This is a genomic window from Caulobacter sp. S45 (assembly GCF_009765965.1).
Classification (GTDB): Bacteria; Pseudomonadota; Alphaproteobacteria; order Caulobacterales; family Caulobacteraceae; genus CAHJWH01.
In genome coordinates this window covers 170,356-226,658 of the sequence record NZ_LMUL01000014.1, presented here as the reverse complement: position 1 = coordinate 226,658, position 56,303 = coordinate 170,356, and the positions used below count along the sequence as shown (strand labels likewise).

Below are 56,303 nucleotides of genomic sequence, written 5' to 3'. Positions count from 1 at the left end.
GGCCGGTTATCGCGCCGGCGAGGACTTCTGGCTGGCCATGGACGCCGCCGCCACCGAGTTCTTCAAGGACGGCCGCTATGTTCTGACCGGCGAAGGCAAGACCTTCGATCAGGCCGGCATGGTGGATTACCTCGCGGATCTGGCGAACAAGTTCCCGATCCTGTCGATCGAGGACGGCTGCGCGGAGGACGATTTCGACGGTTGGGCGCATCTGACCCAGGTTCTCGGCGACAAGGTCCAGCTGGTCGGCGACGACCTGTTCGTCACCAATCCCGAACGCCTGCTGAGGGGCATCGAGGACGGCCTGGCCAACTCCATCCTGATCAAGGTCAACCAGATCGGCACCCTGTCCGAGACGCTGGACGCGGTCGATATGGCCCACCGCTCGGGCTACACCTCGGTGATGTCCCACCGCTCGGGCGAGACCGAGGACGCCACCATCGCCGACCTCGCGGTGGCCGCCAACTGCGGTCAGATCAAGACCGGCTCGCTGGCCCGCTCGGACCGGTTGGCCAAGTACAACCAGCTCCTGCGGATCGAGGAGGCTTTGGGCGACCAGGGCGTATTCGCGGGGCGCGGCGCCTTCCGTATTCCGTAGGCGATTTCTACAGATCAATATCGCCGGCGCGCAACCATCGGGCGCGCCGGCAACCCTTGTTTAACCGTATCGGTGCAGGTGTTGAGCATCGGTTCGTAGTTTCCGTGTCCTCGGAGCCCTAGGTGTTCGCTCACTTCCGCCCCTATCTCCCGACAGCGGTGTTCGCCCTGCTGATCTTCTACTTCGGGTGCCAGGCGCTGACCGGCGATCGTGGGCTGCTGACGCACTCGGCCCGCAACGCCGAACTGGCGAACCGCACGGGCGAATTGAAACGCCTTCAGGCCGAAGACGCCGAGTTGCAAACCCGGGTGCGCCTGCTCAGCGACGATTCCCTGTCCAAAGACCTGCTGGACGAACGCGCACGGACCATCCTCGGGTTCGCCGATCCGCACGACTACGTCATTCGCATACCCCGTCGGCAAGATTGACCCTTTTCCGAGGCGGCGCGCCGCTCTAGATAAGCCGTCCTGTCACAGGAGATATCGCGTAGATGGCGCGTGGAACCCGAGCGGCCCCCGCAAAGCGGCCGCCTGACGCCTCGAAAGTCGGCGCCCCTAAGGCCGGAGCCCCAAAACCCGACGCGGGCAAGCCGGTGTCCGGCAAGGCCGTTGCCCCGCGCAAGGCGGCCAGCGCCTCGTCCAAGGAGCAGATGCTCCACTGGTATCGCGACATGCTGCTGATCCGCCGCTTCGAAGAGCGGGCGGGCCAGCTTTACGGCATGGGGCTGATCGGCGGCTTCTGCCACCTCTACATCGGCCAGGAAGCCATCGCGGTGGGGATGCAGTCCATCGCCGAGGAGGGCGACCAGATCATCACCGGCTACCGTGACCACGGTCACATGCTGGCCGCCGGCATGGACCCCAAGGAGGTGCTGTCGGAGCTGACCGGCCGCGCGCCGGGCTCCGCCCACGGCAAGGGCGGCTCGATGCACATGTTCTCCATCGAGAAGGGCTTCTTCGGCGGCCACGGCATCGTCGGCGCCCAGGTGCCGCTCGGCGCGGGCCTAGCCTTCGCCAACCGCTACCGCGACAACGGCAAGGTCAGCTACACCTACTTCGGCGACGGCGCGGCCAACCAGGGCCAGGTCTACGAGGCCTTCAACATGGCCGAGCTGTGGAAGCTGCCGGCGGTGTTCGTGATCGAGAACAACCAGTACGCCATGGGCACCAGCGTCGAGCGCGCCTCGTCCCAGGTCCACCTCTATCGTCGCGGCGAGTCCTTCAACATCAAGGGCGAGGAAGTCGACGGCATGGACATCGAGGCTGTCCGCGTGGCCGGCGCCCGCGCCGCCGAACATGCGCGCACCGGCAAGGGCCCCTACATCCTCGAGATGAAGACCTACCGCTATCGCGGCCACTCCATGTCCGATCCGGCCAAGTACCGCACCCGCGAGGAGGTCGACCAGGTCCGCAAGACCCGCGATCCCATCGACCACCTGCGCGACAAGATCGAGCAGCGCGGCTTCGCCAGCGAAGACGAGCTGAAGGCCATCGACGCGGACGTGAAGAAGATCGTCGCCGAGGCGGCCGAGTTCGCGCGCACCGCGCCCGAGCCGGACCCGTCCGAACTGTACACCGACGTCTACGCGGAGGCATGAGACCTTGACCGACGTACTCATGCCGGCCCTTTCCCCGACCATGGAGGAGGGCACGCTCTCCAAGTGGAACATCAAGGAGGGCGACACCGTCACCGCCGGCGACATCATCGCCGAGATCGAGACAGACAAGGCCACCATGGAAGTGGAAGCCGTGGACGAGGGCGTGGTGGAGGCCATCCTTGTGGCTGCCGGCTCCGAGGGGGTGAAGGTCAACACCCCGATCGCGCGCCTGAAGGGCGACGGCGAGGCCGCTAGCAAGAGCGAGCCGGCGCCGACCCCGGTCGCGGTCTCCAAGCCGGCCGCTGACGAGGCCAAAGCCGCGCAGTCCAAGCCGGAAGGCGAGGGAACGGCCGTGGTCGCGCCCAAGCCGCCGATGGCCGACCCGGAAATCCCGGCCGGGACCAAGATGGTCTCGGTCACCGTGCGCGACGCCCTGCGCGACGCCATCGCCGAAGAGATGCGCCGCGACCCGGACGTGTTCCTGATGGGCGAGGAAGTCGCCCAGTACCAGGGCGCCTACAAGGTCAGCCGCGAACTGCTGCAGGAGTTCGGCGACCGGCGGGTGGTCGACACCCCGATCACCGAATACGGCTTCGCCGGCCTGGGCGTCGGCGCGGCCTTTGCCGGCCTGAAGCCGATCGTCGAATTCATGACCTTCAATTTCGCCATGCAGGCGATCGACGCTATCGTGAACTCCGCCGCCAAGACCCGCTACATGTCGGGCGGCCAGATCACGTGCTCCATCGTCTTCCGCGGTCCCAACGGGGCGGCGGCGCGGGTGGGCGCCCAGCACAGCCAGGACTATTCGGCCTGGTATGGCTCGGTGCCCGGCCTGAAGGTGATCGCGCCCTACGACGCGGCCGACGCCAAGGGGCTGCTAAAGGCCGCCATCCGCGACCCGAACCCCGTGGTCTTCCTCGAAAACGAGATGATGTACGGCCACGAGTTCGACGTGCCGGAAGGCGCCGACTTCGTGCTGCCGATCGGCAAGGCCAAGGTCCGCCGCCAGGGCCACTCGGTGACCATCACCGCCATCTCGCGCATGGTCGGCTTCGCGTTGGAAGCCGCCGAGCAATTGGCGAAGGAGGGCATCGAGGCCGAGGTTGTCGACCTGCGCTGCCTGCGTCCGCTCGACCACGAGACCGTGGTGGAGAGCGTCAAGAAGACCAACCGCCTGGTCAGCTTGGAGGAGGGCTGGGGTCCTTACGGGATCGGCGCGGAGATTTGCCAGCGGGTGGTCGAGCACGCGTTCGACTATCTCGACGCGCCGCCGACCCGCGTGCACGGCGAGGACGTTCCCATGCCCTACGCCGCCAACCTGGAGGCCCTGGTGCTTCCGTCGGTCGAGAAGATCGTCAAGGCGGTGAAGGCGGTCTGCTATAAATGAGCGAGGCCATCGCCCCTCCGATCGACATCGACGCCTTCATGCAGGTGGACGTGCGGGTCGGACGCGTGGTGAAGGCCGAGCCTTTTCCCGAAGCGCGCAAGCCGGCGATCAAGCTGGTGATCGACTTCGGGCACCCGATCGGCCAGCGCCGGTCCTCCGCCCAGATCACCGCCAACTATGCGGTGGAAGAGCTGGTGGGGCGACAGGTGCTGGCGGTCGTCAATTTCCCGCCCCGGCAGATCGGGCCGTTCATGTCCGAGGTGCTGACGCTCGGCGTCCCGGATGCGAGTGGTCAGGTGATGCTGATCGGTCCCGACGCTCCCGTTCCCGAGGGCGGCCGGCTGTACTGATATCCCATGCGCCGACGCCTTCGTGCGCCGGTCTTTAGTTCGAGGTCGTCGTGACTGACATCCTGATGCCCGCCCTGTCGCCCACCATGGAAGAGGGCACGCTGTCCAAGTGGCACGTGAAGGAGGGCGACACCGTCTCCGCTGGCGACGTGATCGCCGAGATCGAGACCGACAAGGCCACCATGGAGGTGGAAGCCGTCGATGAAGGCGTGATCGAGGCCATCCTGGTCAAGGACGGGACCGAGGGCGTCAAGGTCAACACCCCCATCGCCCGGCTGAAGGACGAAGGCGGGGCCAGCGCCCCGGCTAAGCCGCCTGCGGAAGCGCCCAAGGCCTCGGAAAGCAAGTCGGCCGCAGCCGAACCCGCCGCCAAAGCTCCGCCTACCGAGGCGCCCAAGCCCGCACCGCAAGCCGCCGCCAAGGCGGACGGTGCGCGCGTGTTCGCGTCCCCGCTGGCCCGCCGCTTGGCGGAGCAGAAGGGGATCGACCTCTCGGCGGTCAGGGGTTCCGGCCCGCACGGCCGTATCGTCCAGGCCGACGTGGACGCCGCCAAGCCCGGCCAGGCGTCCGCCAAGTCCGGCGCGACCGACTTCGCCAAGGCCCCGCCGGCCCAGGTCAAGTCGCTGGAGAGCCTCGGCATCGCGCCCGGCAGCTACGACCTGATCCCGCTGGACGGTATGCGCCGCACCATCGCCAAGCGCCTGACCGAGAGCTTCCGCGACATCCCGCACTTCCCGCTGAGCATAGATCTGGAGATCGACCGCCTGCTCGACGCCCGCGCCCGGATCAATGCGGCGCTGGAAAAGCAGGGGGTGAAGGTCAGCGTCAACGACCTGCTGATCAAGGCCAGCGCCGCCGCCCTGAAGGCCGTGCCGGAGGCCAACGCCTCGTTTTCTCCCGAAGGCATCGCCATGCATCACCATGCCGACATCGCCGTGGCCGTGGCCATCGAGGGCGGCCTGATCACCCCGATCATCCGCGAAGCGGAGAACCGCACTCTCGCCGACATCTCCAAGGCGATGAAGGACCTGGCCGAGCGCGCGCGTAGCCGCAAGCTGAAGCCGGAGGAGTTCCAGGGCGGCACCTTCTCGCTGTCCAACCTCGGCATGTTCGGGATCAAGAACTTCTCCTCGATCATCAACGAGCCCCAAGGCTGCATCCTGTCGGTCGGCGCTGGCGAGAAGCGGCCGGTCGTGCATGGCGACCAGCTGGCGATCGCCACGGTGATGAGCGTGACCCTGACCTGCGACCACCGGGTGGTGGACGGCGCCACGGGCGCCCGCTGGGTGCAGGCGTTCAAAGGCTTCGTGGAAGATCCGATCACGCTGCTGGCCTAGTCGATTACAGCCTCGCGCCTGGACGGGCTCGGCGCGGGGCGAACGAGACGGTGAGAACCGCACCCTCGAGTCCGCAACGCACCTCGTCCCGGATCGGGCGACGAGGCGCATCGACCGCGACGCCGCAACGGCGTGGAACAGGTAGCGCATGGCTCTCGATTTCGACCTCATCGTCATCGGCTCAGGTCCGGGCGGCTACACCGCCGCGATCCGCGCCGCCCAGCTCGGTATGAAGACCGCCATCGTCGAGCGGGAGCTACTCGGCGGCATCTGCCTGAACTGGGGCTGCATCCCGACCAAGGCGTTGTTGAAGTCCGGCGAAATTTTCGAGACCATGAACCACGCGGCCGACTACGGCCTGATCGCCGAGAAGCCGACCTACGACTTCGCCAAGGTGATCGACCGCTCGCGCAAGGTGGCCAAGCAGCTCAATGGCGGCGTCGGCTTCCTGATGAAGAAGAACAAGATCGAGGTGATCGAGGGCGTCGCCCGTATGGAGAAGGGCGATCCCGCCCCCAAGGTCGTCGTCGACCTGAGGGCCGGCGGGTCGCGCACCCTGCAGTGCAAATACGTGATCCTGGCCACCGGCGCGCGCGCCAAGGAGATCCCGGCCATCGGCCTGGTCGGCGATGGCGACCGCATCTGGACCTATCGCGACGCCATGACCCCCAAGGCCCACCCCGCCAGCCTGCTGGTGATCGGCTCGGGCGCCATCGGCCTGGAATTCGCCAGCTTCTATCGCGCGCTCGGCTCCAATGTGACCGTGATCGAGGCGCTGGACCGCATCCTGCCGGTGGAGGACGAGGAAATCTCCGCCGCCGCCCAGAAGGCGCTGGAAAAGCGCGGCATCAAGTTCCGCATCTCGGCCAAGGTGACCAAGCTGGCCAAGTCCAAGGACGGCGTCACCGTCACCCTGGACGCCAGCGGCAAGAGCGAGACCCTGGAGGCCGAGCGCGCCATCGTGGCGGTAGGCATCGACGCCAATATCGAGAAGCTGGGGCTCGACACCCTGGGCGTGAAGATCGACCGTGGCCACGTGGTCACCGACCCGCACTGCGCCACCAATGTGAAGGGCCTCTACGCCATCGGCGATGTGGCCGGGCCGCCCTGGCTGGCGCACAAGGCCAGCCACGAGGGCGTGCACTGCGTCGAGCACATCGCCGGCAAGGCCGGACCGCCGATCAAGGCCCCGATCCCGGGCTGCACCTACACCACCCCCCAGGTCGCCTCCATCGGCCTGACCGAGACCCAGGCCAAGAAGGACGGCCGCAAGGTCAAGGTCGGCCGCTTCCCGTTCCGCGCCAACGGCAAGGCCATCGCCTCCAACGAGACCGAAGGCTTCGTCAAGACCATCTTCGACGAGCAGACCGGCGCGCTGCTGGGCGCCCACATGATCGGCGGCGAAGTCACGGAGATGATCCAGGGCTTTGCGCTCGCCATGACCCTGGAAGCCACCGAGGCCGAGATCATGGCCACGGTGTTCCCGCACCCCACCATGTCCGAAGCCATGCACGAGGCGTCGCTGGACGCCTATGGGATCGTGCTGAACACCTAGGGCGGTCAGGTTGTGCGTCCTTCGAGACGCCCGCTTCGCGGGCTCCTCAGGATGACGGAGAGGGTGGGTTTCTCCAAACCTCGCATGCTAAGGAGCGCGTAAGCCGCGTCTCGAAGCACGCAGCACCTTAGCCGCCCGCCTGCAGCGACATTTCCGCCGCCCGCACCCCGCGAAACGCAGCGTTTCGTGGCGATCCTTACGCTGCGTTGCTACATAAGCGGCGAGTCCTGACAGAGGCCCGTGCTTTGCTGCGCCTAGACACCCTCGCCGAACGGCCGACCACGACCAAGCCGTTCGCGCACATCACCGCCGAAGGCCTGCTGCCCGAAGAGGCCAAGGCCGATCTCGCGCGCGACTTTCCCGACGAGACCAAGACCGGTTTCTTCCCGGTGGAGCAGCTGAAATTCGGGCCGGCGTTCCAGACTCTGCTGGACGATCTCAACAGCCCCGAATTCTCCCGCATCGTCGGCGAAAAGCTGGATCGGGACCTCGTCAGCCGCCCACGCATGATCGTGGTGCGCAAATGGTCCGCCACCAAGGACGGCCGTCCGCATACCGACGGCCTGGACAAGGTCGCCACCGCGCTCGTTTATCTGAACGACGACTGGTCGGCCGAAGGCGGCGCGCTGCGGTTTCTCGAAGGTCCTGACCTGGACGGCCCCGGCACCGATCCGATCCCGGCCCGCTACGGCGGTTTCGCCGCCTTCGCCCGCGCCGACGATAGCTGGCACGGCCACAAACCCTTCGCCGGCGAACGGCGGGTGGTGCAGGTGTTCTGGCTCAGGGACGCGGACGCCGCCGCCCGCAAGACCAAGCGCCACAAGCGCACCAACTTCCTCAAATCCATCTTCGGGCGGTGATCCAGTGACGACCCTGATCGACACCCGCTTCGAGCTCAGCGCCCGCGACCTGCGCCACCCGGAAAAGCGTAATCGCGCCGAGACAGAGGTGCTGCGCAAGCCGGACTGGCTGCGGGTGCGCGCGCCCGGTTCGCCCGGCTACAACGAGACCAAGGGCATCGTGAAGGCCCACGGCCTGACCACGGTGTGCGAAGAGGCGGCCTGTCCGAACATCGGCGAGTGCTGGTCGGTGCGCCACGCCACCATGATGATCATGGGCGACACCTGCACCCGCGCCTGCGCCTTCTGCAACGTCAAGACCGGCATGCCCGAGGCGCTGGACCCGACCGAGCCGCAACGGGTTGCCGAGGCGGTGCGCAAGATGGGCCTGAAGCACGTGGTCATCACCTCGGTAGACCGCGACGACCTGGACGACGGCGGGGCCGGCCACTTCGCCGAGGTGGTGCGCGCTATCCGCCGCGAGTCGCCCGACACCACGGTCGAGATCCTGACGCCCGACTTCCTGCGCAAGCCGGTCGCGGCCGCCGAGGCGATGATCGACGCGCGGCCGGACGTGTTCAACCACAACCTGGAAACCGTGCCGCGGCTGTATCTGAAGATCCGGCCCGGCGCCCGCTACTACCACTCGCTGCGCCTGCTGGAACGGGTGAAGGAGCGCGATCCCGGCCAGTTCACCAAGTCCGGCGTCATGGTCGGGCTCGGCGAGACCAAGGAGGAGGTCATGCAGGTGATGGACGACATGCGTTCGGCCGGCGTCGACTTCATCACCATCGGCCAGTACCTGCAGCCGACCCGCAAGCACGCCGCCATCGACCGCTTCGTACCGCCCGAGGAGTTCAAGGCGCTGGAGGCGATCGCGCGGGCCAAGGGCTTCCTGATGGTGTCCGCCAGCCCGCTGACCCGTTCCTCGCACCATGCCGGCGAGGATTTCGAGCGCCTGCGCGAGGCCCGCAACACCATGCTGGCCCGCAGCTAGGACCTGGGTTGGCCGAGTACCACGTCAGCCGCATCCTGCCCTATATGCCCGACCAGCTGTTCGCCCTGGTCGGCGACGTGGCCGCCTATCCGCAGTTCATCCCCTGGATCACCTCCATGCGGGCTGGCGAGGCGCGGCCGGCGGACGAGGGCGTCACCACGCTCGACGCCGAGGCCGGCGTCGGCTTCTCCTTCCTGAAGGAGCGCTTCGAGACCCGTGTGCGGCGCGACGCCAACGCCAACCAGATCACCGTAGGGCTGCTGTCCGGCCCGTTCCGCAGGCTCGACAACCGCTGGGCCTTCCGCCCGCACCCTATGGGGTGCGAGGTGGTGTTCGACATCGACTTCCAGTTCAAGGCCCGGATGCTCGACGTGCTGCTGAAGGCCAACTTCGGCTATGCCGTTGACAAGCTGATCGCTTGCTTCGAGGCGCGCGCGCGGGAGCTGTATGGGGAGACGGTGGCTGGGGCCTGAGAAGACAGCGGGCGTAGTAGGCGACTTGGGTCTATTTTCCGTTCATCTCGTCCTCGTCTCCGACTGCTTTGAGGCTGATGGCCGGCTAGAACGAAACATTGTTGACTTAAATTTGGGTGATAAGCTGACGCAACACGGTCCGTATGGTTGCTCTTACCTACGCTCTTGCACTCGCGTTTGCGGGGCATGCCTATGGCCAAACCGATGAGCAAGTGGCGGCACGGCTCACACCTATGGTCCACACCTGCGAGAACTCGCCCGGGAACGGCGGCACTTTTGAACAGGCTCTCTGTTACAAGGATGAAGCGGTTCGGCAGGATCAGCGTTTAAATAAAACGTGGACTCATGTAATCAGTAAGATATCGCGTGGTCGTAGGAAGGTTTTACGTCAAGACGAGCGACAATGGATCAAAGATCGAGACGATGATTGTCACGATGAAGCCGCCGGCTACATAAACTCAACCGCTGCCTATATGTTCAATGTCTGCATGGCGAACGAAACCATCCACCGCACTATGTGGTTGGAGGGCATCCGATAAAGAAGTGGCAGCGCCCGCCCAGCATCTTTGGCTGCCCTTTTTCGAATCTAAACCCGACCCCGCAACAATCCTATCGCCGTCCACACACTTGCCAGCCGCACCTCGCTGCGGCCAAGGTCGCCGAAGCGTTCGACGTGGGCCAGGGTCTCGCCGCCTCGGATCGCGGTGGCGAAGTGGACCAGGCCGACCGGCTTCTCGGCCGAGCCGCCGCCGGGACCAGCGACGCCGGTAATCGAGACCGCCAGGGTCGCGCTGGAGACGTGCAACGCGCCCTCCGCCATCGCCCGCGCCACCGCTTCCGACACCGCCCCGTGCTGGCCGATCAGGTCTCCGCGCACGCCGACCGCGCGCTCCTTGGCCAGGTTGGAATAGGTGATGAAGCCACCATCCACCACGTCCGACGACCCGGCGATCTCGGTCAGCAGGGCCGAGACCAGGCCGCCGGTGCAGCTCTCCACCGTGACCAGCTTCACCCCCGCCGCCCGACAGGCGGACAGCAGGGCTTCGGCCTCGCTCAGGAGGTCGGGGGGGAACAGACTCATTGCGGCCTGAACCGCTTGTTGGCGGGGAAGCCACGGGGCGCGACCTTACCCGACGCCGCACGCCGGCCGGCCCATTCACGCCATTCCTTCCACTCGCGCTTGCGACCGGCGGAGTCGATCCAGACCGGGCCGGTTTCCGCGTCGAAGGTGACCGCGTCGCGCAGGCCGCCTTCGCGATAGCTCTGCAGCTTGACGCCCTTGCCGCGCCCCATCTCCGGCAATTCGGAGAGCGGGAAGGCCAGGATCTTGCCGTTGTCGCCGATCACCGCGATGTGGTCGCCCTCGACCACCATGCACAGCCGTGCCTCGCCGTCGTCCACGTTCAGCACCGCCTTGCCGGCGCGCCGGTTGGCCAGGGCCTCGTCCTCGTTGAGCAGGAACCCGTAGCCGCCGCTCGACGCCATCACCCGCTTGCGCCCCGCCTTGTGCGGGAAGACGGCGACGATCTTCACCTTGTCGTCCACGTCCAGCATCAGTCGCAGCGGCTCGCCCTGGCTGCGCGCGGAGGGGAGCTTGTCGCAGCCGAGCGTGAAGAACCGCCCGTCCGAGGCCAGGATCAGCAGCTTGTCGGTGGTCTCGGCCGGGACCAGGAAGCCGAGCTTGTCGCCCTCCTTGAACTTCAGCTCCGACGGGTCGGCCACCGCCCCCTTGGCGGCGCGAATCCAGCCGCGTTCGGACAGGATCACGGTGATCGGCTCGCGCGGGATGTAGGCGTCGGGCGAGGGCAGGCTGTCGGCGGAGGGCGCGGTGGCGAAGGTGGTGCGCCTACGGCCCATCGGCTCTTTGCCAAGGATTTCGCGCACCTTGCGCAGGTCCTTGGCGACCTTGGCCCACTGCTTCTTCTCGGAACTGAGCACGTCGTTGAGGCTGTCCCGTTCGGCGCTCAGTTCGTCGTGCTCGCGGCGAAGCTCCATCTCCTCCAGCCGCGCCAGGGAGCGCAGCCGGGTGTTGAGGATGGCCTCGGCCTGGATGTCGGACAGTTCGAAGCGCGCGATCAACTTGGCCTTCTGCTCGTCCTCGAAGCGGACGATGCGGATCACCTCGTCCAGGTCGAGATAGACGATCATCAGGCCGTCCAAGATATGCAGCCGGGCCTCGATCTTGGCGAGGCGGAAGCGGGCGCGGCGCTGGTCGACCTCGCGGCGGTGATCCAGGAAGGCCAGTAGGGCCGGCTTCAGCCCCATCACCCGCGGCGTGCCGGTCTTGTCCAACATGTTCATGTTGACAGGGAAGCGGGTCTCCAGGTCGCAGAGCCGAAACAGGCTCTCCATCAGGTGCTCGGCCTCGATGGTCCGCGACTTCGGCTCGATCACCAGGCGGATGTCCTCGGCCGACTCGTCGCGCACGTCGCCCAGCAGCGGGGCCTTCTTCAGTTCGATCAGCGAGGCGAGCTGTTCGACCAGGCGCGACTTCTGCACCTGGTAGGGCATCTCGGTGACGACCACCCGATAGGTCCCGCGCCCGGTGTCCTCCTTGAACCAGCGGGCGCGCATCCGCACGCCGCCACGTCCGGTCTGGTAGGTTTCGAGCAGGGAGGCCGGGCTCTCGACCACCACGCCGCCGGTGGGGAAGTCCGGCCCCTGCATCCGCTCCATCAGGTCGGCGGTGCTGGCCTCGGGGCGCTGCAACAGCACCAGGCAGGCGTCGATCAGCTCGGCGGCGTTGTGGGGGGCGATGGAAGTGGCCATGCCCACCGCGATCCCGGAGGCGCCGTTGGCCAGCAGGTTGGGGAAGGCGGCCGGCATCACCACCGGCTCTTCGTCCTCGCCGTCGTAGGTGGCGCGGAAGTCGACGGCGTCCTCGTCGATGCCATCGAGCAGCAGGCCGGCGGCCACCGTCAGCTTGCACTCGGTGTAGCGCATGGCCGCGGCGTTATCGCCGTCGATGTTGCCGAAATTGCCCTGGCCGTCGATCAGCGGATAGCGCTGGGCGAAGTCCTGGGCCAGGCGCACCAGGGCCTCGTAGACCGACTGGTCGCCGTGGGGATGGAAGCGGCCGATGACGTCGCCGACCACGCGCGCGCATTTCTTGGCGCTGGAGCCCGGCTCCAGCTTCATCTGGCGCATGGAGTAGAGCACCCGGCGGTGGACGGGCTTCAGCCCGTCGCGCACGTCCGGCAGGGCTCGGTTCATGATGGTGGAAAGCGCGTAGGCGAGATAGCGACGCGACAGGGCCTCGCCGAGTTGCTCCTCGACGATGCGGCCGCCCTCTTCGGGATTATCGGGCGGCGGGGGGACGTGCTTAGTCATGACCCCAGATTAGCGGCTTCCGAAGCGAGTCGGGAGGGGCGGCCGTCGGGTGCGTCCTTGCGGACGCACCGTCTTGGCGAAGTCAGGCCTTGGGGGCTTCGGGCTTCTTCTCGCCGAAGGCGGCGTCCACCTCTTCCTCGGTGATCCGGGCCTTGGGATTGCCGGGCTGGCCGAGGTTCTGTTCCTCGGTGCCGTCGCCGAGCACGCCGGGCTGCGAGCCGTCGTTCTTGGGATATTCGTCGTGAGCCATGGGGGATCTCCTGCGCTCGAACGAAAACCGGCCACCGAGGGAGTCGTTCCGTTAGACAGGCTGCGGCAAGATGGCCTGGGCGTCGCCAAGAGGCGTCGCGCGCGTCTGCTCGAAGGCCCTCCATACGGCCCAGAAGCAGAGCGCCAGGATTACCGGCGTGAGTTGCAGGTGGAGTGCGTAAGCCACCGATTCCAGCACGAGCGGCGCGGCGAACACCAGGACCAGGGTCGCCCTGCCGCCCAAGGGTAGAGACGTGCCCTGACCGTACGCGGCCAACGCGCCGATCGGGATCGCCAACAGCACGAGGTCATAGTCGAACAGATAGGGCGACAGCAGCAGGGTGGCGAGCACCGCCAGGCCGGCCTTCAGCGCGAGCGGCCCTTTTCGACGCCAGGCGATCACGGTCAGGACCACGAACGGGACTGCGAACGCCAGACTGGCGCCAAGGGCTGGCGTCTGGGGGACTCCAAGCAGGCGCAGGGCCGCGAACAGGCTCGGAACCTTGTCGAGGGGCAGCGCGCCCGTCGTCAGGTTGTGGGACACCACTGGCAGAATGGCGAAGAAGCCCCACCAGGTCTCGACGCCGAACAGGGCCGTCGCGGCGGCTATGAACAGGCAGGCCGAGATCGTTGCGCCCGCTATGCTGCGCCATCTGCCGGTCGCCAAAAGCAGGACCGGCAGCAGCAGACCGAAGTGCGGCTTGTAGACGAGCAGGCCCAGCAGGGCGCCGGCCAGCCACGGTCGCCGGTCCAGCAGCAACAGTCCGCCGCCCATGAGCGCTGTGGTCAGAAACCCGTTCTGACCCTGGGCCAGGTTCAGGAACACGGCCGGGAACGCCAGCGCCACGAGCAGGCCGATCCGCTCACACGAGATCAGTCGCGTCATGGCGAGGTAAAGGCCGCCCGTGATCGCTGTCCATAGCAGCAGGGCGATGCGGTAAGGCGCGAGCGCCAAGGGCGCGATCAGCATCTGGAAGGTGGGAGGATAGCACCACAGGAACATCCCGCGTGTCGGCGCGGCGAGCGTGTGCTGGACCTGGAGCAAGGCCGAAGGTGTGAAGGCCAGCGCCGCCTTGCCTTTCAGGGCCAGCACGGAGGCCGAGTAGAAGATGATGAAATCCGCGCCCAGCGGCTTGCCGAACGGATCGAGACCATGGCGCAGGGACAACACCAAGCCGACCAACGCCAGCACATAGCCGGCGACCAGCATCAGGCTGTAGTTGCGCACCCGTTCGCGGGTGAGCCAGGCGTCGGCTGCGGACAGGATGGACATCGCCTATCGACCTAACCCCGGCGTGGTTAAGCTTTCATCTCCTCGCCTTTGACGGGAGGCTCACCCATCGGCTTCGGCCAGACGCTCCAGCAGCCAGACGCGGGCGGCGGGCATAGGGCGATTGAGCGGCGCGAACACATGGGTCTCGAGGAAGTGGCCGGTGAGGGCCAGCCCGTCCCGCACATCGCCGTCCACAAGCCCACCCTGCGAGCCCAGCATGAACGGCGGCAGACGCAGAAGGCGATCGGCGTAGGGCGCGCCGGCGTCTCGTGAGACTGCGCGCCCGGTCTTGGGGCTGACATAGGTCAGGTCGTCGGTGGACCCGGTCGCCGCGCACCGCGACAGGTCCAGGCCGAAGCCCAGCTCTTCCAGCAAACCCGCCTCGAACCGCACATAGATGGCCGGCCAGATGCCCGGATGGGCCAGCGACTGGAGCAGGGCTTCCAATGCGTAGTAGGCGCCGGGGTGCGGTTCGCGCTCGGGCAGGGCGCCCTGGGTGACGGCCGCGGCGGCGGACAGGCCGGTCAGCGCCAGCGGATCGTCGAACAGGGCCGCCGGCCCTTCGCCGAACGGCTCCAGGCTGGCCGAGCCCAGGTTCTCGCTGGTGCGGGCGCGGTAGGTCGCCATCACCCGCGCGCCGGGTTGCAGGAACGGCCGCATCCGCCGTGAGGCGCCGCCCGCCACATGGGCGGCGTAGCGGCCGTGTTCCTCGGTCAGCAGCTCCACCACCGCGCCGCTCTCGCCGTGCGTGCGGGCGGAGAGGACAAAGGCGGGATCGCTCCATTCCATGCGTTGTCCTAGGCGAAGGCTGTTCGCGCCTAGGCGTCGTACTCCAGACCGTTGTCGCGATAGAAGCTGCGATCTTCCGCCCAGCCGGACTGAACCTTGACGTGCAGGAACAGGTGGATGGGACGGTCGAGGATCTCCATTAGGTCTTCGCGCGACTTCTGGCCGATCCACTTCAAGGTCTGGCCGCCCTTGCCGAGCACGATCGGACGCTGGTTCTCGCGCTCGACATAGATGGTCTGCTCGATGCGGGCGCCGCCGTCGTCGCGATCCTCGAACGAGGTAGTTTCCACCGCCGCCGCATAGGGCAGTTCCTCGTGCAGGCGCAGATAGACCTTTTCGCGGGTGATCTCGGCGGCCAACAGGCGCACGGGCAGGTCGGCGGTCTGGTCGGCGGGGTAGAGCCAGTGCCCCTCCGGCATCCGCTCGGCCAGATGGCGCTTAAGGTCGTCCACGCCCGAACCGTTATGGGCGGAGATCATGAACACCTCGTCGTAGACGCCTTCGGAGAACATACGCTCCGACAGGGCCAGCAGGGTGTCGCGCTTGACCAGGTCGATCTTGTTGAGCGCCAGGATCACCTTGCGCTCCGCTTTCTTGAGGCCCGCGACGATGCTGGCGGTGTCCTCGACCGAGCGATGCTGGGCCGGGGTGAGCTTGCCGTCGCCCGAGCCGAGTTCGCCCTCGGCGTCGACCAGGTGCACCACCGCGTCGGCGTCATGGGCGCCGGTCCAGGCGGACTTGACCATGGCGCGGTCGAGGCGGCGGCGCGGCGTGAACACGCCGGGGGTGTCGACCAGCACGATCTGGCTGGCGCCCTCCATGGCGACGCCGCGCACGGGAAAGCGCGTGGTCTGCACCTTCTGGGTGACGATGGAGACCTTGGAACCGACCAGGCGGTTGACCAGGGTGGATTTGCCGGCGTTGGGCGCTCCAAGCACAGCAGCGAAGCCCGCACGGGTCGGGAGGGGAGGTGTTTCGGTCATCAGGCGATCAATCTAGAGCAAATTGGAGGTTGAAGGTGGGGTTTTCCGTTTCCCGTCCTGCGCCATGTTTCCCCTCATCCCGACCGCAGCGAAGCGAGAACCAAGATTCGGGGCGCGGGGCGTGCATCACCTAGGGTCCTGGATAAGCGCTGGAGCGCTTTCCGGCATGACAGGGTCGAACGGGGAACGACGGAAGAGAGTGGTGAAGGACTTACCGGCGTTCAGGCCACGCCTTCACGGTCCAGCAGGGCTTGCGCCGCCGCCTTTTCAGCCGCTTGGCGGGAGGGGCCGGCGGCTTCGGCCGCCGCGATCCCATCCACCGCCGCTTCCACGGTGAAGATGGGCGCGTGTTCCGGCCCTTCGCGTCCGACGACGCGATAGGCGGGCAGGGGGCGACCCTTGCTTTGGGCCCATTCCTGAAGACGGGTCTTCGAATCCTTGGGGCGCGGCGCCCGGATGGCGTCGAATTCCTCGGTCCAGAACATCAGGAAGAACGTCCTGGCGGCGTCCAGTCCGCCGTCCTCGTAGATCGCGGCGATCACCGCTTCACAGGCGCCGGCGAGGATGGATTCCTTTTCACGGCCGCCGGCCTTGGTCTCCGCCCCGGAAAGCCGGAGCGCCGGCCCCAGGCCCATGCGCCGCGCCACCCGCGCGCACATCGTGCGATTGACCAGGGCGTTCAGGCGCGGCGCCAGGTCGCCCTCGCTGGCCAGGGGGTCCAAGGCGATCAACCGTTCGGCGGTGAGCAAGCCCAGCACCCGGTCGCCCAGGAACTCCAGCCGCTCGTTGTCGCCGCTCTTGCGCGCCCCGTCCCCGACGCTGGCGTGGGTCAAGGCCCGCTCGAGACGCGCAGGGTCGCTGAAGATATAGCCGAGGCGCTGCTGGAGCTCGGCGACGGCGTCGGCGCGAGCGTTCATCCCAGCAGGTGGAAGAACCGGTTCCAACGCGCGGTGGTGAACCAGGTCCAGGGCTTGATCACGGACACGCCCGGCCGCCAGGAAAATAGGATGATGTCGGCGCGACCCACCAGGTCCTCAGCCGGCACGAAGCCGACGCCCAGGTCCGACGGCATGAACTTGTCCACATCGTGGTTCCAGGGGCAGGAGGCTTGGCCCGGAGGCGCGTCGCCCGGGTCGAACCGGCTGTCGAGCGAGTTGTCGCGGTTGTCGCCCATCATGAAGAAGCAGCCTTGGGGCACCGTATAGACGCCGGTGTTGTCGGCGAGACCGTCGGGGCCGAAGCTGTTGGTGGTGAAGGTCTTCCCGCCGGGCAGCGTCTCCTTGAAGCTGGCGATCGAGGCCGACCCGGCGTCGTCTTCCTGGCTCGGAGGCTGCATCTCCCGCTGGACGGGCTGGCCGTTGATCTGCAGATGGCCGTGGGTCACTTGTATCCGGTCGCCCGGCAGGCCGATCAGGCGCTTGATATAGTCGGTCTTGCCGTCGCGGGGCAGCTTGAACACGATGATGTCGCCGCGCTTGGGCGAGTGGCCCAGTAGGCGCCCCTGCGCCAGCGGTGGGTTGAACGGAATGGAGTGGCGGCTCCAGCCATAGGCGAATTTCGAGACGATCAGATAGTCGCCCTTGAGCAGGGTCGGCTCCATCGATTCCGAAGGAATGGTGAAGGGCTGGAACAGCACCACCCGCAGCACGAAGGCGATCAGCAAGGCGTAGAAGATCGTCTTGCCGAGTTCGAAGACCTCCTGGGCGGCGCCGGAACCGGATTTGTTGGGCACGCGCGAGGACTCCTTCGGTTCTCCCTCCTTGGCGGTGGAGGGTGTGTTCGGCGTAACGGTCATAGAATTGGGCTCACGAGCGCCTTGATCGATCATCCAGCGACCGCGTGCCTGCGTAAAGCGTCTGCATCAAGGCGGCAATGGGCGCATGGATGCTCAACCCTGGAGCGGGACGGCTTCTATCACCACGAAGGCCTGGGCGTAGGGCGGCTCGTCGGTAAGGCTGAGGTGGATGCGGGCCTCGGTTCCAGGCGGGAGCAAGGCGTCCAACCGCGCCTTGGCGCCGCCGGTCAGGGCCATGGTCGGCTGGCCGGAACGCAGGTTGATCACGCCCATGTCGCGCCAGAACACCCCGTGGCGCAGGCCGGTGCCCAAGGCCTTGGCGCACGCCTCCTTGGCGGCGAAGCGCTTGGCGTAGCTGGAGGCGGGGTCGCGCTTGCGCTCCGAGCGGCTGCGTTCCAGCTCGGTGTAGATACGCTGGACGAACCGCTCGCCGAAGCGATCCAGCGAGGTCTGGATCCGGCGGATGTCGCAGAGGTCCGAGCCCACTCCGATGATCATGTCCGGCTGTCCGAGCGCATGGCGTCGAGCCGGGCTGCGTCCATCAGCGCCCGCATATGGCCGATGGCGTGCTGCAGACCGACGAAGATGGCCTCGCCGATCAGGAAGTGGCCGATGTTCAACTCCGCCACCTCGGGGATGGCGGCCACCTCGCGCACGGTGGCGTAGTCGATGCCATGACCCGCATGGACCTCCATGCCACGTCCGACCGCGTCGGCGGCGGCGGTGCGCAGACGGTCGAGTTCGTTTTGGGCGCGGGCGACGTCGCCATGACGAACGGCCTCGCAATAGGCGCCGGTATGCAGTTCGACCACGGCTGCGCCCACGTCGGCCGAGGCGGCGATCTGGTCGGCGCTGGCCTCGACGAAGATCGACACCCGCGCACCGGCGTCCCGCAGCGCCCGCACCGCCGGTGCGATGGCGGCGCGGCCCTTGACGACATCGAGCCCGCCCTCGGTGGTGATCTCCTCGCGCCGCTCGGGCACCAGGCAGGCGGCGTGCGGACGCTGGGCCAGGGCGATGTCCAGCATTTCGCGAGTCACCGCCACTTCCAGATTCAACGGCCGGCCGCGCCGCCGGCACAGGTCCGACAGTGCGACGATGTCGGCGTCGGAGATGTGGCGGCGGTCCTCGCGCAGGTGGGCGGTGATCCCGTCCGCCCCGGCGGCGATGGCGAGTTCCGCCGCGCGAAGCGGTTCGGGATAGCCCTCGCCGCGCGCGTTGCGGATGGTCGCCACGTGGTCGATGTTGACGCCCAGCCTCAGCCGGGCGCCGATCGACACGGCGGGGGCGCTCACTTCGACAGCCGGCGGCTGCCCGGTTCCTCCACCGGCAGGGCGGCGAGTTCGGGCGGCAGCTGGTCGGCGGGGTAGGCTGGGACCTTGTGGCGGGCCAGAGCGATCAGCGGCACGCCGACATCGGCCTCGCCGCCAGAGCGGTCGACGATGCAGGCGGCGCAGACCACCTTGGCGCCCACGGCCTGGATCGCAGCGATGCATTCACGCGAGGACAGGCCGGTGGTGACGATGTCCTCAACCATGGCGACGCGGGCGCCAGGCTCCAGGTGGAAGCCGCGGCGCAGCTTGAACACGCCGCCCTCGCGCTCGACGTAGAGCGAGGGGACCTTGAGCCAGCGCGCAGTCTCGTAGCCGGGGATGATCCCGCCCACGGCCGGCGACACCACCACGTCCACCTCGCCCGCCTCGGCCTGGATGCGCTCGGCCAGCGCCTTGCAAAGCCGCTCGGACCGTTCGGGATGCATGAACACCAGGTTCTTCTGCAGGAACACGCCGCTGTGCAGGCCGGAGGACAGGACGAAGTGCCCCTCGCGCAGAGCGCCCGCCGCCCGGAACTCGTCCATCACCGCTTCAGTGTTCATCCGCCACGCCTCTCATTGATCAAGGGCGTCGTAATGCCGGAAAATCCCGTCCTCGTTAAATGGAATGCGCCGCTCCGACGCCAGGTAGGCCTTTATCCGAGGCAAGGCCGCCACGCTGTCACGTAAGGCGAACACATTCGGGTATTGCTTGAGCATCCGCTTGATCGCCTTGGGGAAGGCGTAGGACAGACCCTCGACCACCTGGAATAAAGACAGGTCGGCGTAGGTAAGGTCGGCGCCGACCAGGTGTGCGGTCCCGTCCGGGTTGGCGACGAGCACCGTTTCGAAATAGCCCAGGAACTTCGGCAGCCGCTCGGCGCGGAAATCCTCGCTGCGGCGCGCGGCCTCGGCGAGCTGGTCCTCGTAATAGAGGTTCGACGCGACGGGGTGATGGGTGTCGTGCGCCTCCACCACCAGGTCGGCCAGCGTGAGCTGGAGCTGGCGGGTGAACCAGCGGCCCTTCGGATCCTGGGGCTCCAGGCCGTGGCGCTCGCCCAGAAAAGCCAGGATGTTGGCGACCTGGGCGATCAACAGTCCGTCCACCTTCAGGAACGGCGGCGCGAACGGCGGGGTTTCGCGCCCGCTCATCAGGCGGGTCATCGCGGCCATGCCGTCCTTGCCGCGCACGACGTCTCTATAGACTTGCCCGCTCGCCTCCAGGGCCAGGCGGACGAATTCGCCGCGCCCTTGGATCGAGGGCCAGTAGTAGAGTTCGTAGGCCATATGATCAGACCGCGGCGAGGAGCGCAGCCGCCTTCTGTTCCCTGGACTTGCCCAGGAAGCGCCGCGCGAAACGTACCAGACGTGGAAAGAAGGTCGGCCGGAGCAGACGCGGGTCATAGACCGACAGCCGGCGATCATTCTCCGACAGACAAAGGTCCATAAGACCCGGCACGTCGATCTCGGCCACCGCTTCGCCGCCGACCACGGTGAAATTGGTCTCCTCGGCGGTCCCCACGTCCTTGGCGAGCCCCATGCGCTCCCAACCCAGGAAAGCCCAGACCGCCATGACCTTCAGGTCGAACCAAGGCCTGCGCCACAGCGGCATGTTGCGGCGATACCAGGCCACCCAGTTGACGAAGAACAGGATGTGGCGACCCTCCTCGTGGATCACGGGTTCGAAAGTGTCGACCAACTCGGGCGGAAAGAAGCCCGAGCGCCTGGCCGCCTGGAACAGGCCGAAGGCGAAGAAGCTGTCGATGCACTCCGAGAAGCCGGTGACCATGAACGCCCATTCGGCGTCGCGGGGTTGCTTGTAGGGTTCGTCCGGCTTGACCTTGATGCCGTAGGCCTCGACCAGATTGGCCAGCACATGGCGGTGGCGGCCTTCCTCGAAACCGTTCAACTCCACCGCCTTGCGCAGCAGCGGGTCGGGGCAGAACTCGGCATAGGCCATCACCCGTCGGCTGGCCTTGTTCTCGGTCTGGATGGCGATGTCCCAGATCGGCAGGCCGGTCAGGCGCTCCAGGGCGGCAGGTTCAAGCTTCGGCCAGTCGATCACGGCCGGCTTGTAGGGATTGAACGTGTCCAGCAGGGTTCTGCAGAACAGCGCCTTGTGGGCGTCGGAGCCGATCCGGATCGGCTGCGGGAAGGGGGGAATCCCGCTCTCGGGGCCTTCCGAAAACTGAGCGGGATGCTGAGGTTTCAAGGTGCGGCGCTCCGCGATGCTTTAGATGGGCTTATCATACAGGGTGGAAACGCCAGCTTCATGGCGCGTGTGAAAAGCGCGAACGAAAAAGCCCGCCGACGCAACGCCGGCGGGCTCCAATCGTGCTCAGCACCCGGCGTCGTTGCGCGGTGCGGTATCAGGCGGTCGCGTCGGAGGCCTTCTTGCGACCGCGCGTGGCCTTGGGGGCGGCGGCCTCAGACGACACGGGAGCGGACGCTTCCTGCGGCTGCGCGCCGCGACCGCCGCGACCGAGACCGAGGGTCTTGGCCAGGCTGGAGCGCTGGGCGGAATAGTTGGCGGCCACCATGGGGTAGTCCTTGGCCAGGCCCCACTTGGCGCGGTACTCGTCCGGCGACATGCCCCGGGTGTTCAGGTGCCGCTTGAGCGACTTGTACTTCCGGCCATCCTCCAGGCTGATCAGATAGTCGGGGGTGACCGACTTCTTGATCGGCACCGCGGGGGTCAGGGGCGGCGCGGGCTCGGCCTGGGGACCGGAAGCGGCCTGGGTGAGCGCGTTGTGCACCTGCTGGATCAGCATCGGCAGGTCCGCAGCGGTCACGGTGTTGTTGGTGACGTAAGCGGAGACGATATCAGCGGTGAGTTCGACCGCTTCGGTGTTCTCGGCCATGAGAGCCTTCTTGCTTGGTAGGGTAAGAACCTGGGTGTCGCCGAGGGCGAACAGGCGACTCGGAACAGCGTGTATATAGATGTCCCTTTCCCATCGTCCAGCAAGTTCTAAAAACTTTTGTCTAATTCGATTTTCTTGCCAATGCCCGTCCGGTGCTGTTGAGCCCGCGAGGCCGGCCATTTCACATTAAATTCCACGCAGCTTAACGCCTGTTGGCTGTCCCCGGCCTGTTGGCCCGATGAATACGCATCGTTTCGCCGGTTGCGCGCACGTTTGCTGGTGGAGTTCAGCCAGTGGCGATGCGGAAAGTGTCAAGGTTGCAATATATAGCTGGGCCTGCATATTGCTGGGCTTGCGGGGACGCGGCGCAGATGTGGAATGCCCAACAATAGCGGCGCCCTGGACTGGGCGGTCGACGTTCTGGCGGATGGGGTGGGATTCGAACCCACGGTGGGCTTTCACCCACGGCGGTTTTCAAGACCGCTGCCTTAAACCACTCGGCCACCCATCCCAGGACCTCGGAAGGCGCTGCTCATAACAGGGGGCGGCGCGTGAGGCGAGGGGGTCGATTTCCATCCCATCGGACCAGTTGTCGGCGCGCTAACCTTGTTTTCAGCCTTGGCGCGCATCTTGGCCTCCATCGCTCGCGGGACAGTCCGCGCCCGGAGTTGGTTGGGAGGTTTCGGCGATGCAACGCTCTTGGCTAAGGCCACGCTTGCGTCATCTGCGCAGCATGGTCGCCCTGGCGACGCTCTGCGGACTGGCGGCCTGCGCGACCGCTCCGCCGGCGACACGGATCGCGAGCGCTGGAGGCGGCCGGACGCCGGCCTACAATCGGCCCTACCAGATCCATGGACGCTGGTACGTTCCAGCCAGTCAGCCGCACTATGACGTCGTCGGCGTCGCCTCCTGGTACAGCTACGAATCGCACAATCGCACCACGGCCGACGGCGAGCCGTTCAATGCGCGCCTCGCCGCCGCCGCCCACACCACCTTGCCGCTGCCCAGCTATCTAGAAGTGACCAACCTGGACAACGGCCGGCGTATCCGGGTGAGGCTCAACGATCGCGGTCCCTTCGTGTCGGGTCGGCTCATCGATCTGACCCGTGGCGCCGCCGAAGAGCTCGGTTATGTGGGCCGGGGCACCGCCCGCGTCCGGGTCAGATATCTCGGTCCGGCGCCGGCCTATGGGCGCGGCGACGTCTCCCTGTCTCAGGCCGACGGAACGCCGATCGACGACTCAGACGTGGTTTCGGCCATGGGTCAGCTCGCACAGGCGCCGCCCACAGTCGCGCCGACATCGTCGTTCCCGTCCGGCCCGGAACCCCAGCCCTGACCGACTGAGGGTCTTCGCCTCTTGCCTTCGACCCGCGAGGGGGCGAAGGACGGGCGGTGACACGCGGACGGTTCATCACTTTCGAAGGCGGAGAGGGGGCGGGTAAGACCACCCAGGTCCGGCGCTTGGCCGAACGGTTGGCGGCGCGCGGCGTCGAGACCGTCGTCACCCGCGAGCCCGGCGGTTCTCCTGGCGCGGAACAGCTCCGCGACCTGTTGGTGCGCGGATCGGTGGACCGCTGGTCGCCCACCGCCGAGACCCTGATCCTGTACGCCGCCCGCGAAGACCATCTCCAGCGCCTGATCCGGCCGGCCCTGGCGCGCGGAGCCTGGGTGCTGTGCGACCGCTTCGCCGATTCGACACGCGCCTACCAAGGCGCCGCCGGGGGAGCCGATGTCCGGCTGATCGCCGATCTGGAGCGCGCCGTGATCGGCGACACCCAGCCCGACCTGACCGTCCTGCTCGACGTGCCGGTCGAACTGGGCCTTGGGCGGGCGCACAGCCGCGGCGGCGCGGAGACCCGGTTCGAGGACAAGGGCGCGGCCTTCCACATGCGCCTGCGCGACGCCTATCTCGCCATCGCCGCCGCCGAGCCCGCGCGCTGCGTGGTGATCGACTCCAGCCGGACGCCGGACGAGGTGGCCGCCCAGCTTTGGAGCGCGGTGAGTGCGCGACTGGCCCTGGGCGCGGCATGAGCCGTTCCGAGCCCCAGGCCGCGCCGCCGCATCCGCGCCACAGCTTCCGCCTCGACCATGTCGACGCGCCGGCCGAGGCGTTCGAGCAATCCATGGCGCGCGGGCGGCTCCACCATGCCTGGCTGCTCACCGGACCGGAGGGCGTGGGCAAGGCCAGCTTCGCCTACCGCGCCGTACGTCGGCTGCTGGGCGCCGCCTCGGACCCGAGTTTCGGGCCACTGGGATCGTCGCCGGACGACCCGGTCAGCCGCATGATCGCGGCCCAGTCGCACCCCGATCTGATCGTGCTGGAACGCGCGGTCGAAGGTGGCGTCACGAGGCGCAACATCCCGGTCGATGAAGCGCGCCGCCTGCCCGAGTTCTTCGCCAAGGCCCCGGCCATCGCCCCGTTCCGCGCCGCCATCATCGACGCCGCCGACGATATGAACGTCAACGCCGCCAATGCGGTGCTGAAGACGCTGGAGGAGCCGTCCGGTCGCGGCGTGCTGTTCCTGATCAGCCATGCGCCGGGCCGGCTGTTGCCGACGATCCGCTCACGTTGCCGACGCCTGGCGTTCTCGACCTGGAGCGAGACGGCGCTGGCGGCTTTCGCACGCGAACACCTCGACCTGGACGCCGACGACGCCATACGGCTCGCGGGCATGGCCCACGGCGCGCCGGGGCGGCTGCTGGCGTTGGCGGCGTCCGGGGCGCTGGCGGTGGACGATCAAGCCGAACGTCTGCTGGGTCAGCTGCCCGACATCGACCGCGCGCTGACCCAAGGGCTGGCGGACGGATTTCGTGGAGGCGAGGGGGCGGCGCGGTTCGCCCTGGTGCTGGAACGTCTGGCGGATCGCCTGCACCAGGCCGCGACCTCGGGCCAGCTTCCGGATCGCTCCGCCGCAGCCTGGTCGCGGGTGTGGGCGCGGGTGTCGGACCTACCTGGGGAGGTGGAAGGCCTGAACCTCGATCGCGCCGACGCCTTCTGGACGGTGATGGCCGAGCTCTCGACGACCGCCCGCAACTATGCAGCGCCGTTCTGACCACTCATGCTGATCGCCCGATGTTGATCGATAGCCACGTCAACCTGCACGCCCATCCGTTCGACGAGGATCGGGAGGCCGTCATCGCACGGGCGCGCGAGGCCGGAATCGGGTTGATGCTGACCATCTGCGACAAGCTCAGCTCGCTGGAAGCGATCCAGGCCATCGTCCAGGCGAACGACGATATCTGGGCGACGGTTGGCGTCCATCCGCACGAAGCCAAGGATTATCAGCAACTTGATGCAGATAAGTTAATCCGATTGGCGACCTCGGAACGTATCGTCGGTATCGGTGAGACCGGTCTCGACTACCACTACGACCTCAGCCCAAGGGACCAACAGCGCGCGGTGTTCGGCGCCCACATCGCCGCCGCTCAGGCGACGGGCCTGCCGCTCGTGGTCCACACGCGCGAAGCCGACGAGGACATGGCCGCCATGCTCGAAGCGGCCTACGCCGAGCATCCGTTCAAGCTGCTGATGCATTGCTACACCAGCGGTGCGGAGCTGGCGGCCCGCGCGGCGGCGCTCGGCGCGTGGTTTTCGGTCTCGGGCATCGCCACCTTCAGGGCGGCTCAGGGGGTGCGCGACGTGATCGCCCAAATGCCGGAGGATCGGATCATCGTGGAGACCGACTGTCCCTATCTGGCGCCGGTTCCCATGCGCGGCCGACGCAACGAGCCGGCGTTCCTCCCGCATGTGCTGGCCAAGCTGGCGGATATCCGGGGCTGGTCGCTGATCGAGGCCGAGGTGCGGACCAGCAAGGCCTTCTTCGCCCTGTTCGACCGCATTCCCCGTCCGGGGTCATATCCGGGGGAGGGCGAATGAGTCCGCGTCTCGAATTCACGATCCTGGGCTGCGGTTCATCGGGCGGGGTGCCGCGGGCTGACGGCGTCTGGGGCGCCTGCGACCCGGCTAACCCTCGTAACCGGCGCTCCAGATGCTCCCTTGCGGTTCGCAGAAAAAATGATATAAATCAAAGTGATGAAACCACTATCCTGATAGATACGTCGCCGGACCTGCGATATCAGACCGCCGCCGCCGAGGTGAAGCGGCTGGACGCGGTGCTATACACCCACGACCACGCAGACCAGACCCATGGCATCGACGACCTCAGGGTCTTCTTCCTGACCAGCCGCCGCAAGACGCCTTGCTACATGGACCCCGAAACCCGGCGCACCCTGATGAGCCGCTTCGGCTACATCTTCGAGAGCCAGACCGGCTATCCGGCCATCTGCGAGGCGCGGGACCTGCCACCGCACGGCGAGGCCTGGGAGATCGCGGGCCCCAGCGGCTCCATCCCGATCCTGACCTTCGACCAGGACCACGGCGGGGTGCGCTCGGTCGGCTATCGCATCGGCCCGGTCGGCTACTGCAGCGATGTGGTGGCCTTGCCGCCGGAAGCCATGGCGGCGTTGGCGGGGGTGGAGGTGTTCATCGTCGACGCCTTGAGGGACCGGCCGCATCCGACTCACGCCCACGTGGACATGGCGCTGTCGTGGATCGAGACGCTCAAGCCCGGGCGCGGCGTACTGACCAACATGTTTGGCGACCTGGACTACGCAACCTTGGCGGCGCGCCTGCCGAAGGGGATCGAGCCGGCCTACGACGGCATGGTGATCGAAACCGGCGTGTGAGCGCGCACGCGCTCGGCATAGCCCCACCATGCCGGTCACCGCCTCAATATCACGATATATTTCCGATAATATTCCTTATGCGTGAAATGGATGTAACCGCCATACGGCGCGACCGCCCTCATCTCCAACAGGTTCAAACCTTTTGATTCAGGATCCGTGTATCGCGGCGCATGTCGGACTTCGGCAGCTCGCTAAGTCCTGACAGCACCTCCGCCATCGCGTCCCAAAGTTCCTTGGGCCGAACCGCCCCGCCCGACCGCGCGAGCGTTCCATAGTTGAGCGCGCTCGCTTTCGTCGCTAGGCCTCCGAGCGTCGCGCAGTCGTTAGATAGGCCGCCAGGATCGAGGCTGATTGACGCGACCCCAACCACAAACAGCGCTGTCGTAGCGAGGTAGAAGATTGGCGGCCCCTTGATCGCCGTGACGATCACTGCGCCGACGATGGCCGAGAGCAACAGAAGGCAGCCTACCCCACTGAGCCACCGCCCTTGAGGCCCTGGAAGCCGGAGCCCGCTGTCGCTTCGAAGCTGACCGAGAAACGCTCGGGCGTTCCAGCCGACGCAGTCCGCAAGTTGGGTATCGGGTCTGAATTCGACGCCGGGATGCATTGCGCGCAAGCATCGCCGCAGTCGATAGAATGCCATCGACGTCATGCACGACCCCGGCTCTCCAATCTGCGTGGAGAAGCGGGAATGCAGCAAATCATATATGTGTCCGACCGTGCTGCACGAGGCAGCTTCATCGTCGCCGATCTTCAGCGCGAAGGCCTTCTCCAGGCTGATCAGCGCTTCCACCGGATCAAGGTCGTCGTCCAATCCCAAGGTGTTCGACATGCTGACTTCGTCCATTGCTCAGCGCGCGACGACTTCTGACTTTCGGTCGTGAAGGCCAAGTGTGGCTATCAACCAAAACGTCAATCCGCCGATCAGGCCGAACGCTGCAACCTGAAGAACAGAATGGGCTCCATAAATCCAGCCCCGACAATGGATGCGGCCTTCCCCACGGGAGGCGCCCTATCGCACACGGCCGGCGACGGATTAGGATCGAATCCGAAGCGGAGGATCGGGCGATGAAGGCGCAAGAAGCTGTCGGGCTTTGGCCGGACCTGCCGTTCGCGCAGCTCCAGCCCACCGCCGAGACGCTACAGCTCTGGTGCCAGGTGGTCGGGAAAGTCCGGCTGTCCTGTGCGCCGTGGCTCAATCACGCCTGGCACGCGACACTCTATGTTTCGGCGCGTGGGCTCACGACCTCGCTGATACCCCATGGCGCCGTTGCGCTCGAACTGGAGTTCGATTTCGTAGCCCACGAGCTGGTCATCCAGATCAGCGACGGCGGCGAGCGCCGGATCAAGCTGACGGTGAAAAGCGTGGCCGATTTTTACGGCGAAGTGATCGACGGGCTGGCGGCGTTGGGCGTCCCGGTGACGATCGACCCGACGCCCAACGAAATGGCCGACGCGACGCCCTTTCCGCAGGACACGGCCCCGCGCGCCTACGATCCGCATATAGCGCAGAGCTATTGGCGCGCGCTGGTCCAGATCGATCGGGTGTTCAACCGCTTCCGTACCGCCTTCCTGGGGAAATGCAGTCCGGTGCACCTGTTCTGGGGCAGCTTCGACCTCGCGGTGACCCGGTTTTCCGGCCGACCCGCCCCCCTGCATCCCGGCGGGGTCCCTCACCTGCCCGATGCGGTGACGCGGGAAGCCTATTCGCACGAGGTTTCGAGCGCGGGTTTCTGGCCTGGCGGAGGCGGCGTCGACGAACCCTGCTTCTATTCCTACGCCTATCCTACGCCCGATGGATTCGCGTCCGTGGCGGTCGATCCGTCAGCAGCCCGCTTCGCCCCCGGGCTCGGCGAGTTCCTGCTGCCCTATCGGGCGGTCCGCGGCGCACCCGATCCAGACGCCGCCCTGCTCTCGTTCCTTCAGAGCACCTATGACGGCGCCGCTGATCTCGCCGGCTGGGATCGCGCGGCGCTCGAATGCGCCGAAGGTCGTGTGGGCCGTCCGCGGGTCGTGAATTGACACCCTCCGAGGGGACGTCCACGTCCGGGCTGTGCTAAGAATTCGCCCGACGCGTACCTTATATCCCACCAGGTCGCCCCTCCCTTCCAAAGGAGATGCCTTTGGCGTCCACACCCGCCCTGCCCGCAAAGCCAATCCACTATCCCACGGCCGCCGAGCGATCCGCCGATCGCTGGGTCCACGTCGTCGGCCTGTCCGCGGCGGCTGTTGGCGGCCTTGTCCTGACAGGGCTTTCGATCGGCTTCGGCACGTGGACGCAGGTCCTGGCCATCGGCGTCTATGCGGCCTGCCTGATCGCCACCTTCCTCTGCTCGGCCGCGTACAACCTAGCGAGCCCGCGTCGACAGCCGCTGCTTCGCCGCTTCGATCACGCGGCCATCTTCCTGATGATCGCCGGGTCCTATACGCCGTTCACCACCCAGCGGTTGCACGGCCCTCTGGCGATCTGGATGACGGGAGCGGTCTGGGCGACGGCGATTGGCGGCGCCTTCGGCAAACTGTTCCTGCCGGGACTCTCCAATAGAATCTGGATCGTGGTCTACCTGGCGATGGGTTGGCTCGCCATCGTCGCCATCAAACCGCTTCTCGCCGCGACCTCGATCATCAGCTTCGTCCTGCTGATCGCAGGCGGCGTGGTCTATTCGACCGGCGCCCTGGTCTATGTCCGCAAGCAGCTCGCCTATCGACGTGCGCTCTGGCATGGGTTCGTCGTCGCCGCCGCGGCGACCCACTACGCCGCCATCCTGACCGGTGTCGTCCTGTTCGGAGCGCGATAGGCGCGGGGGGCCGGGACGCCTCAGGATGAGCTCAAAGCGAGCGATCCCCTCTAACATTTCACAGCCGCAAGCTTAGCCATGGACAGAGGTCGCAAATACACGCTAAGCGCGCGCGATGAAGCTCAGATGGATCGAGATCGTTTGTGTCCTGATAGCCGGGGGGCTGTTGATCGCATCCTGCAGCGGCGTGTTTCACTGACCGCCTGATCCACCGCCGACAAGGCTCATCGCGCTGGGACAACCCTACTCCGATAGAGCGTCGGCCAACTTGGTTCCCCGCCGCCACACCGCTCCTGGCGGCTCGCGTCGGACACCTGAAAGTTATGGCCGTCATAGGTCCACTGAGTGCTCAAACCGCAATCCGCGACGCCGCGCCCCTTGGCGCTTTCGGCCAGTGTGGCGGTCTTCGGATCATAGGACGCTTCGGTATATTCGCCGGCCGTCTTGGAGTCCTCGGGGGCGGATGTGGGCGCTCGAGGCAACGCCAGCAACTTGGCGCGACTGGGCTCGGCGCGTGGTGTTCGGAACACCAGGTTGGAGCTCTGGTAGGCCCCGTCGCTGCATTCGACGACAACGATGGCCTCCTCTGCATTCAGAGGCTCCGCGGCGTCCTCATCCCTGCGCTGCGAGTCGCAATCATGCGCCTTGAGGATTTGAGCCTGAGTTCGCCGCACGGCCATGATCAGAGCGCCGGAGTCCTTCAACGGAGTGGACAGCACGGCGGCGTGGATGATCGGCGGGGCCGGGGCCGGTGGCGTAGCCGAAGCGGGCGCAGGGCCGGTGCGGACTAGGGCGCTGGCGTTTCCCAGCCGTCCCTGGACCTCGTCCATCGCCAGCAGCACGGCGGAGAAGCCCTTCAAGGTCGCCTGGGGCGTCTTGGCGGTAGCGGAGAAGGACAGCAGGGTCCCGTTGCGGATCATCCGCATGAAATCCAGCGCAGCCTTGCCATCGAGCGTACGTTCCGTGGGCTCGCTGGTCCGCCCCCAGCCGTGAACGCCGATGGGATGGCCGTCCAGCCGGGCCTTATCGACATCGAAGGCGGTCTCGGCGTTCAGGGACAGGTTCGCCTTCCCATCCGGGCCGCCGTCCCGCGTGAAGGTGACGTAGCCGATCTCGCCCGTCGCGGCCGACGCATCCGGGGCGGAGTCGTCCGGCACGAACTTGGCCACACAGCTGCGGGTATTGTCGCAGGCGAGGATCCAGTCGCCGATCTCGCGATAGATCGGCGTGCTGGCGACGGTCGCGGCCCAGCTTCGTCCAGGCTGGCCGGCGAATCCGATCGCCATGAGGGCGACCCCCGCGACGGCGGGAAGCAGGCGGCGCACGACCCGCGAAATCGATGCCGAGGACAACGTCATGGCCCTGCTCTCTCCCACCGCCCGAGGTGCGCGTAGCATCTGTCCTCGCCGCATCCGAGCGACTAGCCTTAAGGACATGACCGTTCCGCTAACAAGGCGGCCCGCCAGTATTTTCGACCGCAGCAGGATCGCCCGTGACCGAGACGACCGACATCAGCCGGCTGATCGCCATTATGGCCCGGCTGCGCGATCCCCAGAACGGATGCCCCTGGGACCAGCAGCAGACCTTCGCCACTATCGCCCCCTACACGGTGGAGGAGGCCTACGAGGTCGCCGACGCCATCGAGCGCAACGACCTGAACGATCTGCAGGACGAACTCGGCGACCTTTTGCTGCAAGTGGTGTTCCATTCCCGCATCGCGCAGGAGCAGGGCGAATTTGAGTTTCAAGACGTCATAAATTCTATTTGTAACAAGATGATACGACGTCATCCTCATGTCTTCGGGGAGGCTTCGTTCGAAGCTGTGGCCGCCCAATCCCTGGCCTGGGAGGAGATCAAGGCCGCCGAGCGGGTCGCCAAGGGGCCCGGGCGCTCGGGCGTGCTGGACGACGTCCCCTCCGGCCTGCCGGGCATGTTGCGGGCGGTGAAGCTGACCAAGCGGGCCGCGCGTGTCGGTTTCGACTGGCCGGATACGCTGACGGTGCTCGACAAGCTGCAGGAGGAGATCGCCGAACTGCAGGTCGAGATCGCGGCCGGCGATCGGGAGAAGGCGCGCGAGGAACTGGGCGACCTGCTGTTCGTTTGCGCCAACCTGGCCCGCAAGCTCGAGGTCGATCCGGAAGACGCCCTACGGGCGGCCAACGCCAAGTTCACCCGCCGCTTCCGCTTCATCGAGGCGGCGTTGTCGGCGCAGGGGCTGCGGCCGGAGCAGTCCAACCTCGCCGATATGGACGCCCTGTGGGACGAGGCGAAACGGGTCGAGAAGGCGACGCCTACTCCGCCGCCAACCGGGTCCTGATCTCGGGGAACTGCCGCTCGAAGCGGCCGAGCGCCTGGGCGTCCAGCCGTACCGAAAGCTCGAGTTCTCCATTTTCCTGTTCTCGCCGCTCGACCACGCGTCCGTGGCGGTAAAGCCAGGCCAGGGCCTCGCCATCGTCGGAGGGCAGCACCAGGTCGATGGCTGCGCTATCGTCGATGCGTTCGGCGATGCGACGGAGCAGGAGGTCGCATCCCTCCCCCGTCAGCGCCGAGACCGCCACCGCCTCCGGGCCGCTTTCACCCGCACGTCGCGCGCGGGCATGGAGCGCCGCCTGCTCGTCCTCCGGCGCCTGGTCGAGCTTGTTCCAGACCTCGATCATCCGCTCGGGCGTGGCTTCGATCCCGAGCTGTTCCAGGACGAGTTCCACGTCCTTGGCCTCGGTCGCGCTCTGAGGACTGGAGATGTCGCGTACGTGCAGGATCACGTCGGCCGACTCCACCTCTTCCAGGGTGGCGCGGAAGGCCGCGACCAGTTCGTGCGGCAGGTCGGAGATGAAGCCCACGGTGTCGGACAGGATGGCCGGCCGCCCGTCGGGCAACTTCAGGGTGCGAAGCGTCGGGTCCAGGGTGGCGAACAGCATGTCCTTGGCCAGGACCTGTCCGTCGGTCAGGCGGTTGAACAGGGTGGACTTGCCGGCGTTGGTGTAGCCGACCAGCGCGACAGTTGGATAAGGCACGCGACCGCGCGCAGAGCGATGCAGGGCGCGGGTGCGGCGCACGTCCTCCAGATCGGCGCGCAGGCGGACCATGCGGTCGGCCAGCAGGCGCCGGTCGGCCTCGATCTGGCTTTCACCGGGGCCGCCCAGGAAGCCGAAGCCCCCGCGCTGGCGTTCCAGGTGGGTCCAGGTCCGCACCAGGCGCGACCGTTCGTAGGACAGGCGCGCCAGTTCGACTTGCAGCTTGCCCTCGCGGGTGCGGGCGCGGCGGGCAAAGATCTCCAGGATCAGGCCCGTGCGGTCCATCACCTTGGCGTTCCAGGCTTTTTCAAGATTGCGCTGCTGGACGGGGGTCAGGGCGTCGTCGACCACCACGACCTGGATATCCAGGTCGGCGACCTTGGCGCCCACCTCGTCCACCCGTCCCTTGCCGAACAGGGTGGCCGGGCGCGTGGTGCGCAGTTGGATGATTTCGGCGCCCTTGATCTCAAGATCGAGCGCCAGGGCGAGACCGCAGGCTTCTTCCAGCCGGGCCTCGGGTTCGCGCAAGGCGCCGCTGCGGGCGATCTGCGGGTGCAGGACGATTGCGGACTGGGGCGGAGGGCGCCGATCGACGCCCTTCGCCTTGCCGTGTCGAGGTTGGTCTTCGGTGTCTAGGCCTCTGTCTCGGCTCAAATGTCGTCGCTCTCGGCAGGCTCATACAGCTGGACGGGTTGAGCCGGCATGATGGTGGAGATGGCGTGCTTGTAGACCAGCTGGGATTGGCCATCGCGGCGCAGCAACACGCAGAAATTATCGAACCAGGTGACCACGCCTTGCAGCTTCACACCATTGACGAGGAAGATGGTGAGCGGCGTCTTGGAGCGCCGCACGCTGTTCAGGAAGGTGTCCTGGAGGTTTTGCTTTTTGTCGTTCGACATTGTTTGTCCTTCGAATTGTAAAGGCGGACGACGAGCGCCCGCCACACACATGCATAGGCTACGCCCGAGGCCCGCCCCGTCGCAACCGTATCCCACTTGGAGGGATTACCAGGCGTTTCGCCTGGCGTGATCCAGATATAGGGCGCGAAGACGACGAGTCACAGGACCCGGTCGTCCATCTCCCACCAGGACGCCGTCGATCGCCGTGATCGGCGTGACGAAGGCGCTGGCCGCGGTCAGAAAGGCTTCGCGCGCCGTCTTCGCCTCTTCCAGGGAGAAGGGTCGCTCATCGACCCGGATCTGGATTTCGCGGGCGAGCTCGATCAGGGTGGCGCGGGTGATCCCACGCAGGATGTTGGCGCCGGTATCGCGCGTACGGAGCGCGCCGTTGGCGTCCACGATCCAGGCGTTGGTCGAGGCGCCCTCGGTGACCAGGCCGTCTTGATCTATCAGCCAGGCCTCATAGGCGCCCGCCTCCCGCGCCGCCTGCTTGGCGAGGACGTTGGGCAGCAGGCTCACGGTCTTGATATCGCAGCGACCCCAGCGTTGGTCCGGTTGGGAGATCACCGTCACGCCCTTATCCGCCTTGGCCTCCATCGCTCCCAGATCGAGCGCCTTGGCCGTCACCACCACGGTGGGCTGAGGGGCCGGCGACGGAAACGGGTGGTCCCGGCGGGCGACGCCACGGGTGACCTGCAGATAGGCCAAGCCGTCGCGGATGCGGTTTCGGCGCACGGTCTCGCGCACCACGGTCAGCAGGGCGGCGCGACTGCGCGGCCAGCCGATGCGCAGCTCCGACAGGCTCCGCTCGAGCCGGGCCAGATGGCCTTCCGCGTCGGTCAGCCGGCCGTCGAGCACCGCCCAGACCTCGTAGACGGCGTCGGCGAACTGGAAGCCCCGATCCTCGATATGGACCATAGCCTCGCCGTGAGGGAGGTATCGGCCGTTCACATAGGCGACGCGCGACATCAGTCCTCTTCGCTCTCGTCGCCGCCCCGCAAGGGCGAAACGCCCAACGACTTCAGCTTGCGGTGCAGCGCCGAGCGCTCCATGCCGATAAAGGCCGCCGTGCGCGATATATTTCCGCCAAAGCGCAGGATCTGGGCGGTGAGATACTCCCGCTCGAACACCTCGCGCGCATCGCGCAGCGGCAGGGCGATGATCCGCTCCGGCCCCATCGATCCCGCAGCCCCGGCCGCCGCGACCTCCGACGGCAGCATCTCGGCGGTGATCACCTCGGAAGGGTCGCCCGAGGCCAGGATCAGCAGGCGCTCCACATTGTTGCGGAGCTGACGGACATTGCCCGGCCAGTCGTGGATCTGCAGGGTGGCGATGGCGTCCTCGCCTAGAATCCGCTTGGGCAAGCCCGTGGCCTCGCTGATTCGGTCGATGAAGTAATCCACCAGTTCGGCGATGTCCTCGCGCCGCTCGCCTAGGCCCGGCACGCGCACCGGCACCACGTTCAGGCGGTGGAACAGGTCCTCGCGGAAACGGCCGGTTTCGATCTCCTCGCGCAGGTTCTTCGACGAGGACGAGATCACCCGCACATCGACCTGGACGTTCTCCTCGCCCCCCACGCGGCGGAAACGCTGCTCGACCAGCACCCGCAAGATACGCCCCTGGGTCTCGCGGGGCATGTCGGCCACCTCGTCGAGGAACAGGGTGCCGCCGTGGGCGCGCTCGAACACGCCGATCTTGCGCGGACGGCCGCCCTCGCCTTCCTCGCCGAACAACTCCAGCTCCATGCGTTCGGGCGAGAGGCCGGCGGCGCTGATGGCCACGAACTCGTTCTTGGTGCGCGGGCTGCTCTCGTGGATCATCCGCGCTACCAGCTCCTTGCCCGAGCCTGGCGGTCCGGACACCAGGATGCGGCTGTTGGCGGGCGCGATCTTGGACACGAGCTGACGCAGCTGCTGCACCACGGCGGAGTGGCCGATGACCCCTTCAGGGGCGATGGCCTGGGTGCGCAGCCGCTTGTTCTCGCGCTTGAGCGAAGCGGCTTCCAGCGCGCGCTCGACCACGATCAGCAGACGGTCGGCCTTGAAGGGCTTTTCCAGAAAGTCGTAGGCGCCGCGCTTGATGGCGCTGACGGCGGTCTCGATGTTGCCGTGGCCCGAGATCATCAGCACCGGCAGGTCGGCGTCGAAGCCCTTGACCAGGTCCAGCAGCTCCAGCCCGTCCAGGCCGCCGCCCTGCATCCAGATGTCCAGAATCAGCAGCGCCGGCCGACGCGCGCGGATCGCCGCCAGGGCGGCGTTGGAATCCGCCGCGGTACGCACGGCGTAGCCCTCGTCTTCCAGGATGCCGCCGACAAGGTCGCGGATGTCAGCTTCGTCGTCCACGACGAGGATATCGGTCGCCATTTGGTACCCTTAGACGCGAATCATCGCTTCAGACAGTTGCAACGCTGAAAGGTGCGGGCGCCGAGGCCGCATGCAGCGCAGGAAAGACCAGTCGCGCGCGGGCGCCCCGACCCAGGGTCGCATCGGTCAGCTCCAATTCGCCCCCGTGTTCCTCAAGGATGCGCTTGACGATGGCCAGACCAAGGCCGGTGCCCTTCTCGCGCGTGGTGACGTAGGGCTCCGTGAGCCGGTCGCGATCCTTGTTGGGCAGGCCCAGACCGTTGTCCTCGACTTCGAACACGATGCTGGTCGGCTCGATCAACAGTCGTGCGACGATGCGGCCAGGCGGTTCCGGCTGAGTGGCGACGCGGGCGCCGATCGCCTCGCCTGCGTTCTTCAACACGTTCAGCAGGGCCTGGGCGACCAGGCGTCCGTCGCAGACCAGATGGACCTCGCCTTCGGAAATCTCGCTGAGCACCTCGACGTCGGGATTGGCCACCCGTTCGGAGAATACCGCTTGGCGCAGCAGTTCGGCGGCGTCCTCCGTCGCCAGCTTGGGCGCGGGCATACGCGCGAAGGAGGAGAATTCGTCCACCATCCGGCCGATGTCGCCCACCTGGCGGATGATGGTGTCGGTGCAGCGGTCGAAAGTGTCCAGATCGCTGGTGATCTCCTTGCGGTATCGACGGCGGATTCGCTCGGCGGACAGCTGGATGGGGGTGAGCGGGTTCTTGATCTCGTGGGCGATACGGCGGGCGACGTCGCGCCAGGCCGCGTTGCGCTGAGCGGTCAGCAGGCGCGTGATATCGTCGAAGGTCAATACCAGCCCGGTTTCGCTGCGACCCGAGACGCGGACGCGAAGCCTGCGGGTGTCGGCGCCGCGTAGGATGTCCAGCTCGGCCTCGGCGTCGTGTCCGGAACTGGCGGCGCGCGCCATCACCTCAGCCATCTCCGGCGCCGCGTTCGCCAACGAGCGGCCAAGCGCGGCCGCCTCGTCCAGACCCAGCAAGGCCAGCGCCCGCGCATTGATCGCCGACACCCGTCCGGCCGCATCCAGGCCGACGACGCCGGCGCTGACCCCCGACAGGACCGCTTCGATGAACCGCCGCCGCGATTGGGCGTCCTCGCTTGCAGCCGTCAGGGCCGCCTGCTGGGTCTGAAGATCGCTCGTCATCCTATTGAATGCGCGAGATAAGACGGCGATCTCCTCAGGGTCCTTGCGGGTGTCCACCCGCGCGCTCAGATCGCCGGACGCCACCTGGTCGGCAGCCTGGACCAGACGCGAGACGGGGGCGGCGATCTGAGTGGCGACGCTGATGCCGACCCAGACGGCCCCTACTAGAACCAGCAGGCCGGTCTCCACGTAGGCGAGCAGGAAGATGGCCTGGATGCGAGCGCTGTAACGGTCCGCTTGCCGGTAGGCGATGACCGACTGCTGCGAGCGGCGAAGCTGGGCCATGATCCCCTCGCCCATCGGTCGCGCCACGTACAGATAAGCTTCCGGATAGGCCCGCAGCCGCATGACGCCGCGAACGTAGTCGGTGGAGAAGGGCGTGCTCACCTCGTCCTTTTTAGCGGCCGCCGCGATGGCCTCGGGCGGCGGGGCGAGGAAGGGCGGCGCCGACGGCTGCTCTGCGCGGGCCAGCACCCGGCCTTCGCTGTCAATCAGATAGACCGCCGCCATGTCCCGCACGACCACTTCGGTCGCCAGGATGCCGCTGAACTGCAGGCGGGAACGTTCGAAGCTGGCCTCGTTGCGGTTGAGGTCCTCGGCCATCGGCCCCATCCGGTTGCGGATGAACTCCTGCTGTTCGTCGATATAGGCGTGGGTGACGGTTGCGGCGTTGTCGACCACGGTACGCACGCGGTTGGAGAACCAGGTCTCCACCCCCTGGTTGATCAGCAGGCCGAAGAACACCGCCATGATCACCGCCGGCGCGACCGCCGAGAGGGCGAAGGTGATGACGAACCGGCGATGCAGGCGCACGCCCGCATTCTTCGCATTGGGGCCGAACAGGCTGACGACCCGCAGCGCGGCTATGCTGGCCAGTCCCAGAATCACCACCAGGTTGGCGGTGAGGACGAAGACCACGAAGCTCCGCGGCGCGGCGAGCGGGCGAGTCGCCGGCGCACCGACGGTCAGGAACACCGCCACCGCCGTCACCAGCGCGGTCAGGATAAAGAGGACGCCGAAGACGTAGGCGCCTTTGGGCCGCATCGACGCCTCGAGGGCGGCGTTGCGATCGAGGCGGTCTTCGACATCCGGCGCGATCGCTTCGGACATCCGTATAGGCTTAGCCACCTGTGCTACGTTTTCAACAGCTTGTTGCGCTGACGCGTCACCCTGGACAAGGCCGCCGCCAAGCTCCAAAAGCGCGCCATGCAATTTGCGGCCGTGATCGTGGCCGCCGGCGTCGGTCGGCGGGCGGGTGGAGAGACACCCAAGCAATGGCGCCAGGTCGCGGGAAAGCCCGTGGCGCTATGGTCCGCCGAGACGCTGATGGCGGCCGGAGCCCGGCCGCTGGTCGTGGTGATCTCCAAGGAGGACGCCGCCATCGCCGCCGAGGTCTTCGTCGGATTGGAAGGTCTCGAGATCGTGATCGGCGGGACCGAGCGAATCGATTCGGTGCGGGCGGGTCTGGACGCCCTGCGCGCGCACCCGCCCGAGGCGGTGCTGATCCACGACGCGGCCCGGCCCTTCGTGACCTCCGCTCACATTGCCGACCTGTTGGGCGCGCTGGAGCAGGCCGAAGGCGCCCTGCCCGCCTTGCCCGTCAGCGACACGCTCAAGCGCACGGGCCCCGATCGGATCGTCATCGAAACCCCGGGTCGCGACGGTCTCTGGCGCGCCCAGACGCCCCAGGCGTTCCGCTACACCGCGCTGGTGGACGCCTACGCCCGCTGGCCGGCCGGCGAGACCCCGACCGACGACGCAGCGGTGCTGGAGCGTGTGGGCGGACGCGTGGCGCTGACGCCCGGCGATCCCATGTTGATGAAACTGACCTATCCGGAGGACTTTCCCATGGCCGAAGCCTTGGCGGGCGCCGCACGCGTGGTGCGCGTGGGCCAGGGGCTCGACGCCCACCGGTTCGGAGAGGGGACGTCGGTCTGGCTGTGCGGGATCGCGATTCCTCACGACCAATCGCTGATCGGCCATTCCGACGCCGACGCCGGCCTGCACGCCCTGACCGACGCCATCCTGGGGGCGATCGGCGAAGGCGACATCGGCGACCATTTCCCGCCGACCGATCCGCAATGGCGCGGCGCGGCCTCGGACCTGTTCCTGCTGCACGCGGTGGAACTGGTGAAGCGCAAGGGCGGCCGGCTGCTGAACGTGGACGTGACCTTGGTCTGCGAACGGCCCAAGATCAAACCGCACCGCGCCGCCATGCGCGAGCGCCTCGCCAAACTGCTCGGCCTGCCGCTGGACCGGGTGAGCGTGAAGGCGACCACCATGGAGGAGATGGGCTTCACCGGCCGCGGCGAAGGTCTTGCCGCCCAAGCCATCGCCACGGTCGAAACGCCGGCCTAACCATAGCGAGGACAGATGACGGCCGAGATTATAGACGGCAAAAAGCTCGCGCAACTGGTGCTGGACGAGGTGGCCAAGGCGGTGGTCGACATGTCCCGTCCGCCGGGCCTGGCCGTGGTGTTGGCCGGTGACGACCCCGCCAGCCATGTCTACGTCAACGGCAAGGCCAAGCGCGCGAAGGAGGTCGGCTTCCACGCGGAACTGAAGCTGTTGCCGGCCGACGTGTCCGAGGTCGAGCTGCTCGCGGTGATCGACGCGCTGAACGGGCGCGACGAGATCGACGGCATCCTGGTCCAGCTCCCCCTGCCCGCGCACCTGAACACCCTGCGCATCATGGCCGCCGTGGACCCCTCCAAGGATGTGGACGGACTGCATGCGCTCAACGCCGGCCTGCTGTCCCAGGGTGCAGAGGGCCTGATCCCCTGCACGCCGCTGGGATGCATGAAGCTGATCAAGTCGGTCGTCCCCGATCTGACCGGCAGCCACGCTGTGGTCATTGGCAGCTCCAACATCGTCGGCAAGCCGGTCGCCGCCTTGCTGCTAGCCGAACAGGCGACGGTGACCCAGGCCCATATCCACACGCGCGACACCCAGTTCATCTGCCGAGGCGCCGACATCCTGGTCAGCGCCGTCGGCAAGCCCGGCCTAGTGCGCGGCGACTGGATCAAGCCGCGGGCGGTGGTGATCGACGTCGGCACCACGCGCGTGCGCCAACCCGACGGCAAGATGCGGACGGTGGGCGATGTAGCCTTTGACGAGGCCGTCGAGGTGGCGGGCGCGATCACCCCGGTTCCAGGCGGTGTCGGTCCGATGACCATCGCCTGCCTGATGGAGAACACCTTGCGGGCCGCCAGGGCGCGCAACGCTCACGCGGCGGCCTAACGGTTCCAGTCGAGCTCGTCGCCAGCCTATCTCCCGGCCGAAGCTGACCCCCTCCGTCTTCCCCCGACTTGATCGGGGGATCCATGGAACAGGTCTGTCAGCCCATGAGGCGGCGGAAGCGTCGCGCCATGGGTCCCCCGATCAAGCCGGGGAAGACGGATGAAGAGGGCGTGCACCCTTATAGGTCCCGTCCCTCCTGCCCTCGATGCAGCTCAAGAAAACGGCCCGGGAGATCGCTCTCCCGGGCCGCTTCGTATTCAACCTCGAAGGTCGGCGGTGTATCCGCCTACGCTTCCTCGGCCATCGATTGCTCGATCTGCGCGGGGAAGGCTTCGATGGCCTCCTCGCGTTGCGCCGTCAGGGCCTCGTCGCGCTGGGCGGCGATGCGCTGGAGGCCGCGCAGATAGGAGCCCGTGCCCGCCGGGATCAGGCGACCCACGATCACGTTCTCCTTCAGGCCTTCCAAGGTGTCGACCTTGCCGTGGACGGAGGCGTCGGTCAGCACGCGGGTGGTCTCCTGGAAGGAGGCCGCGGAGATGAACGAGCGCGTCTGCAGCGAAGCCTTGGTGATCCCGAGCAGGACCGGCTGGGTGATCGCGACGCGACCACCACGCTTTTCGGTCTTGGCGTTCTCTTCGTCGACCTCGGTCTTGTCCAGGTGGTCGGACTTGATCAAGCCGGTGTCGCCGGGCTCGAGGATTTCCACCTTCTGCAGCATCTGACGCACGATCACTTCGATATGCTTATCGTTGATCGGCACGCCTTGCAGACGATAGACTTCCTGGATTTCGTTGACCAGGTATTCGGCCAGGGCTTCGACGCCTTCGACGCGCAGGATATCGTGCGGGTCGGGGTTGCCGTCGATGATGTATTCGCCCTTGCTGACGAAATCCCCGTCGTGGACGGCGATGTGCTTGCCCTTGGGGATCAGGAACTCGACCGTCTCGCCATCCTCAGGCGTGATCTTGATACGGCGCTTGTTCTTATAGTCCTTGCCGAATTCGACCCGGCCCGACATTTCCGCGATGATGGCGCAGTCCTTCGGCCGACGGGCCTCGAACAGTTCCGCCACCCGCGGCAGACCGCCGGTGATGTCGCGGGTCTTGGCCGACTCGGTGGGAAGGCGGGCCAGCACGTCGCCGGGACGCACGTCGTCGCCCTCGGTCACGGACAGAACCGCACCCGCGGGCAGCAGGTAGCGGGCGTCCGCCCCGTTGGACAGGCGCAGGTAGGCGCCGTCGGCGTCCACCACGGCCATGGCCGGACGCAGGTCCGAACCACGAGGGCTGGCGCGCCAGTCGGCGACGACGCGGTTGGCGATGCCGGTGGCCTCGTCGGTCTCCTCGCGGACGGAGATGCCGTCCACCAGGTCTTCGGCGCGGACCTTGCCGCCCACCTCGGTGATGATCGGGGTGGTGTAGGGGTCCCAAGTGGCCAGGCGCTGACCGCGCTTGACCGTGTCGCCCTCGGCTACCTTCAGGCGGGCGCCGTAGGGCAGCTTGTAGGATTCCCGATCCTTGCCGTCGACCTGGATCACCACCTGCATGTTGCGGTTCATGGCGACGAGTTCGCCGTTCACCGCCCGCACGGTGGAGCCCATGGCGAACTTCACCAGGCCCTCGTTGGCGGCCTCGTAGAAGGACTGCTCCGCCACCTGGGCGGTGCCGCCAATGTGGAAGGTGCGCATGGTCAGCTGGGTGCCGGGCTCGCCGATGGACTGGGCGGCGATCACGCCGACAGCCTCGCCGATGTTGACCCGCGTGCCCCGCGCCAGGTCACGACCGTAGCAGGCGCCGCAAGCGCCGGTCGCGGCCTCGCAGGTCAGCACGGAACGGACCTTGATCGACTGCACGGCCGCCTTCTCGATGACGTCGATCAGGACCTCGTCGAGATAGGTGTCGGCCGGGATGATCACTTCGCCCGACGACGGGTCCTTGATGTCCTCGGCCGCGGAGCGACCCAGGACACGCTGGCCGAGGGAGACGAGCACGTCGCCGCCCTCCACGACCGCGCGCAGCGTGATGCCGCGCGTGGTGCCGCAGTCTTCTTCGGTGATGATGCAGTCCTGCGCCACGTCGACCAGACGACGGGTCAGGTAGCCCGAGTTCGCCGTCTTCAAGGCGGTGTCGGCCAGACCCTTACGGGCGCCGTGGGTGGAGTTGAAGTACTCCAGCACGGTCAGGCCTTCCTTGAAGTTGGAGATGATCGGCGTCTCGATGATCTCGCCGGACGGCTTGGCCATCAGGCCGCGCATCCCGCCGAGCTGCTTCATCTGGGCCTGGGAGCCCCGGGCGCCGGAGTGGGCCATCATGAAGATGGAGTTGATCTCGAGCTCACGACCGTTCTCGTCGATCGGGGCCTGGGAGATTTCCAGCATCATCTCGTCGGCGACGCGGTCGGTGGCCTTGGCCCACGCGTCGACGACCTTGTTGTACTTCTCACCCCGGGTGATCAGGCCGTCGGCGTATTGCTGCTCGTATTCGGTCGCCAGCTTGCGGGTCTCGTCTACCAGCGTGATCTTGCGCTCGGGGATGACGATATCGTCCTTGCCGAACGAGATGCCGGCCTTGGCCGCCTCGCGGAAGCCCAGCCCCATCACCTGGTCGGCGAAGATCACCGTCGCCTTCTGGCCGCAGTGGCGATAGACGGCGTCGATCAGGTTGCCGATCTCCTTCTTGGTCATCGGCTTGGCCACCATACGGTGGCCGATCGCCTGGTGACGCGGCAGCAGGGCGGCGATCTTCATCCGGCCCGGCGTGGTGTCGATCACGCGGGTGACGAGCTTGCCGTCCGGGTCCATCTCCTCGAAGCGGGCCTTGATCTTGGTGTGCAGGGTGACCACCCGCGCATCCAGGGCCGCGTCGATCTCGCCGAGGTTGGCGAACAGCTTGCCTTGGCCAGGCTCGTTCTCACGCGCCAGCGACAGGTAGTAGAGACCCAGCACGATATCCTGCGAGGGCACGATGATCGGGCGGCCGTTGGCGGGGCTGAGGATGTTGTTTGTCGACATCATCAGCACGCGCGCTTCCAGCTGGGCCTCGAGGCTCAGCGGGACGTGCACGGCCATCTGGTCGCCGTCGAAGTCGGCGTTGAACGCGGCGCAGACCAGCGGGTGCAGCTGGATGGCCTTGCCTTCGATCAGCTTGGGCTCGAACGCCTGGATGCCCAGGCGGTGAAGCGTCGGCGCGCGGTTCAGCATCACCGGGTGTTCCCGGATCACCTCTTCCAGCACGTCCCACACCGCGCCCTGCTCGCGCTCGACCATGCGCTTGGACTGCTTGACGGTGCCCGACAGGCCCTTGGCGTCCAGACGCGCGTAGATGAAGGGCTTGAACAGCTCCAGCGCCATCTTCTTCGGCAGGCCGCACTCGTGCAGTTTCAGTTCCGGGCCAACGGTGATGACCGAACGGCCGGAATAGTCGACGCGCTTGCCGAGCAGGTTCTGACGGAAGCGGCCCTGCTTGCCCTTCAGCATGTCGGCCAGCGACTTCAGCGGACGCTTGTTGGCGCCGGTGATGACCCGGCCGCGACGGCCGTTGTCGAACAGGGCGTCGACGGCTTCCTGCAGCATCCGCTTCTCGTTGCGGATGATGATGTCGGGCGCGCGCAGCTCGATCAGGCGCTTGAGACGGTTGTTGCGGTTGATGACCCGGCGATACAGGTCGTTCAGGTCGGACGTGGCGAAGCGACCGCCGTCCAGCGGCACCAGCGGGCGCAGTTCCGGCGGGATCACCGGCACGACCGTCAGGATCATCCACTCCGGCTTGTTGCCGGATTCCATGAAGGCTTCGAGGATTTTCAGGCGTTTGGACGCCTTCTTGGCCTTCATCTCCGACGGGCTGTCGGCCAGTTCGGCGCGGTGACGCTCGGCGTCCTTTTCCAGGTCGATCGCCATCAGCAGGTTACGAACCGCCTCGGCGCCGATCTCGGCGGTGAAGCTGTCGTCGCCGAACTCATCCTGGTAGCGCATGTATTCGTCTTCCGAGAGCAGCTGGTGCTGCTTCAGGGCGGTCAGGCCCGGCTCGGTGACGATGTAGTATTCGAAGTACAGGACCCGCTCGATGTCCTTCAGCGGCATGTCGAGCATCAGGGCGATGCGGCTCGGCAGCGACTTCAGGAACCAGATGTGGGCGACCGGGCTGGCCAGTTCGATGTGGCCCATGCGCTCGCGACGGACGCGGGCCAGGGTGACTTCGACGCCGCACTTTTCGCAGATGATGCCCTTGTACTTCATGCGCTTGTACTTGCCGCACAGGCACTCGTAGTCCTTGGTCGGGCCAAAGATGCGGGCGCAGAACAGGCCGTCGCGCTCCGGCTTGAAGGTCCGGTAGTTGATCGTCTCGGGCTTCTTGATCTCGCCGAAGGACCACGAACGGATCTTTTCGGGAGAGGCGAGCGAAATGCGGATCTGGTCGAAGGTCGGAGCGGCCTGGACCGGATTGAAGATATTCAGGACTTCCTGGTTCATGAGGTTTCCCAGTCTGTCGTCAGAAGGTTGGAAAGCGGGTGGGGAGGAACTGACGGCCCCTCCCCTCGCTATATCGATGTCGGGCGGTGATCAGCGGATCAGCTGTTCTCCAGCTCCACGTTCAGGCCGAGCGAACGCATTTCCTTCACGAGCACGTTGAAGCTCTCCGGAATGCCGGCCTCGAAGCTGTCGTCGCCGCGAACGATGGCCTCGTAGACCTTGGTGCGGCCGGCGACGTCGTCGGACTTCACCGTCAGCATCTCCTGCAGGGTGTAGGCGGCGCCGTAGGCTTCGAGGGCCCACACCTCCATTTCCCCGAAACGCTGACCGCCGAACTGGGCCTTGCCGCCCAGCGGCTGCTGGGTGACGAGCGAGTACGGCCCGATGGAGCGGGCGTGGATCTTGTCGTCGACCAGGTGGTGCAGCTTCAGCATGTAGATGTAGCCGACCGTGACCATGCGCTTGAACGGCTCGCCGGTCTGACCGTCATAGAGCTGGCTCTGACCCGAACGGTCGAGGCCCGCCTTCTCCAGCATGTCCTCGATGTCGGGGATGTGCGCTCCGTCGAACACCGGGGTGGCGATCGGAACGCCCTTGCCGAGGTTGCGGGCCAGTTCGACCAACTCCTCGTCGGTCTCGGGCAGAGGCACGTCCGGCCCGTAGATGTCGGTCAGCTTCTCGACCAGGGCCGCGCGTTGACCGCCGTTCTGCCAGGCTTCCATCAGCTTGGTGATCTGACGGCCGAGGCCGGCGGACGCCCAACCCAGGTGGGTCTCGAAGATCTGGCCGACGTTCATGCGCGAGGGCACGCCCAGCGGGTTCAGCACCAGGTCGACGTGGGTGCCGTCCTCGAGGAAGGGCATGTCTTCGACCGGGAGGATCTTGGAGATCACCCCCTTGTTGCCGTGACGGCCAGCCATCTTGTCGCCGGGCTGCAGCTTGCGCTTCACCGCGACGAACACCTTGACCATCTTCATCACGCCGGGGGGCAGTTCGTCGCCCCGCTGCAGCTTGTCGACCTTGTCTTCGAAGCGACGGTCGAGGCGCTTGCGGGCCTCGTCGAACTGGCGGCGCATAGCCTCCAGCTCGCCCATGGCCTTCTCGTCCTCGAGCGCAATCTGCCACCATAGGCCGGGCTGGATCTCGCCCAGCTTCTCGGCGGTGATGTCGCCGCGGCCCAGGCCCTTGGGCCCGGAGACGGCGACCTTGCCGACGAACAGCTCGTGCAGGCGACCCTGCATGTTGCGGTTCAAGATGGCGAACTCGTCGTCGCGGTCCTTGCCCAGGCGGTCGATCTCGGCGCGCTCGATGGCCATCGCGCGCTCGTCCTTGTCCACACCGTGGCGGTTGAACACGCGGACCTCGACGATGGTGCCGGTGACGCCGGGCGGCAGGCGCAGCGAGGTGTCGCGCACGTCGCTGGCCTTTTCGCCGAAGATGGCGCGCAGCAGCTTCTCTTCCGGGGTCATCGGGCTTTCGCCCTTGGGCGTGACCTTGCCGACCAGGATGTCGCCCGGCTGGACCTCGGCCCCGATGGCCACGATGCCCGCCTCGTCGAGGTTGCGGAGCGCTTCCTCGCCGACGTTAGGGATGTCGCGGGTGATTTCCTCCGGCCCGAGCTTGGTATCGCGAGCCATGACCTCGAACTCCTCGAGGTGGATCGAGGTGAAGACGTCGTCGGACACGATCCGCTCGGAGATCAGGATCGAATCTTCGAAGTTGTAGCCGTTCCAGGGCATGAAGGCGACGAGGGCGTTACGGCCCAGGGCCAGTTCGCCCAGATCGGTCGACGGACCGTCGGCGATGATGTCGCCGGTCTTGATCCGATCGCCTACCCGCACCAGCGGACGCTGGTTGATGCAGGTGTTCTGGTTGGAGCGCTGGAACTTCGACAGGCGGTAGATGTCGACGCCGGGCTTGGTCGGGTCGGTTTCCTCGGTGGCGCGCACGACGATACGGGTGCCGTCGATCTGCTCGACCACGCCGGTGCGCCGCGCGATCACGGTGGCGCCGGAGTCGCGGGCGACCACGGCCTCCATGCCGGTGCCGACCAGGGGCGCGTCGGACTTCACTAGCGGCACCGCTTGGCGCTGCATGTTGGAGCCCATCAGTGCGCGGTTGGCGTCATCGTTTTCAAGGAAGGGGATCAGGGCCGCGGCCACCGAAACCACCTGCTTGGGCGACACGTCCATGTAGTCGACCAGGTCCTTGGAGGACAGGGTGACGTCGCCGTTCATGCGCACCTGGACCAGGTCGTCCAGGATCGAGCCGTCCGCGCCCAGCGGGATATTGGCCTGGGCGATGACGTGCTTGGCCTCTTCCATGGCGGACATGTAGACCACGTCCTCCACCGCCCGGCCGTCGGTGACCCGGCGGTAGGGGCTTTCGATGAAGCCGTACTTGTTCACCCGGGCGTGGGTGGCCAGGCTGTTGATCAGGCCGATGTTCGGGCCTTCCGGCGTTTCAATCGGGCAGATGCGGCCGTAGTGGGTCGGGTGCACGTCGCGCACCTCGAAGCCCGCCCGCTCGCGGGTCAGACCGCCCGGGCCAAGCGCCGAGAGACGGCGCTTGTGGGTGATTTCCGACAGCGGGTTGGTCTGGTCCATGAACTGGGAAAGTTGGCTGGAACCAAAGAATTCGCGGACTGCAGCCGCCGCCGGCTTGGCGTTGATCAGGTCGTGCGGCATGACCGTGTCGATATCGACCGAGGACATCCGCTCCTTGATCGCACGTTCCATGCGCAGCAGGCCGACGCGGTACTGGTTCTCCAGCAGTTCGCCGACCGAGCGCACCCGGCGGTTGCCGAGGTTGTCGATGTCGTCGATCTCGCCCCTGCCGTCGCGCAGGCCGACCAGCAGCTTCAGCACCGCCAGCACGTCTTCCTTGCGGAGCACGCGGATCTCGTCGGAGACGTCTTCTTCAAGACGCATGTTCATCTTCACCCGGCCCACGGCCGAGAGGTCGTAGCGCTCCGAATCGAAGAACAGGCCGCGGAACATGTTCTCGGCGGCTTCCACGGTCGGCGGTTCGCCGGGACGCATGACGCGGTAGATGTCGAACAGCGCGTCCTCGCGGTGGCTGTTCTTGTCGATGCGCAGGGTGTTGCGCATGTAGGCGCCGACGGTGACGTGGTCGATGTCCAGCACCTCGATGGTGCTGAAGCCCTGGTCTTCCAGGGTCTGAATCGCCTCGGCGTCGAGTTCGTCGCCGGCTTCGGCGTAGATCTCGCCGGTCGACATGTTCACCGCGTCCATGGCCAGGAAGCGACCGACCAGGGCGTCAGGCGCCACCAGCAGGGTCTTCACGCCGCCGTCGGCGAACTTCTTGGCGGCCCGGGCGCTGATCTTCTGGCCGGCGGGCGCGATCTCCTCGCCGGTGTCGGCGTCGATCAGGGCGAAGGTCGGCTTCACACCGCGCCAGCGATCGGAATTGTAGGGGGTGGCCCAGCCGCCCGGACGCTTCTCGAACGGGATGATGCCGTAGAAGGTCTTGAGGATCTCCTCGCCATCCATGCCGAGCGCCATCAGGAAGGTCGAGGCGGGCAGCTTGCGGCGGCGGTCGATACGGACATAGACGATGTCCTTGGCGTCGAACTCGAAGTCGAGCCACGAGCCGCGATAGGGGATCACGCGGGCGGCGAACAGCAGCTTGCCCGAGGCGTGGGTCTTGCCCTTGTCGTGGTCGAAGAACACGCCGGGCGAACGGTGCATCTGCGAGACGATCACCCGCTCGGTGCCGTTGACGATGAAGGTGCCCTTCTCCGTCATCAGCGGGATGTCGCCCATGTAGACGTCCTGCTCCTTGATGTCCTTGACGGAGCGGGCGCCGGTTTCCTCGTCGTTTTCGAACACGATAAGGCGCAGCTTGACCTTCAGCGGCGCCGCATAGGTCATGTCGCGCTGGATGCACTCTTCGACGTCGTACTTGGGGTCCTCGAACTCATAGGACACGTATTCGAGCACGGCGCGCTCGTTGAAGTCCTTGATCGGGAAGACCGAGCGGAACACCGCCTCGATACCTTCGATGCGCCGCTCGTGGGGCCGCACCTCGCGCTGCAGGAACTGTTCGTAGGAGGAGCGCTGAACCTCGATCAGGTTCGGCATCTGCACCGCTTCGGGGATCCGGCCGAACGACTTGCGGATGCGCTTCTTGCCGGTGAACGACAGGGCGTCGGTATTGAGGTGAACCATGATGCTCCCTTGCGCGGGGGGTCAGGCCGCGCGGTATCCGCCTGACGGCGCGTGACGGCGCGCCGAAATTTTGCTGCGTCCACCCTCGGATCGATCCTGCCGGACCGACGGACGCTAGCTTTGATCTTCGCGTGTTACGCGAAGACACGCCTTCGCTCGATCGGAGGGCGGCGGATCGAGCCTCGGCGCTGGAGCGCGATTACGGGAATCGTGCGAAGGACCTATATAGCCGGCTTTGCGGCGGATGGAAGACCGTCCCGGAACCTTTTTACGGTTCGCGGCATGGCTGCGATCGTCCGGGTCCGCACGCATATTCCTAAATCCCCTATCTACCCATCATTCCCGCCTTCGTGGGAATGTGCAGAATAGGAGCGGATTCAAAACAAAACAGGCCCGGAGGTCGCCCTCCGAGCCTGTTCGAAAAGACGTCGAAACTGACGCGGGTCGATCTTACTTGATTTCGACCTTGGCGCCGGCGTCTTCCAGCTTCTTCTTGATCTCTTCCGCGTCCTGCTTGGAGATGTTTTCCTTGACGGGGAGCGGAGCGCCTTCGACGAGGTCCTTGGCTTCCTTCAGGCCGAGATCGGCGCGGATGGAACGGACTTCCTTGATGACGTTGATCTTCTTGTCGCCGCCAGAGATGAGCATGACGGTGAACTCGGTCTGCTCTTCGACAGCGGCGGCGGGCTCGCCACCGCCGGCGCCGGGCATCGGGCCAGCGTAGGCCATCGGGGCGGCGGCGGAGACGCCCCACTTTTCTTCAAGCAGCTTGGAGAGCTCGGCGGCTTCCAGCACGGTCAGGGAGGACAGGTCCTCAACAATCTTGGACAGATCGGCCATTGGATTTTTCCTTGGAATGTAGGTTTCGGTTTAGGTCTGCGGAAATGAACGGCCTCAGGCCGCCTCGTCCTTCGTGGCGTAAGCGTTGAAGACGCGGGCGAGCTGACCGGCGGGCGCTTGCAGGACGACGGCGATCTTGGTCGCCGGAGCCTGGATGAGCCCGATGAGTTGACCGCGGAGCTGGTCGAGGGACGGCAGGGTCGCGAGCGACTTGACGCCATCCTGGTTCAGCACGCTCGCACCCAGGATCGCGCCCATGACGACGAACTTGTCGTTGTCCTTGGCGTACTGGGTGACGACCTTGGCGGCGGACACAGGGTCCTTGGCGAAAGCGATCGCCACGGGTCCCTTGAACAGGTTGTGGCCTGCTTCACCAGCCGAACCATCCATGGCCTTCTGGGCCAAGCGGTTCTTCACGACCTTCAGCGTCGCGCCTTCCTTGCGGAGGCGGTTGCGCAGGTCGGTCATTTCCGCAACGGTGAGACCCATATAGTGGGTCACGACCACAGCGCCGGCCTCGGCGAAGACGGTCTTCAGGTCTTCGATCGAGTCGGCCTTTTGTGCGCGGTCCATGCGGTCTCCGTTGCACTAGAGCACACGGCCGCCGGACCATCCGACAGCCGAACGGCGCCCAACCCCTCCCCTCGCGGGAAGCGCGTTGCGCGCCGGTAGACCTGTCCCAAGGATGCGTCCGTCCGCAGGCGGTCCACTGGCGTGGACGCCCACCGAAATCTTGCTTCCCCGTCTCCCCGCGGCCATACGAATTAAGCCCTCCGAAGAGGGCCCGCAGTTCTCGGACAGGACGGCGCAGGGCAAGCCCCACGCCGGAAGTGGGCGCGTATACGCGGTTGCGCGGGAAATCTCAAGAGGGTGTCGAGTCAGTTGCGCGGTCGGCGCGCACGATGAGAACGCGCATCCCGCGCGCAAAAGAAAAGGGCGGCGGCCCGAAAGCCCCCGCCCTATCCATTTCATCGAGGACGGCTTGCGCCGCGATCCTCAGTCCTGCGGGTTGATCGAGCTGAGTTCGATCTTCACGCCCGGCCCCATGGTGGAGCTGAGCGCGATCTTCTTGATGTACTGGCCCTTGGCCCCGGTCGGCTTGGAGCGGGTGAGCGCCTCGACCATGGCCCGCACGTTGATGAGCAGGGCTTCGTCGGTGAAGGACACCTTGCCGATGCCGGCGTGGACGATGCCCGCCTTCTCGACGCGGAACTCCACCGCACCGCCCTTGGCGTCCTTGACCGCCTGGGCGACGTTGGGGGTGACGGTGCCGACCTTGGGGTTCGGCATCAGGCCGCGCGGACCCAGCACCTTACCCAGGCGACCCACCAGGGCCATCATGTCCGGGGTGGCGATGACGCGGTCGAAGTCCAGGAAACCGCCCTGGACACGCTCGAGCAGGTCCTCGGCGCCCACTACGTCGGCGCCGGCCGCCGTGGCTTCGTCGGCCTTGTTGCCGCGCGCGAACACCGCCACGCGCACGTCGCGGCCGGTGCCCGAGGGCAGGTTCACCACGCCACGAACCTGTTGGTCGGCGTGACGGGGATCGACGCCCAGGTTGATCGAGATATCGACCGACTCGTCGAACTTGGCCTTGGCGTTGGCCTTGACGGCCTTCACGGCGTCTTCGAGACCGTGCAGCTTCTCAGCCTGGACGGTCCAGCCCTGCTGGCGCTTGGGCAGCTTCTTTTCGGTTTGCTTGGCCATGGGTTAGTCCACCACTTCCAGGCCCATGGAACGCGCGGAACCCTCGATGATGCGGGTGGCGGCGTCCATATCGGCGGCGTTGAGGTCCTTCATCTTCTTTTCGGCGATCTCGCGGCACTGGGCGCGCGTGACCTTGCCGACCGTCTCCTTGCCCGGCGCCTTGGAGCCGGATTGCAGCTTGGTGGCCTGCTTCAGGAAGAAGGTGGCCGGCGGCGTCTTGGTGACGAAGGTGAACGACTTGTCCTGGTAGACGGTGATCACGGTGGGAAGGGGCGTGCCCTTCTCCACTTCGGCGGTGCGGGCGTTGAACTCCTTGCAGAAGCCCATGATGTTCACGCCGCGCTGACCCAGCGCCGGACCGATCGGCGGCGAAGGGGTGGCGGAGCCAGCCTTCACCTGCAGCTTTACGTAGCCTAGAATCTTTTTAGCCATGAACTCCTCCTGGCGGACGCGGGAAAATCCCGCCTTCAGTGAGCCGTGGTGCGGGGTGACGCCCCTCCCACGGATTTACGGTCGGATGGTTGGAGGCGAGCCTCAGCCCGCGCCCTTCTCCACCTGGCCGTATTCGAGCTCGACCGGCGTGGCGCGTCCGAAGATGGACACGGTCACGCGCAGACGGGCGCGATCCTCGTCGACCTGCTCGACCGTGCCAGAGAAGCTCTGGAACGGACCGTCGGTGACGCGAACGATTTCGCCGATCTCGAAGCGGATGGTCGGCTTGGGCCGCTCCACACCTTCCTCGATGGCGCCAATGATGCGGGCGACTTCCTTCTCGCTCACGGGCGCGGGCTTGGACGGCGAGCCCAGGAAGCCGGTCACCTTGGGGGTGTTCTTCACCAGCACGTAGGCTTCGTCGCTCAACTCCATCTTCACCAGCACGTAGCCGGGGAAGAATTTGCGCTCGGAGTTGAACTTGCGGCCGCGGCGGATCTCCACCACGTCCTCGGTCGGCACCAGGATCTCGGAGAACTGGTCCTCGATTCCCTGTTGGCGGGCTTGGTCCCGGATCGCCTCGGCCACCTTCTTCTCGAAGTTGGAATAGGCGTGGACGATGTACCACTTGTGGCGCGGATTGGAGGCCACGGGCTTTTCGGGAGCAGTCTGGGTGTTGGTCATAATTAGCTCCTCAGCTCGCCAGCTTGAGGATCTGTTGCATCAGGAATGAGAATCCACCGTCCACGAGCGAAAAGAAGATCGCCGTCAACGCCACCATGAGGAAGACCATCACCGAGGTGATCCAGGTCTCCTTCCACGGGGTCCAGGTGATCTTACGCGCTTCGACGCGGACCTCCTGCACGAACTGGCTTGGCGTGGTCTTCCGGCGCGCGGGCGCCGTGGACGCGACCGCCGACGTCGCCGCTGGCTTGGTCGCCGGAGTGCGCGTGGAGCGGGACTTGTCGCCCGCCGCCGGCGCTTTTACGCCCTGATCTCTAGCCATCGAACGGCTCACATATCCTCAAAGCACTGGAGGGGCTATCGCACCCCCATATAGACCCTTCCGCGCGGAAATGCCCGCGGGCCGGAAATTCAATGACAGGTGGCAGGAGTGGGGGGACTCGAACCCACGACCCTCGGTTTTGGAGACCGATGCTCTACCAGCTGAGCTACACTCCTATATCCGGAAATCCCTGCCTAAATTCCCGTCCCTCGCCACAGCGCCCGCTACGCCCTGCGCCTTAGCGTCCGGCGCATTTCGAACGGGTCGAATGCGCCGATACGCCGCCGCGCCGGAGCGTGATGCGCACCGCCGTGTCGTGGAACGGCTGCAATGCCTGAATAGAGCGCAAACCGCAAGAGGCGCATCCCCCTTCAGACTGTCGTCGTGACGTCATAGGTTGGGGGCAAGTTGGTGCAGTGCAGGAAAGCCGGATGACCGAGACCTCTCCCAAGACGGTAGCCAAGAAGTCGCCCAGACGCGCCGCTGCAGCGCATTCAACCTCGCCAGCCCCCGCGGTCACGCCGGTCGTCGCGCCGGCTTCAACGCGTAGCGCCCCTACCCCCGTCGCCAAGCCGTGGCGCGAACGCACGCGGGTGCTGGTGCTGCAGGGCGGCGGCGCGCTCGGCTCCTACCAGGCGGGCGTCTGCGAAGGCCTGAGCCGGCAGGCGATGGACCCGAGCTGGGTGGCCGGCGTCTCCATCGGCGCCATCAACGCCGCCCTGATCGCCGGCAATCCGCCGGAACGCCGGGGGGAGCAGATGCGGCTTTTCTGGGAGCAGATCTCGTCCGGTTATTTCTTCTCGCCGCTCGGCGCCGACGCCACCTTTGGCCGCTCGTTCGTCAACCAGTTGAGCGCGGCCTACATCTCGGCCTTCGGCGCGCCCGGCTTCTTCAAGCCCCGCGTCCTGGGTCCGATGTGGGCGGCGCCGGAAACCGCTGGCGCGCTCAGCATCTACGACACCACGCCGTTACGGGCCACGCTGGAGCATTTCGTCGACTTCGACCGAATCAATGGCTGTGAAACCCGTCTCAGCGTGGGGGCGGTGGACATCGAGACCGGCAACAACATCCTGTTCGACAACACCAAGATGAAGATCGGGCCGGAACACATCATGGCCTCGGGCGCCCTGCCTCCGGGCTTTCCCCCGGTCTGGATCGACGGACGCGCCTATTGGGACGGCGGACTGGTCTCCAACACGCCGCTTGAGTTCGTGCTGAACGACGAAGTGCGCGAGGACCTGCTGATCTTCCAGGTGGACCTGTTCAATGCGCGCGGGCCGATGCCGCGCAACCTGATCGAGGCGGACGAGCGGGAGAAGGATATCCGTTTCTCCAGCCGCACCCGGCTCAACACCGACGCCAACCTGAAGATCCACCGGATCAAGCGGGCGTTGCAACGGCTGATCGACAGCCTTCCGCCCGGCCACGGCGACGAGGACGACCTGGAGATGCTGCGCGACGCCGCCCAGGAGAACGCGGTGGCCGTGGTGCAGCTGGTCTACCGCAAGCGCGCCTACGAGGGCGGCTCCAAGGACTACGAGTTCTCGCGACAGACCATGGTCGAACATTGGGCTGGCGGTCTCGCCGACGTCGAGCACTGTTTCGCCCACGCCGATGCGCTGTTCGCCTCAGCCCCTAGGACCGGCGTCGCGGTGATCGACCCCGGCCTGCACGATTGACCCACACAGGAGCACCCTCCGCATGACCCGCGACGAAATCCTGAGCACGTCTTCAATGCCGGCCTTCGCGCCGAGCTATCCGCACGGACCCTTCCGGTTCGTGCGGCGCGAATACCTGATCGTCACCTACGAGACCGATCCCGACGCGATCCGCGAGGCCCTACCCGAACCGCTGGAGCCCGCGCCGGGCAACCTTTGCTATTATGAGTGGATGAAGATGCCCGACTCCACGGGCTTCGGCGACTACGAGGAGAGCGGCAGCGGCATCCAGGCCCTGTGGAAGGGCGAGCCCTGCAACTTCTCGGTCCAGATGTATCTGGACGACGAACCGCCGATCACCGGCGGGCGCGAGATCTGGGGCTTTCCCAAGAAGTACGGCGTGCCGCGCCTGAAGCTGGTCAAGGACACCCTGACCGGCACCCTGCACTACGACGAGGAGCGGGTGGCCATGGGCACCATGCGCTACAAGACCCACAGCCTCGCCGACAAGCTGGATGAGGTGAAGGCAGGCCTCGGCAAGCTGAACGTGAACCTCAAGCTGCTGCCCGACGTCACCGGCGCGCCCAAGGTGGCCCAACTGGTCGGCTACAACCTCGAAGACATCCACGTCCACGGCGCCTGGGACGGCGAGGCGCGGCTGCACCTGATCCCCCACATCAACTGCCGCGTCGCCGACCTGCCGGTGAAGCGCATTGTCGGCGGCCGTAATATGGTCGTGGACTTCGTATTGCCCTACGGCCGCGTCCTGCACGACTACCTGGCCTGATCGAAGAGCGAAGGAACACCCCCATGAGCCTGAAGAACCGCAACGCCGTGATCACCGGCTCCACCAGCGGCATCGGCCTGGCCTACGCCAAGGCCCTGGCCAAGGAAGGCGCCAACGTCATGATCAATGGCTTCGGCAAGCCCGAGGACATCGAGAAGGAGCGCGCCGGCATCGAAAGCGAGTTCGGCGTCAAGGCGCTCTACTCCGCCGCCGACATGACCAAGCCCGACCAGATCAAGGGCATGATCGACCAAGCGGTGAGCGCGTTCGGCGGCGTCGACATCCTGATCAACAACGCCGGCGTCCAGTTCGTCTCCCCGATCGAGGAGTTCCCGATCGAGAAATGGGACCAGATCATCGCCATCAACCTGTCGGCGGCGTTCCACGCCATCCGCGAAGTGGTGCCGGTGATGAAGAAGGGCGGCTGGGGCCGGATCATCTCCACCGCCTCGGCCCACTCGCTGGTGGCCAGCCCGTTCAAGTCGGCCTACGTCACCGCCAAGCACGGCCTCAACGGCCTGACCAAGACCGTGGCGCTGGAGGTGGCGACCCACAAGATCACCGCCAACTGCATCTCGCCCGGCTATGTCTGGACCCCGTTGGTCGAGGGGCAGATCCCCGACACCATGAAGGCCCGCAACCTGACCCGCGAGCAGGTGATCAACGACGTGCTGCTGGATTCCCAGCCGACCAAGGAGTTCGTCACGCCAGAACAGGTGGCCGCCATCGCGGTGTTCCTGTGTTCGGACGCGGCGGCCCAGATCACCGGGGCGAACATCTCGGTCGATGGCGGCTGGACCGCGGAATAGGAGCGTCCTGTGTGCTTCGAGACGCACTCTGAACGAGCGCTCCTCAGCATGACGAAGGTTGGTAGAACCCAAAACCATTCGTCATCCTGAGGAGCCCCGCAGGGGGCGTCTCGAAGGACGCAGATACCGTTCGGCACGGCCTCTACTCGCTCTCCGAGAACACCTTGAAGTGCCCGTGCAGCGTCGCCACCGGCGCGGCGCGGGCGTCCTGCCAGGCCTCGACGGAGACATTGGCGATCCTGCGCCCGACCCGGCGCAGTTGAGCGCGGGCGAAGGTGTCGACCGGACGGGCGGACCGAAGATACTCAACGGTGATGTCGATGGGGCGTGGACGGCGTGCGCCACCCTTTCCGTCCGCGGATTGGGCCATCGATAGCTGGGCGATGGCGGTCATCTCCATCAACGCGCCCAGCACGCCGCCATGGATGGCGGGCACGGTCGGGTTGCCGATCAGGTGCTCCGAATAGGGCAGCACCAGGGTCACTTCGTCCCCGGCGAACTCCGCGCGCACGCCCAGGAAACGCGCAT

At 66.5% G+C, this 56,303-nt stretch carries 53 protein-coding genes, 2 tRNA genes and 1 pseudogene (2 of these 56 only partly in view); 24 read left to right on the top strand and 32 right to left on the bottom strand.

The features are described 5' to 3' along the window. The 11 genes and pseudogenes from eno to GSQ87_RS23080 form a co-directional block, all read left to right on the top strand. A protein-coding gene (gene eno, locus GSQ87_RS08265) for a phosphopyruvate hydratase (RefSeq protein WP_158915024.1) crosses the window boundary here: on the top strand, positions 1-598 show its final stretch. 683 nt of this gene lie to the left of the window's left edge; the window shows 598 of its 1,281 coding nt (coding positions 684-1,281); the start codon falls outside the window, past its left edge; its stop codon occupies positions 596-598. Positions 599-720: 122 nt separating this feature from the next. Continuing rightward, positions 721-1,026, top strand: coding sequence for a septum formation initiator family protein (locus GSQ87_RS08260; RefSeq protein ID WP_158915023.1), 306 nt, complete (start codon positions 721-723; stop codon positions 1,024-1,026). Between the two features lie 142 nt (positions 1,027-1,168). Next, positions 1,169-2,195, top strand: a pseudogene (gene pdhA, locus GSQ87_RS08255) (pyruvate dehydrogenase (acetyl-transferring) E1 component subunit alpha); the annotation flags it as partial. 4 nt (positions 2,196-2,199) lie between these two features. Continuing rightward, positions 2,200-3,582 carry a pyruvate dehydrogenase complex E1 component subunit beta gene (locus tag GSQ87_RS08250; RefSeq protein WP_158915021.1) on the top strand — a complete coding sequence of 461 codons (1,383 nt, stop codon included), beginning with the start codon at positions 2,200-2,202 and terminating at the stop codon, positions 3,580-3,582. Then, positions 3,579-3,932 carry a tRNA-binding protein gene (locus GSQ87_RS08245; protein WP_158915020.1) on the top strand — a complete coding sequence of 118 codons (354 nt, stop codon included), beginning with the start codon at positions 3,579-3,581 and terminating at the stop codon, positions 3,930-3,932. Before GSQ87_RS08250 ends, GSQ87_RS08245 begins: the two co-directional genes overlap by 4 nt. Positions 3,933-3,982: 50 nt before the next feature. Beyond that, positions 3,983-5,269 carry a pyruvate dehydrogenase complex dihydrolipoamide acetyltransferase gene (locus GSQ87_RS08240; RefSeq protein WP_254062825.1) on the top strand — a complete coding sequence of 429 codons (1,287 nt, stop codon included), beginning with the start codon at positions 3,983-3,985 and terminating at the stop codon, positions 5,267-5,269. Between the two features lie 148 nt (positions 5,270-5,417). Next, positions 5,418-6,824, top strand: a complete 1,407-nt coding sequence (lpdA, locus tag GSQ87_RS08235; RefSeq protein ID WP_158915019.1) for a dihydrolipoyl dehydrogenase — start codon at positions 5,418-5,420, stop codon at positions 6,822-6,824. Positions 6,825-7,069: 245 nt separating this feature from the next. Continuing rightward, positions 7,070-7,684 (top strand): 2OG-Fe(II) oxygenase, encoded by a 615-nt coding sequence (locus tag GSQ87_RS08230; RefSeq protein WP_158915018.1) that lies wholly within the window; start codon positions 7,070-7,072, stop codon positions 7,682-7,684. A gap of 4 nt (positions 7,685-7,688) precedes the next feature. Continuing rightward, entirely contained in the window at positions 7,689-8,660 is a 972-nt protein-coding gene (lipA, locus tag GSQ87_RS08225) for a lipoyl synthase (protein ID WP_158915017.1), read from the top strand. Positions 8,661-8,668: 8 nt separating this feature from the next. Then, entirely contained in the window at positions 8,669-9,133 is a 465-nt protein-coding gene (locus tag GSQ87_RS08220) for a type II toxin-antitoxin system RatA family toxin (RefSeq protein WP_158915016.1), read from the top strand. 143 nt (positions 9,134-9,276) lie between these two features. Further along, the gene (locus tag GSQ87_RS23080) at positions 9,277-9,672 is read left to right on the top strand and encodes a lysozyme inhibitor LprI family protein (RefSeq protein ID WP_158915015.1); all 396 of its coding nucleotides are present in this window, start codon (positions 9,277-9,279) and stop codon (positions 9,670-9,672) included. A 47-nt stretch (positions 9,673-9,719) separates the two neighbouring features. Here the strand turns inward: GSQ87_RS23080 and GSQ87_RS08210 are convergent, their stop codons facing one another. From GSQ87_RS08210 to GSQ87_RS08145, 15 genes are all read right to left on the bottom strand, one after another. Beyond that, positions 9,720-10,214 (bottom strand): CinA family protein, encoded by a 495-nt coding sequence (locus GSQ87_RS08210; protein ID WP_158915014.1) that lies wholly within the window; start codon positions 10,212-10,214, stop codon positions 9,720-9,722. Further along, entirely contained in the window at positions 10,211-12,463 is a 2,253-nt protein-coding gene (gene parC / locus GSQ87_RS08205; RefSeq protein WP_158915013.1) for a DNA topoisomerase IV subunit A, read from the bottom strand. The genes GSQ87_RS08210 and parC overlap by 4 nt, the downstream gene beginning before the upstream one ends. Before the next feature lie 82 nt (positions 12,464-12,545). Further along, complete coding sequence (locus tag GSQ87_RS22325; RefSeq protein WP_174241415.1) at positions 12,546-12,713, bottom strand: hypothetical protein; 168 nt, start codon at positions 12,711-12,713, stop codon at positions 12,546-12,548. 51 nt (positions 12,714-12,764) lie between these two features. Next, positions 12,765-13,985 carry a glycosyltransferase family 87 protein gene (locus tag GSQ87_RS08200; RefSeq protein WP_158915012.1) on the bottom strand — a complete coding sequence of 407 codons (1,221 nt, stop codon included), beginning with the start codon at positions 13,983-13,985 and terminating at the stop codon, positions 12,765-12,767. Between the two features lie 60 nt (positions 13,986-14,045). After that, entirely contained in the window at positions 14,046-14,774 is a 729-nt protein-coding gene (recO, locus tag GSQ87_RS08195; RefSeq protein ID WP_158915011.1) for a DNA repair protein RecO, read from the bottom strand. Between the two features lie 29 nt (positions 14,775-14,803). Beyond that, entirely contained in the window at positions 14,804-15,757 is a 954-nt protein-coding gene (era, locus tag GSQ87_RS08190) for a GTPase Era (RefSeq protein ID WP_158915010.1), read from the bottom strand. Positions 15,758-15,978: 221 nt separating this feature from the next. Further along, complete coding sequence (gene rnc / locus GSQ87_RS08185; RefSeq protein ID WP_158915009.1) at positions 15,979-16,674, bottom strand: ribonuclease III; 696 nt, start codon at positions 16,672-16,674, stop codon at positions 15,979-15,981. Further along, positions 16,671-17,489, bottom strand: a complete 819-nt coding sequence (lepB, locus tag GSQ87_RS08180) for a signal peptidase I (RefSeq protein WP_254062824.1) — start codon at positions 17,487-17,489, stop codon at positions 16,671-16,673. The genes rnc and lepB overlap by 4 nt, the downstream gene beginning before the upstream one ends. 156 nt (positions 17,490-17,645) lie before the next feature. After that, positions 17,646-18,050 (bottom strand): holo-ACP synthase, encoded by a 405-nt coding sequence (acpS, locus tag GSQ87_RS08175; RefSeq protein ID WP_158915007.1) that lies wholly within the window; start codon positions 18,048-18,050, stop codon positions 17,646-17,648. Beyond that, entirely contained in the window at positions 18,047-18,826 is a 780-nt protein-coding gene (locus GSQ87_RS08170) for a pyridoxine 5'-phosphate synthase (protein ID WP_158917452.1), read from the bottom strand. The genes acpS and GSQ87_RS08170 overlap by 4 nt, the downstream gene beginning before the upstream one ends. Positions 18,827-18,843: 17 nt before the next feature. Further along, complete coding sequence (gene pyrE / locus GSQ87_RS08165) at positions 18,844-19,428, bottom strand: orotate phosphoribosyltransferase (protein WP_158915006.1); 585 nt, start codon at positions 19,426-19,428, stop codon at positions 18,844-18,846. 12 nt (positions 19,429-19,440) lie between these two features. Then, positions 19,441-20,151: a glutathione S-transferase gene (locus GSQ87_RS08160; RefSeq protein WP_158915005.1), complete on the bottom strand. Its 711-nt coding sequence runs from the start codon at positions 20,149-20,151 to the stop codon at positions 19,441-19,443. Positions 20,152-20,155: 4 nt separating this feature from the next. Then, positions 20,156-21,076: a ferritin-like domain-containing protein gene (locus GSQ87_RS08155; RefSeq protein WP_216839134.1), complete on the bottom strand. Its 921-nt coding sequence runs from the start codon at positions 21,074-21,076 to the stop codon at positions 20,156-20,158. A gap of 157 nt (positions 21,077-21,233) precedes the next feature. Continuing rightward, on the bottom strand, positions 21,234-21,725 hold the full coding sequence (locus GSQ87_RS08150) for a MucR family transcriptional regulator (protein ID WP_158915004.1): 492 nt from the start codon (positions 21,723-21,725) through the stop codon (positions 21,234-21,236). Between the two features lie 421 nt (positions 21,726-22,146). Continuing rightward, positions 22,147-22,236, bottom strand: a tRNA-Ser gene (locus GSQ87_RS08145). Positions 22,237-22,440: 204 nt separating this feature from the next. On the opposite strand from GSQ87_RS08145, the gene GSQ87_RS08140 reads away from it, so the two are divergent. The 5 genes from GSQ87_RS08140 to GSQ87_RS08120 are packed head-to-tail and all read left to right on the top strand — an operon-like array spanning position 22,441 to position 26,411. Then, the gene (locus GSQ87_RS08140; RefSeq protein ID WP_254062823.1) at positions 22,441-23,061 is read left to right on the top strand and encodes a septal ring lytic transglycosylase RlpA family protein; all 621 of its coding nucleotides are present in this window, start codon (positions 22,441-22,443) and stop codon (positions 23,059-23,061) included. Positions 23,062-23,117: 56 nt separating this feature from the next. Beyond that, positions 23,118-23,756 carry a dTMP kinase gene (tmk, locus tag GSQ87_RS08135; RefSeq protein ID WP_158915003.1) on the top strand — a complete coding sequence of 213 codons (639 nt, stop codon included), beginning with the start codon at positions 23,118-23,120 and terminating at the stop codon, positions 23,754-23,756. Next, on the top strand, positions 23,753-24,778 hold the full coding sequence (locus GSQ87_RS08130; RefSeq protein ID WP_158915002.1) for a DNA polymerase III subunit delta': 1,026 nt from the start codon (positions 23,753-23,755) through the stop codon (positions 24,776-24,778). Before tmk ends, GSQ87_RS08130 begins: the two co-directional genes overlap by 4 nt. 20 nt (positions 24,779-24,798) lie before the next feature. Continuing rightward, positions 24,799-25,602, top strand: coding sequence for a TatD family hydrolase (locus tag GSQ87_RS08125; protein WP_158915001.1), 804 nt, complete (start codon positions 24,799-24,801; stop codon positions 25,600-25,602). Continuing rightward, on the top strand, positions 25,599-26,411 hold the full coding sequence (locus GSQ87_RS08120) for an MBL fold metallo-hydrolase (RefSeq protein WP_158915000.1): 813 nt from the start codon (positions 25,599-25,601) through the stop codon (positions 26,409-26,411). The genes GSQ87_RS08125 and GSQ87_RS08120 overlap by 4 nt, the downstream gene beginning before the upstream one ends. A gap of 133 nt (positions 26,412-26,544) precedes the next feature. Here the strand turns inward: GSQ87_RS08120 and GSQ87_RS08115 are convergent, their stop codons facing one another. Beyond that, a complete protein-coding gene (locus GSQ87_RS08115) occupies positions 26,545-27,258 on the bottom strand; it encodes an acyl carrier protein (protein ID WP_158914999.1) in 714 nt (237 codons plus the stop codon). Between the two features lie 221 nt (positions 27,259-27,479). On the opposite strand from GSQ87_RS08115, the gene GSQ87_RS08110 reads away from it, so the two are divergent. Both GSQ87_RS08110 and GSQ87_RS08105 read left to right on the top strand, forming a co-directional pair. Further along, entirely contained in the window at positions 27,480-28,433 is a 954-nt protein-coding gene (locus tag GSQ87_RS08110) for a DUF5996 family protein (RefSeq protein WP_158914998.1), read from the top strand. 95 nt (positions 28,434-28,528) lie between these two features. Continuing rightward, entirely contained in the window at positions 28,529-29,209 is a 681-nt protein-coding gene (locus GSQ87_RS08105; RefSeq protein WP_158914997.1) for a hemolysin III family protein, read from the top strand. 224 nt (positions 29,210-29,433) lie between these two features. Here the strand turns inward: GSQ87_RS08105 and GSQ87_RS08100 are convergent, their stop codons facing one another. Continuing rightward, positions 29,434-30,567, bottom strand: coding sequence for a DUF1176 domain-containing protein (locus GSQ87_RS08100; RefSeq protein WP_158914996.1), 1,134 nt, complete (start codon positions 30,565-30,567; stop codon positions 29,434-29,436). A gap of 134 nt (positions 30,568-30,701) precedes the next feature. Here GSQ87_RS08100 and mazG point away from each other — a divergent pair, with 134 nt between their 5' ends. Beyond that, positions 30,702-31,526 carry a nucleoside triphosphate pyrophosphohydrolase gene (gene mazG, locus GSQ87_RS08095; protein ID WP_256375878.1) on the top strand — a complete coding sequence of 275 codons (825 nt, stop codon included), beginning with the start codon at positions 30,702-30,704 and terminating at the stop codon, positions 31,524-31,526. On the opposite strand, the gene hflX is transcribed toward mazG, so the two are convergent. The 5 genes from hflX to GSQ87_RS08070 form a co-directional block, all read right to left on the bottom strand. Then, complete coding sequence (gene hflX / locus GSQ87_RS08090) at positions 31,501-32,877, bottom strand: GTPase HflX (protein WP_371416660.1); 1,377 nt, start codon at positions 32,875-32,877, stop codon at positions 31,501-31,503. The two genes, mazG and hflX, sit on opposite strands and share 26 nt — an antisense overlap. Further along, on the bottom strand, positions 32,874-33,122 hold the full coding sequence (gene hfq / locus GSQ87_RS08085; protein ID WP_158914995.1) for an RNA chaperone Hfq: 249 nt from the start codon (positions 33,120-33,122) through the stop codon (positions 32,874-32,876). The genes hflX and hfq overlap by 4 nt, the downstream gene beginning before the upstream one ends. Before the next feature lie 105 nt (positions 33,123-33,227). Next, complete coding sequence (locus tag GSQ87_RS08080; protein WP_158914994.1) at positions 33,228-34,091, bottom strand: D-amino-acid transaminase; 864 nt, start codon at positions 34,089-34,091, stop codon at positions 33,228-33,230. Further along, positions 34,091-35,485, bottom strand: coding sequence for a sigma-54 dependent transcriptional regulator (locus tag GSQ87_RS08075; protein WP_158914993.1), 1,395 nt, complete (start codon positions 35,483-35,485; stop codon positions 34,091-34,093). Before GSQ87_RS08075 ends, GSQ87_RS08080 begins: the two co-directional genes overlap by 1 nt. Before the next feature lie 28 nt (positions 35,486-35,513). After that, the gene (locus tag GSQ87_RS08070) at positions 35,514-37,748 is read right to left on the bottom strand and encodes a PAS domain-containing sensor histidine kinase (protein WP_158914992.1); all 2,235 of its coding nucleotides are present in this window, start codon (positions 37,746-37,748) and stop codon (positions 35,514-35,516) included. Between the two features lie 96 nt (positions 37,749-37,844). Here GSQ87_RS08070 and GSQ87_RS08065 point away from each other — a divergent pair, with 96 nt between their 5' ends. Continuing rightward, the gene (locus GSQ87_RS08065; protein ID WP_158914991.1) at positions 37,845-38,996 is read left to right on the top strand and encodes a bifunctional 2-C-methyl-D-erythritol 4-phosphate cytidylyltransferase/2-C-methyl-D-erythritol 2,4-cyclodiphosphate synthase; all 1,152 of its coding nucleotides are present in this window, start codon (positions 37,845-37,847) and stop codon (positions 38,994-38,996) included. Positions 38,997-39,011: 15 nt separating this feature from the next. Beyond that, positions 39,012-39,878, top strand: a complete 867-nt coding sequence (locus GSQ87_RS08060) for a bifunctional 5,10-methylenetetrahydrofolate dehydrogenase/5,10-methenyltetrahydrofolate cyclohydrolase (protein WP_158914990.1) — start codon at positions 39,012-39,014, stop codon at positions 39,876-39,878. Positions 39,879-40,164: 286 nt separating this feature from the next. Here the strand turns inward: GSQ87_RS08060 and rpoC are convergent, their stop codons facing one another. The 9 genes from rpoC to GSQ87_RS08015 all read right to left on the bottom strand — a co-directional run bounded on the left by rpoC (position 40,165) and on the right by GSQ87_RS08015 (position 52,697). Beyond that, entirely contained in the window at positions 40,165-44,346 is a 4,182-nt protein-coding gene (gene rpoC, locus GSQ87_RS08055; protein WP_158914989.1) for a DNA-directed RNA polymerase subunit beta', read from the bottom strand. 98 nt (positions 44,347-44,444) lie between these two features. Continuing rightward, positions 44,445-48,536, bottom strand: a complete 4,092-nt coding sequence (rpoB, locus tag GSQ87_RS08050) for a DNA-directed RNA polymerase subunit beta (RefSeq protein ID WP_158914988.1) — start codon at positions 48,534-48,536, stop codon at positions 44,445-44,447. Between the two features lie 450 nt (positions 48,537-48,986). Continuing rightward, entirely contained in the window at positions 48,987-49,376 is a 390-nt protein-coding gene (rplL, locus tag GSQ87_RS08045; protein WP_158914987.1) for a 50S ribosomal protein L7/L12, read from the bottom strand. Positions 49,377-49,430: 54 nt separating this feature from the next. Next, on the bottom strand, positions 49,431-49,949 hold the full coding sequence (gene rplJ, locus GSQ87_RS08040; protein ID WP_158914986.1) for a 50S ribosomal protein L10: 519 nt from the start codon (positions 49,947-49,949) through the stop codon (positions 49,431-49,433). A gap of 423 nt (positions 49,950-50,372) precedes the next feature. Continuing rightward, a complete protein-coding gene (gene rplA, locus GSQ87_RS08035) occupies positions 50,373-51,083 on the bottom strand; it encodes a 50S ribosomal protein L1 (protein ID WP_158914985.1) in 711 nt (236 codons plus the stop codon). Between the two features lie 3 nt (positions 51,084-51,086). Continuing rightward, positions 51,087-51,515: a 50S ribosomal protein L11 gene (gene rplK, locus GSQ87_RS08030; protein WP_158914984.1), complete on the bottom strand. Its 429-nt coding sequence runs from the start codon at positions 51,513-51,515 to the stop codon at positions 51,087-51,089. 102 nt (positions 51,516-51,617) lie between these two features. Then, complete coding sequence (gene nusG / locus GSQ87_RS08025; RefSeq protein WP_158914983.1) at positions 51,618-52,199, bottom strand: transcription termination/antitermination protein NusG; 582 nt, start codon at positions 52,197-52,199, stop codon at positions 51,618-51,620. 10 nt (positions 52,200-52,209) lie between these two features. Next, a complete protein-coding gene (gene secE, locus GSQ87_RS08020) occupies positions 52,210-52,521 on the bottom strand; it encodes a preprotein translocase subunit SecE (protein WP_158914982.1) in 312 nt (103 codons plus the stop codon). 100 nt (positions 52,522-52,621) lie between these two features. Then, a tRNA-Trp gene (locus GSQ87_RS08015) sits at positions 52,622-52,697 on the bottom strand. Between the two features lie 255 nt (positions 52,698-52,952). Between GSQ87_RS08015 and GSQ87_RS08010 the strand changes: the two genes are divergently transcribed. Genes GSQ87_RS08010 through GSQ87_RS08000 form a run of 3 tightly spaced genes read left to right on the top strand, consistent with a single transcriptional unit; the run spans position 52,953 to position 55,775 of the window. Beyond that, positions 52,953-54,200: a patatin-like phospholipase family protein gene (locus GSQ87_RS08010; RefSeq protein WP_158914981.1), complete on the top strand. Its 1,248-nt coding sequence runs from the start codon at positions 52,953-52,955 to the stop codon at positions 54,198-54,200. A 22-nt stretch (positions 54,201-54,222) separates the two neighbouring features. Then, complete coding sequence (locus tag GSQ87_RS08005) at positions 54,223-54,966, top strand: acetoacetate decarboxylase (protein ID WP_158914980.1); 744 nt, start codon at positions 54,223-54,225, stop codon at positions 54,964-54,966. A 23-nt stretch (positions 54,967-54,989) separates the two neighbouring features. Next, entirely contained in the window at positions 54,990-55,775 is a 786-nt protein-coding gene (locus tag GSQ87_RS08000) for a 3-hydroxybutyrate dehydrogenase (RefSeq protein ID WP_158914979.1), read from the top strand. 142 nt (positions 55,776-55,917) lie between these two features. Here GSQ87_RS08000 and GSQ87_RS07995 read toward each other — a convergent pair whose 3' ends face one another. Beyond that, a protein-coding gene (locus GSQ87_RS07995) for a PaaI family thioesterase (RefSeq protein ID WP_158914978.1) crosses the window boundary here: on the bottom strand, positions 55,918-56,303 show its 3' portion. 52 nt of this gene lie beyond the right edge of the window; only the last 386 of its 438 coding nucleotides appear in the window; the start codon falls outside the window, past its right edge — the gene reads right to left on this strand; the stop codon is at positions 55,918-55,920.

What these genes read in the sequence shown, in the direction of transcription:
- GSQ87_RS22325 (WP_174241415.1), bottom strand. Translation starts at nt 12,713, where the DNA reads ATGGCTCACGACGAATATCCCAAGAACGACGGCTCGCAGCCCGGCGTG.
- GSQ87_RS08110 (WP_158914998.1), top strand. Translation starts at nt 27,480, where the DNA reads ATGAAGGCGCAAGAAGCTGTCGGGCTTTGGCCGGACCTGCCGTTCGCG.
- GSQ87_RS08000 (WP_158914979.1), top strand. Translation starts at nt 54,990, where the DNA reads ATGAGCCTGAAGAACCGCAACGCCGTGATCACCGGCTCCACCAGCGGC.
- GSQ87_RS08060 (WP_158914990.1), top strand. Translation starts at nt 39,012, where the DNA reads ATGACGGCCGAGATTATAGACGGCAAAAAGCTCGCGCAACTGGTGCTG.
- GSQ87_RS08160 (WP_158915005.1), bottom strand. Translation starts at nt 20,151, where the DNA reads ATGGCCTACGAACTCTACTACTGGCCCTCGATCCAAGGGCGCGGCGAA.
- GSQ87_RS23080 (WP_158915015.1), top strand. Translation starts at nt 9,277, where the DNA reads ATGGTTGCTCTTACCTACGCTCTTGCACTCGCGTTTGCGGGGCATGCC.
- GSQ87_RS08105 (WP_158914997.1), top strand. Translation starts at nt 28,529, where the DNA reads ATGCCTTTGGCGTCCACACCCGCCCTGCCCGCAAAGCCAATCCACTAT.
- rpoC (WP_158914989.1), bottom strand. Translation starts at nt 44,346, where the DNA reads ATGAACCAGGAAGTCCTGAATATCTTCAATCCGGTCCAGGCCGCTCCG.
- acpS (WP_158915007.1), bottom strand. Translation starts at nt 18,050, where the DNA reads ATGATCATCGGAGTGGGCTCGGACCTCTGCGACATCCGCCGGATCCAG.
- secE (WP_158914982.1), bottom strand. Translation starts at nt 52,521, where the DNA reads ATGGCTAGAGATCAGGGCGTAAAAGCGCCGGCGGCGGGCGACAAGTCC.
- GSQ87_RS08210 (WP_158915014.1), bottom strand. Translation starts at nt 10,214, where the DNA reads ATGAGTCTGTTCCCCCCCGACCTCCTGAGCGAGGCCGAAGCCCTGCTG.
- GSQ87_RS08100 (WP_158914996.1), bottom strand. Translation starts at nt 30,567, where the DNA reads ATGACGTTGTCCTCGGCATCGATTTCGCGGGTCGTGCGCCGCCTGCTT.
- GSQ87_RS08080 (WP_158914994.1), bottom strand. Translation starts at nt 34,091, where the DNA reads ATGTCGCGCGTCGCCTATGTGAACGGCCGATACCTCCCTCACGGCGAG.
- rplL (WP_158914987.1), bottom strand. Translation starts at nt 49,376, where the DNA reads ATGGCCGATCTGTCCAAGATTGTTGAGGACCTGTCCTCCCTGACCGTG.
- GSQ87_RS08070 (WP_158914992.1), bottom strand. Translation starts at nt 37,748, where the DNA reads ATGTCCGAAGCGATCGCGCCGGATGTCGAAGACCGCCTCGATCGCAAC.
- GSQ87_RS08115 (WP_158914999.1), bottom strand. Translation starts at nt 27,258, where the DNA reads ATGGACGAAGTCAGCATGTCGAACACCTTGGGATTGGACGACGACCTT.
- era (WP_158915010.1), bottom strand. Translation starts at nt 15,757, where the DNA reads ATGACCGAAACACCTCCCCTCCCGACCCGTGCGGGCTTCGCTGCTGTG.
- rnc (WP_158915009.1), bottom strand. Translation starts at nt 16,674, where the DNA reads ATGAACGCTCGCGCCGACGCCGTCGCCGAGCTCCAGCAGCGCCTCGGC.
- GSQ87_RS08130 (WP_158915002.1), top strand. Translation starts at nt 23,753, where the DNA reads ATGAGCCGTTCCGAGCCCCAGGCCGCGCCGCCGCATCCGCGCCACAGC.
- GSQ87_RS08150 (WP_158915004.1), bottom strand. Translation starts at nt 21,725, where the DNA reads ATGGCCGAGAACACCGAAGCGGTCGAACTCACCGCTGATATCGTCTCC.
- hfq (WP_158914995.1), bottom strand. Translation starts at nt 33,122, where the DNA reads ATGTCGAACGACAAAAAGCAAAACCTCCAGGACACCTTCCTGAACAGC.
- lpdA (WP_158915019.1), top strand. Translation starts at nt 5,418, where the DNA reads ATGGCTCTCGATTTCGACCTCATCGTCATCGGCTCAGGTCCGGGCGGC.
- GSQ87_RS08200 (WP_158915012.1), bottom strand. Translation starts at nt 13,985, where the DNA reads ATGTCCATCCTGTCCGCAGCCGACGCCTGGCTCACCCGCGAACGGGTG.
- GSQ87_RS08005 (WP_158914980.1), top strand. Translation starts at nt 54,223, where the DNA reads ATGACCCGCGACGAAATCCTGAGCACGTCTTCAATGCCGGCCTTCGCG.
- rpoB (WP_158914988.1), bottom strand. Translation starts at nt 48,536, where the DNA reads ATGGTTCACCTCAATACCGACGCCCTGTCGTTCACCGGCAAGAAGCGC.
- GSQ87_RS08075 (WP_158914993.1), bottom strand. Translation starts at nt 35,485, where the DNA reads ATGGCGACCGATATCCTCGTCGTGGACGACGAAGCTGACATCCGCGAC.
- GSQ87_RS08245 (WP_158915020.1), top strand. Translation starts at nt 3,579, where the DNA reads ATGAGCGAGGCCATCGCCCCTCCGATCGACATCGACGCCTTCATGCAG.
- recO (WP_158915011.1), bottom strand. Translation starts at nt 14,774, where the DNA reads ATGGAATGGAGCGATCCCGCCTTTGTCCTCTCCGCCCGCACGCACGGC.
- rplJ (WP_158914986.1), bottom strand. Translation starts at nt 49,949, where the DNA reads ATGGACCGCGCACAAAAGGCCGACTCGATCGAAGACCTGAAGACCGTC.
- nusG (WP_158914983.1), bottom strand. Translation starts at nt 52,199, where the DNA reads ATGACCAACACCCAGACTGCTCCCGAAAAGCCCGTGGCCTCCAATCCG.
- GSQ87_RS08010 (WP_158914981.1), top strand. Translation starts at nt 52,953, where the DNA reads ATGACCGAGACCTCTCCCAAGACGGTAGCCAAGAAGTCGCCCAGACGC.
- pyrE (WP_158915006.1), bottom strand. Translation starts at nt 19,428, where the DNA reads ATGAACACTGAAGCGGTGATGGACGAGTTCCGGGCGGCGGGCGCTCTG.
- parC (WP_158915013.1), bottom strand. Translation starts at nt 12,463, where the DNA reads ATGACTAAGCACGTCCCCCCGCCGCCCGATAATCCCGAAGAGGGCGGC.
- rplK (WP_158914984.1), bottom strand. Translation starts at nt 51,515, where the DNA reads ATGGCTAAAAAGATTCTAGGCTACGTAAAGCTGCAGGTGAAGGCTGGC.
- GSQ87_RS08120 (WP_158915000.1), top strand. Translation starts at nt 25,599, where the DNA reads ATGAGTCCGCGTCTCGAATTCACGATCCTGGGCTGCGGTTCATCGGGC.
- GSQ87_RS08065 (WP_158914991.1), top strand. Translation starts at nt 37,845, where the DNA reads ATGCAATTTGCGGCCGTGATCGTGGCCGCCGGCGTCGGTCGGCGGGCG.
- GSQ87_RS08125 (WP_158915001.1), top strand. Translation starts at nt 24,799, where the DNA reads ATGTTGATCGATAGCCACGTCAACCTGCACGCCCATCCGTTCGACGAG.
- rplA (WP_158914985.1), bottom strand. Translation starts at nt 51,083, where the DNA reads ATGGCCAAGCAAACCGAAAAGAAGCTGCCCAAGCGCCAGCAGGGCTGG.